Origin of the sequence: Stenotrophomonas sp. CASM101, assembly GCF_049384845.1 — a bacterium.
Taxonomy (GTDB): domain Bacteria; phylum Pseudomonadota; class Gammaproteobacteria; order Xanthomonadales; family Xanthomonadaceae; genus Stenotrophomonas; species Stenotrophomonas hibiscicola.
On the sequence record NZ_JBMRFR010000001.1, the window covers coordinates 165,891 to 223,561 of the forward strand.

Below are 57,671 nucleotides of genomic sequence, written 5' to 3' on the forward strand. Positions count from 1 at the left end.
GCGACCTGCGCGAGATCCTCGCTGGCCTGCGCATCCCGGCCGACATCGAACGCATCGGCGACTATGCAGCGAACGTGGCCAAGCGTTCGATCGCGCTGGGCAAGGTGCCGCCGCTGCCGCAGATCCAGGGCCTGCGTGCGCTGGGCCGCCTGGCGGCGCAGCAGGTCCGTCGTGCCATTGCCGCCTACCGCGACAACGACGCCGACGCCGCACTGGAACTGCGCGAGGACGACGCCCGCCTGGACGCACAGTACACCGCGCTGTTCCGCGAGCTGCTGACCTACATGATGGAAGACCCGCGCAACATCACCCCGTGCACGCACCTGCTGTTCATGGCCAAGAACCTGGAGCGCGTGGGCGACCATGCCACCAACATCGCCGAGAACGTATGGTTCCTGGTGCACGGGGAGCAGCCGCTGCCGCCGCGCGAGAAGCGCGACGAGACCTCCAGCACCGGCCAGCCCTGACGCTGCACTGCAACACCGGAGTCGACTCCAAGGTGGCCGCTGTCCTGGTGACAGCGGCCCTCTTGTTTCTGGGCGTTCCGGCGATTCATCCACGCATGGCGTGGATCCACCGGGAACCGTGTTCCCCTTCTGTAACAAACCTCACGAAAATTTGAGGTCTTGGCGAGGATTCGTTGAGTAGGATCGCTGCACCATCGTTTCCACCGGCATCCCTGCCGGCCACCCGGGCACCCGCCCACACCACCCAGGAGCACGACCGATGAGCAGTTCCAACAAGACCCTGTCCCTGCTGACTGCTACCGCCCTGGCCGCCGGCCTTGGCATCACCGCCAATGCCTCGGCGCTGAGCATGAGCGACCTGGCCCAGGGCTATCTGGTGGCTGGCCAGGCTGCCAAGGCCAGCACCGATGCCAAGGGCGCCGAAGCCAAGACCTCCGCAGAGGCCGCCAAGCATGCAGAAGGCAAGTGTGGCGCAGATGGCAAGTCCGCCGAAGGCAAGTGCGGCGCCGACAAGGGCAAGGCTGCCGGTGCGGCAGCAGGCGCCAAGGCTCAGGCCGGCGACAAGAAGGCCGCCGAAGGCAAGTGTGGCGAAGGCAAGTGCGGTGGCAAGCACTGAGGTCCGCGCCAGCATCGCCAACCTGCGGTCGCCGCTTCGTGCGGCGGCCGTCGGGTTGGGGCTGCGCCGGGCGCTGTTGCAGGAGCTGCGCGATGCACCGGCTAGCGATTTCGATTTCCTCGAATGCGCGCCGGAGAACTGGATCCATGTCGGCGGCCCCGCCGGTGACGCACTGGCCGAGCTGGCACAGCGCCATCCGCTGAGCTGCCACGGCCTGTCCCTGTCGCTGGGCGGCACTGCGCCACTGGATACGCAGCTGTTGGAGCAGGTTGGCCAGTTCCTGGAAAAACACCGCGTGCCGCTGTACAGCGAACACCTGAGCTACTGCAGCGACGACGGCCACCTGTACGACCTGCTGCCGATCCCCTTCACCGATGAAGCGGTGCGCCATACCGCCGCACGCATCGCCCGCGTGCAGGACGTGCTGGGTCGCCGCATCGCGGTGGAAAACGTGTCCTACTACCTGGCACCGGAACCGGCGATGGACGAACTGGCCTTCACCAACGCCGTGCTTGCCGAAGCCGACTGCGACCTGCTGCTGGACGTCAACAACGTCTTCGTCAACGCCTGCAACCACGGTTACGACGCCGACGCGTTCATCGCTGGCCTGCCCGCAGACCGCATCGTCTGCCTGCACGTGGCCGGGCATCTGGACGAGGCACCGGACCTGAAGATCGATACCCACGGCAGCGCGGTGATCGGCCCGGTCTGGGAGCTGCTGGCACGCACCTATGCGCGCATCGGCGCTCGCCCCACCCTGCTCGAACGCGATTTCAATTTCCCGCCCTATGCCGAACTGCGCGGCGAACTGCAGACCATCCGCCGCCTGCAGGCCGTGCACGCGGAGGCGGCATATGGCTGATACCCCCGCCACGCTGCGTGCGCAGCAGCACGCATTCACCGCCTATCTGCGAGATCCCCAGGGCGTGCCGCCACCGGGCGGGCTGGAGCCACGGCGCGTCGCGGTCTACCAACGGCTGCTGTTCAACAACCTGCTCGGCCTGTTGAGCAACGGCTTTCCGGTCTGCGTGCGCCTGCTCGGCGTATCAGCCTGGAGCGGACTGGTGCGCCACTACTTCGCAACCCATCGCTGCCAGACGCCGCTGTTCACCGAACTGGCCGCCGAATTCGTGCAGTGGCTGCAGGCACAGCCGCAGCTGCCACACCCTGCGCTGGCCGAACTGGCCCACTACGAGTGGGTGGAAACCGCGCTGTACCAACTGGACGCCGAACCGCTGCCGGTCGTAGCGGACATCGACCCGCTGCGGGTGCCGCTGCAGCGCTCACCGCTGGCGTGGCCGCTGCTGTACCAATGGCCGGTGCACCGCCTCGGCGCCGAGGACGCACCTACCCAGTTGCCGGCCGAGCCGACCGGCCTGCTGGTGCGTCGCGAGGCCGATGGCGAGGTGCGCTTCGCCGTACTCAGCCCGCTGGCGGTGTACCTGCTGTCCAGCATCGGGGAGCAGCCCGGCCTCGATGGACATGCCTATCTGAAGCAACTGGCCGCCGCGCATGGCCTGGCCGAACAGGCGCTGGCCGAACCCGGTGCCGCGCTGCTGCAGCAGTTCCTGCGGGCCGGCGTGATCGGCCCTTTGACCGCACCTGCCTGACACCTCCCTTCCCCGCCCCGGAGATGCACCGATGAAGCTCCCGCTCCTGGCCACCGCGCGTGGCCAGCTGGACCGTCTCGCCCCCTGGTTGGCCCCGCTCGGCCTGCGGCTGCTGCTGGCCTGGGAATACTTCGAATCCGGCCGCGAGAAACTCCAAGGCCAGAACTGGTTCGCCGATCTGCAGGACGCCTTCCCGTTTCCGTTCAACCAGCTGCCCGCTGCCCTGAACTGGCAACTGGCCACCTGGTTTGAACTGCTCGGCGCAGCCTGCCTGCTGTTCGGTTTTGGTACCCGTTTTGCCGCTGCCAGCCTGCTGGTGCTGACCGTGGTGGCCACCTACGCCGTGCACTGGCCGATGCAATGGAACTCGCTGGGCGACCTCGCGATGGGGTATGCGATCAGCGACCAGGGCTACGGCAACTTCAAGCTGCCGGTGCTGTTCATGGCGATGCTGCTGCCGCTGGTCTTCACCGGCGCAGGCAGGCTGAGCGTGGATGCGTTGCTGTGGCGGTGGCATCCGTCGGGTACGACGGCACGTCCCGCGTTCCGGTAGATCCGACCTTGGTCGGCGCATCGCGTGCCAACCAAGGCTGGCACCTACCGGGTTCTGCCACGGTGGCGGGCATGGGCTGCGTGGCCGGGCGCTCAGGGTCGCTCTGCTAGAATTCACGCATGACCGACCCCATTCCCGCACCTGCCGCCGCTCCCGATTCCGCAGTATCCCAGGCGCAGCGCGCGATGTCACAACGCTTCCGCGGTTTCCTGCCGGTGGTGGTGGATGTGGAAACCGGCGGCTTCGACAGCCAGCGCAACGCGCTGCTGGAAATAGCCGCAGTGCCGATCGAGATGGACGAGAACGGCCTGCTGTACCCGGGCCAGACCGCGAGCGCCCATGTAGTGCCGGCCGAAGGCCTGGAGATCGACCCGAAGTCGCTGGAAGTGACCGGCATCATCCTCGACCATCCGTTCCGGCTGGCCAAGGAAGAAAAGGCCGCACTGGACCACATCTTCACCCCGGTGCGCGCGGCAATGAAGAAATACGGCTGCCAGCGCGCGATCCTGGTCGGCCACAACGCCCATTTCGACCTTGGCTTCGTCAACGCCGCCGTGGCCCGCACCGGTCACAAGCGCAACCCGTTCCATCCGTTCAGCGTGTTCGACACGGTCACCCTGGCCGGCATCGCCTACGGACAGACCGTGCTGGCGCGCGCCGCCACGGCCGCCGGGCTGGGCTGGGATGCCAACGAGGCACACAGCGCGGTGTATGACACCGAACAGACCGCGCGGCTGTTCTGCACCATCGCCAACGCCTGGCCGCGGTAAGGCAGCCAACGGCGCAACCGCATCCACGCAGTGCGGACCAACGGTCCGCACCCACCACACACCGCACGGTAGATCCACGCCACGCCTGGATGCGATCAACCAATACTCGTACGATCGCGGCCATCGCTCTTGGCGCGGTACAGTGCGCGGTCTGCGCGCTGGTACAGCAGCGCCGGGGTGCGGTCGTCGGCATCCAGCTCCACCAGGCCCGCGCTGAAGGTCACGCGCAGGCCTTCCACACCGGCCCAGTCCGGGTGGTCATGGAACAGGCCGCGCAGGCGTGCGCACAGCTGTGCGGCCTCTTCCAGGCGGGTGTCGTTGAGCAGCAGCGCGAACTCTTCACCGCCGGTGCGCGCCGGCAGGTCCGAATCGCGGCAGGCCGCAGCGATCAAGCGCGCCACCTGCACCAGCACGGCATCGCCGATGCTGTGGCTGTGGCGGTCGTTGACGTCCTTGAAGTGGTCGATATCCAGCACCACCAGGCACAGTGGATGACCACTGCGCTGCGAACGGGCGAAGTCGCGGGCAAGGGTTTCGTCGAAGGCGCGGCGATTGGGCAGGCCGGTCAGTGCATCCTCGCGGGCCTGCCGTTCAAATGCCTCAGCCTGGCGTGCCAGGCGCTCGGCCAGTTCGGTCTTTTCCTGGTTCAACGCCTGCAGGTGCACGGTCTTGGCCTGCAGGTCGAAAGTTGCTTCGTCAACCCGACGTGCCAGGCGCAGGTTGCTGGCCTTCAACTGCTGCAGCAGCAAGCGGTACAGCGCCACCAGCCCGGTCAGCAGCACCAGTGCCCCCAGCACCTGCACGCTGCGTCGCTGCCACCAGAACGGCTCCACGGTGAAGCTCCACACCGCCTCCTGCTGGCCCCAGCTGCCACCGGGATGTGCCGCCGCCACGTGCAGGGTGTATTCGCCCGGCGGCAGGCCGACGAACTCCACGCTGCGCTGCGGGCCGCGCTCGACCCAGCCGGCATCAAGCCCATCCAACCGCGTGCGGTAACGGATCCGGTCAGACATCAGGTAGCTCAGGCCGACATAGCTGACCGCCAGGCGGCGGCCACCGGGAATGGCGTTGCGATCCGGTCCTTCCCAATGCACCGGCGCGCCATCCACCTGCACGCTCTCGATCGCGGCGGGCGGCGATGGCCGCTCGCGGAAGCGCTGCAGGCGCTGCGGATCAACCGTGCTCAGGCCACCGGCAGTCACCACCCAGAACGTGCCGTCCTGGCGCAGGATCGCCGAAGGCCCCGAGCTGCCGTTGGCCTGCGCATTGGCCATGCCGTCGATCTCGTTGTAGCGCTCCACCATCACCCGGGGTGCTCGGCCATCGGCCACCGCGTTCAGGGTAGCCATGTCGGTGCGCAGCACGCCTCGGTTGCTGCTGACCCACACGTTGCCAAGACGATCAGGCACCAGCTGGAACACCGCGTCCACCGGCATACCCTGCTCGAGCCCCACCCGCGCCAGCATCCCGTTCCGCCAGCGGTACAGGCCACGGTCGCTGCTGATCCACATCGCGTCGCCCAGCTGGTGGAAGCCGAACACGCTGCGGCCACCGCCCATCGGCGCGAGGTCGATCGACTGCACGTGGTCGCCGCGCAGCACGCGGATTCCCTCGATGGTGCCGATCCACAGGTTGCCCTGGTGATCGTGCTCAAGCGCGGTGATCAGGCCGCCGGGCATGCCCGCCATGCTTGATACCTGCACACGGTCGCCGTCGATGCGGACCACGCCCTTCTGCGTGCCGGCCCAGACCACGCCCTGTGGGTCTACGCTGATCGCGCGGATGTTGCCGCCCGGCATGCCATCGGCAGCGGCGTAGTTGTGCCGCAGCCGGCCGTCGGGACCAAGACGGTAGACGCCATCGCCGAACGTGCCGACCCACAGGTCACCGTCCGGTCCCTGCGCCAGGCTGAGCACCGAAGGTGCCTTGCCACCGCGGTTGTGCAGGGGCATCGCACGGAAGCGGCCGTCGGCCGTCTGCAGATCGAGGCCGCTGGCGCTGCCCACCCAGAGCTGGCGGTCGCGGTCCTCGAACACGGTGCGCACATAGTCGCCACTGAGCCCATCGCGCTCGGTGTAACTGCTGAACAGCGTTTCGCGCAGGCGGTACAGCCCGCCGTTGGCGCCCACCCAGATGCTGCCCTCGGCGTCCTCGCGCAGGCTGACCACGCGTCCGCCCGGCAGGTTCAGGCCTGCCGGCAGCCGCTCCAGGCCATGTGCGGAGATGCGCAGCAGGCCCTGGTTCTCGGTGCCCAGCCACAGGTCACCATGGCGATCCTGCAGCATCGAGGTCATGTGCAGCTGTCCCGGCAGACGGTGCATCAGCACCAGCTGGTCATCTTCCACCCGGTACAGGCGCTCGCCGGCGACGATCCACAGCGCACCATCCGGCGCACGGTAGGGCCATGAAAGACCACTGCCGGCCCCCAGTCCCCAGGCTGCGGGCGCGCGTTTGAGCACGCCGTCGTTGTCGCGCAGCACCAGCCCGTCCAGCGTACCGACCCAGACCCGGTCCTGCGCATCGACCACCAGCTTGGTGAAACTCATCGCCATCGGAAGGTCCGCCGCCGGCGCCTGGTAGACGATGCCATTGTCCGGTGTCAGATAGCCGATGCCCTTGCCCTCGTACAGCAGCCACAGCCGGCCCTGGCTGTCCATCTGCATGGACTGTATCAGCACCTGCGGCGTATCGGCCTGGTGCTCCCAGACGCGCCACTGGCCATCGCTGCCACGGTGGCTGACGTTGCCGCGCGAATCACTGATCCACAAGCCACCCTGGCGGTCGACGAACAGCGCACCGATGCCGTTGTCGCGCAGGCCCGGGCGGGTGCTGCGGTCGAACACGGTGAAATCCAGGCCGTTGTAGCGCACCAGGCCTTCCCAGGTCGCGAACCACAGGTGGCCTTCGGGGGTCTGCGCGATGTCACGCAGCGAGTTGTGCGGCAGGCCATTGCGCGAGGTCCATACATCAATGGCATAGTCGCGCAGCGGCGGCGCCCCTTCCTGCGCAGCCACCGGCAGCGCGAGGGCCAGCAGCAGGCACAGCAGGCCCTGTCGCAGCCATCGACCGATATCTGATCCGCAGCGCTCCGCCCAGCGCCGGATGTCCCCCTGTGCGGCCATCAGTGCAGCAGCGGCGGCCAGGCAGGGCTGCCGTGCCTGGCAGCGTGCGGGAACGGCCGGGCAGCGCGGAGCGGCATGCCGGCGGGAACGGGCTGGCTCATCGGGGGGGAACTGGGAAGTTGGGCAGATGATAGGCCAAAGCCGGCCCACCGCGTCACCATCGCCAGCTGCGAAGGCTCAGCCGGCGCGCCCCGGCGGCGTCACCTGGGCGCTGGCCGGCCACTGCACCACCGCCTCCAGCCCGCCTTCGGCACGGTTGCGCAGCCACAGCCGCGCCCCATCCTTCTCGGCCAGGGCGCGGGCGATGGTCAAGCCCAGCCCGGCCCCTCCGGTCTGGCGCGAACGCGAGGTTTCCACCCGCACGAAGGGATCAAACACCGCCTCCAGCTGCTCCTCGGCCAGGCCCGGGCCATCATCGGCCACCACCACGGTGATCGCACCCCCACTGCGCTCGACCCGTACCCGCGCCCGTTGCGCATACATCACCGCATTGTCCACCAGGTTGGAGAACAGGCGGTGCATGGCCAGCGGGCGCAGCATCAGCACCGCCCCGCTGCCGCCTTCGAAGACCACATCGGCGCCGCCTTCGGCGGTGTCCTCGACAATGCTCTCCAGCAGCGAATCCAGGTCCAGTGCTGCACGCTGCTCGGCACTCTCGGCACTGCGGGCCAGCTCCAGGCCCTCGCGCACCAGTGCCTGCATCGCGGCCAGATCGCCAATCAGGCGCTCACGCAGGGCCTCGTCGCTGACATTCTCCAGCCGCAGCCGCAGCCGCGTCAGCGGCGTCTGCAGATCGTGGGTGATCGCTGCCAGCATCTGCGTGCGCTCGGCCAGATGCCGCTGCAGCCGGTGCTGCATGGCGTTGAAGGCTTCGGCGGCGCGCTGCACTTCGCGCGGCCCGCGCAGCGGCAAGGGATCGCGCTGCAGGTCGTCGCCCAGGTCTTCGGCGGCAGCGGCCAACTCCTGCAGCGGCGCGCTTGCAATGCGCGCGACGATATAGGCCAGCACCGCGATCGCCAACACCAGCAGGGTCAGGAACCACGGGTCAACGGCGAGGATGCCGTTGTGCGCTACCGCCGGCGAATCCAGCGCCAGCTTCAGCAGCGTGCCATCGGTGAGCGTTACGTCCACCGCGCGGCACTTGGGCGGAATGAACGCCGGATCACGCTCGCGCGGGTGCTTGCGATGCCCGGGCGGCGGCGGCGGCAGCAGTTCCTGCAGCTTGGGGATGCAGGAGCGGAATGAAGCGAAGTGCACGTGCGCGCGTGCGACCGGGCCTGGCCGATCATCCAGCACTTCCATCAGAGCTGTATCGGCCCGCCCCAGGCGCGCGCCGGGTTGCAGGGCGCGGACGCTGGGCCCACCGATCTCGAGCAGGCGCTCGCGCAGTTCCGGATTGCCGTCCAGCAGGTTGACGTAACCCTGCAGGCGGTCGGCGATGCGGTTCAGGTTCTGCCGCTCGAACTCCTGCTGCCGCTTGGAGGTGGCGAGCATGGTCGCGCCGATCGCGGCCACGCTCATGCCCAGCAGCAGGATCACGAACAACCGCCCGACCATCGAGGACAGGAAATGGCGCAGGCGTTTCATCGCGGCCTATTCCAGGTTCACCGAGGAGGCCAGTACATAGCCTTCGTTGCGAACGGTCTTGATCAGCCCATCCGGGCCACCGTCGTCGCCCAGCTTGTTGCGCAGCCGGCTGACCTGCAGATCGATGGCACGGTCCTGTGCCTCGTAATTGCGCCCGCTGCTGAGCGCGACCAGCTGCTCGCGCGACAGCACTTTGTTGGCATGGGCAATGAACACCCGCAGCAGCCGGAACTCGGCGCCGGACAGCACCACCACGCGGTTGTCCGGGTCAACCAGATGGCGGTGTTCCAGGTCGAACACCCAGCGCGAGAAGCGCGCACGGCGAATCGCCAATGGCTCCAGGTTGGCCGGCAGCGCCTCGGTCCGGCGCAGCACATTGCGGATGCGCGCCAGCAGCTCGCGCGGCTCGAACGGCTTGGCCAGGTAGTCATCGGCGCCCATCTCCAGGCCCAGCACGCGGTCAATCGGCTCGGCACGAGCCGTCAGCATGATCACCGGCGTGTTCGAGCGCGCGCGCAGGTCGCGGCACAGGGTCAAGCCATCCTCACGCGGCAGGTTGAGGTCGAGCACGATCAGGTCCACGTGCTCACGGTCCAGCAGCTGGCGCATGGCGGTGCCATCAGCCGCCGTGCTCACCTGATAGCCGGCGCGGCCGAGCTGCTCGGCCAGCAGGGTGCGGATGTCATTGTCGTCGTCGACGATCAGCAGTCGATGCATCGTGTTTTCAGTCTCCATGTCGCGATCATCCCGTGTCGGCAGCTGAACCGCATCCGGGGCAATGCGTACCAGTGTATCCACCGATGGTCGGGATACCTGTGGTTACGCCTGTTTGCCGACAGTGTTACATAGAGACATACCCCGAGGATTGAGCCGCCTGTCGCCCGGTCTTCACAATGCCCGCCAACGCCGCCCGCGCGGCCCCGAGAGTGAAGCCACGACGTGACGTTCCGCCTGCTGCCCGCGACCCGCCGGGGTCGCCTGATACTGGTCGCCCTGCTTGCCCTTGCCGTCGTTGCAGCCGCCTGGTGGCTGCTGCGCAAGCCGGCCGTCCCGGCGGTGGCGACCGCGCCCGTCAGCCGTGGTGACATCGAGCAGACAGTGGAGGCCACCGGTGTGATCGACGCCTACAAGCTGGTCAGCGTCGGCGCCCAGGCCTCGGGCCAGATCAAGTCGCTGAAGGTACAGCTGGGCGACACCGTGAAGGAAGGCGACCTGATCGCCGAGATCGATGCCACCACCCAGCAGAACCAGGTGCTCAACGCGCAGGCCTCGCTGGACCAGGTCACCGCGCAGCGCGCCGTGCAGCAGGCCACCCTGCGCCAGGCCGAACTGGAATTCGCGCGGCAGCAGCAGATGCTGGCTGCCGAAGCCACCTCGCGCCAGGAATATGATGCCGCCGAGGCGCAGTTGAAGACCGCCCGTGCCCAGCTGCAGTCCTACGAGGCGCAGATCAAGGGCCGCGAAACAGAACTGGGCACCGCCCGCGCCAACCTGGCCTACACCCGCATCACCGCGCCGATGGACGGCACCGTGGTGGCGGTGGTGGCGGAGGAAGGCCGCACCGTGAACGCCAACCAGACCGCACCGACCATCGTGATGCTGGCGCGGCTGGACGTGGTCACCGTCAATGCCGAGATCTCCGAGGCCGACGTGGTCAAGATCAAGCCCGGCATGCCGGTGTACTTCACCACGCTGGGTGACCCGGACCGCAAGTACCACGCCACGCTGCGCCAGATCAATCCGGCGCCGGCCTCGATCGCCAACGAAAGCTCCTCCAGCTCCAGCAGTTCGTCCAGTTCCAGTTCCAGCAGCGCGGTCTACTACAACGCGCTGTTCGACGTGGAGAATCCGGACGGCACGTTGCGCATCGACATGACCGCGCAGGTCTCGGTACTGCTCAAGCAGGCCAAGGGCGTGCTGATGGTGCCGGCGGTGGCGCTGGGGCCGAAGCGCCGTGGCGACGAGCGCATGGTGCGGGTGCTGGACGACAAGGGCCAGCCACAGCCGCGCAAGGTCACGGTGGGCATCAACAATGGCGCCTCCGCCGAGATCCTGTCCGGGTTGAAGGAAGGCGAGCGCGTGGTGGTCGGCGAGGCCAGTGCAGCTGCGGCCGGTGCCGGTGGCGGGAACCGAGGCGGCATGCAGATGCGGGTCGGCGGCCCGGGCATGGGTCCGCGCCGATGAGCACGACGGCGCCGCTGCTGCGCCTGCGCGACCTGCGACGCGAGTTCCCGGCCGGTGATGATGTGATCGCCGTGCTGCGCGACGTCAATCTCGACATCCATGCTGGCGAGATGGTCGCCATCGTCGGCCAGTCCGGCTCGGGCAAGTCGACACTGATGAACATCCTCGGCTGCCTCGACCGCCCCACCCGCGGCAGCTACCAGGTGGCCGGCCGCGAGACCGGAAAGATGGCGCCGGACGAACTGGCCGAACTGCGCCGCGAATATTTCGGTTTCATCTTCCAGCGCTACCACCTGCTCGGCGACCTCGACGCGCGCGGCAATGTGGAAGTGCCGGCGGTGTACGCCGGCAGCCCGGGCGCAGTGCGCAATGCGCGTGCCGAGCAGCTGCTGCAACGCCTGGGCCTGGGCGACCGCATGCATCACAAGCCCGGCCAGCTGTCAGGTGGCCAGCAGCAGCGCGTGTCGATCGCACGCGCGCTGATGAACGGCGGCGAGGTGATCCTGGCCGACGAACCCACAGGCGCGCTCGATACGAAATCCGGTGAGGAAGTGATGGCGATCCTCGGCGAACTGCATGCCGAAGGCCACACCATCATCATCGTCACCCACGACATGAGCGTGGCCCAGCACGCACAGCGCATCATCGAGATCCGCGATGGCGAGATCATCGCCGACCGCGCCAACCCGAATGCGCCGGCCTACCGTGCGCAGCGCGAAGCCAGTACCGGGGCCGCCCACGGCAACAGCTGGCGGGCGGCCCGAGACCGCTTCTCCGAAGCGTTCCGCATGGCGCTGCTGGCGATGAACGCCCATCGGCTGCGGACCTTCCTGACCATGCTCGGCATCATCATCGGCATCGCCTCGGTAGTGTCGGTGGTGGCGCTGGGCAACGGCTCGCAGCAGCAGATCCTGCAGAACATCAGCGCGCTCGGCACCAACACCATCGACGTCTATCCCGGCCGTGGTTTCGGCGACATGCGCTCGGCCCGGGTGCAGACGCTCAAGGCCAGCGATGCCGATGCACTGGCAAAGCAGAGCTACGTGGACAGCGCCACCCCCAGCGTATCGACCTCGGTCACCGCGCGTTATCGCAACCAGTCGTCGACCGCCCAGGTCAGCGGCGTCGGCGAGCAGTTCTTCCGGGTCAAGGGCGTGACTCTGCTCAGCGGCAGCTTCTTCGATACCGATGCAGTCAAGGGCCTGGGCCAGGTGGCGGTGATCGACGAGAACACCCAGACCCAGTTCTTTCCCGATGTCGACCCGGTCGGACAGGTGATCCTGCTCGGCAACGTGCCGGCACGCGTGGTCGGCGTGGCCAAGCGCCAGAGTTTCGGCTTCGGTGGCAGTACCAGCCTCAGCGTGTGGGTGCCGTACACCACGGTGATGTCGCGCATGCTCGGCCAGAGCCACGTCTCCAGCATCACCGTACGCGTGGACGACGACACACCGATGGATGCGGCGCAGGAAGCAATCACCCGCCTGCTGACCCTGCGCCATGGCACCGAGGACTTCTTCCTCAGCAACAGCGCGGAGATCCGCCAGACCATCGAGCAGACCACGCGCACGATGACCCTGCTGATCGGTGCCATCGCCGCCATCGCACTGCTGGTCGGTGGCATCGGCGTGATGAACATCATGCTGGTGTCGGTGACCGAGCGCACCCGTGAGATCGGGGTGCGCATGGCGGTGGGTGCACGGCAGAGTGATATCCGCCAGCAGTTCCTGATCGAGGCGGTGCTGGTGTGCCTGCTCGGCGGCGTGCTCGGCATCGGCCTGGCGCTGCTGCTGGGCTCGATGATCGGCCGCTTCGCCAGCGATTTCCAGGTGCTGTTCTCCACCGCCTCGATCGTTGCCGCGTTCGCCTGCTCGACCTTGATCGGCGTGGCGTTCGGCTTCCTGCCCGCACGCAACGCCGCACAACTCGATCCGGTGGAGGCCCTGGCCCGCGAATGAAGAAGATGATCCGACTGCCCTTCCCCGCTCCCCGGCACCTGCTGCCGGCCGGTGCGGTTGTACTCGCCCTGTCCGGCTGCGCCTCCGTCGGCCGCTATCCGGTGCATGACCCGGCCGTGGCGGCGCAGTATGGGCGTGGCGATGCCACCCTCAATGCACCGGCCGACGGCCCGCGCAGCAGCCTGGATACACCCGGCCGCGACATCCGGCAGGACACCTGGTGGACCGGCTTCGGCGATGAACGCCTCGACCGTCTGGTGGCGCAGGCGCTGGCCGCCAACAGCGATCTGGCCGCCGCCGGCCTGGCCGTGCAGCGTTCACGCCTGCAGGCCGGCCTGGCCAGCAATGCGCTGTGGCCGCAGCCTTCGTCATCGGGCGTCAGCGGCAGTGCCAGCCGCGCCACCGACCAGGCCGATGACTGGCGCCGCAGCTATTCCACCGGCGTCTCGCTGGGCTGGGAAGTGGACCTGTGGGGGCGCCTGCGCACCCAGCGCGACATCGCCCGCTGGGAAGCCGAAGCCAGCGAGGAAGACCGGCAGAACACCGCGCTGCTGGTGATCGGCGACACCATCACCCAGTACTGGAACCTGGCCTATCTCAACCAGTCCATCGCCACCGGCCAGGCCAACCTGGAGCGGTTGGAACGTACCCGCGAACTGGTGCAGGCCCGCTTCGACGCCGGCGCGGTATCGCGCCTGGAAGTGCGCCAGGCGCTGCAGAACCTGCAGTCGCAGCGCTCGGCGCAGAGCGCGCTGGAACAGCAGCGGGTGGAAGTGCGCAATGCACTGACCGTACTGCTGGATGGCACGCCCTGGCCGCAGCAGGACGAACCGCAGGACCTGCTGGGCGCACGCAGCCCGGACATCGTCGAGGGGTTGCCGGCCGACCTGCTGGGCCGCCGTCCCGACCTGCGCGCGGCCGAGCTGCGCCTGCGCAACAGCCTGAAAACGATCAAGGTCACGGCAACCCAGTATTACCCGGCGTTGAGCCTGACCGGCAGCCTCGGTTCCAGCGCCACCTCGCTAGGCAATGTGCTGCGCAATCCGGTGGCCACGCTGGGCGCGGGCCTGTCACTGCCGTTCCTCAACCTGCAGCGCGCGCAGCTGGATACCGACATCGCCGGCACCGCCTACCAGATCGCCGCGGCCAACTTCCGCAAGACGCTGTACACCGCGCTCTCGGAAGTGGACAACGCGCTGTCGGCACGCGAGCAGCTGGCGCGGCAGGTGGCGGCCTCGCAGGCGTCGTATGACGAAGCGGTGGAAGTGGAACGCGCGCAGGAAGTGCGTTACCGCGTGGGCGCGACCGACCTGCGCACCTGGCTGGAAGCGCAGCAGACCCGGCGCGATGCCGAGCTGTCACTGGCGCGCGCGCGGCAGGGGCAGCTGAACAACGATGTGACCCTGTTCAAGGCGCTGGGCGGCAGCGCGGGTTAGCGCCTTCTGTAGAGCCGAGCCCATGCTCGGCTGCTTTCTTGATCGGGTATGCGATCGCCGAGCGTGGGCTCGGCTCTACAGATCAGCCGCGCTGGCGCACGGCCTCGAACAGGCTGACGCCGGCGGCGACGGAGACATTCAGGCTCTCGATCTCACCCGGCATCGGGATCTTGACCAGGCCATCGCAGTTCTCACGGGTCAGGCGGCGCAGGCCATCGGCCTCGCCCCCCAGCACCAGGGCGATGTTGCCCTTCAGGTCCAGCTGGTACAGCGAAGCGGTGGCTTCGCCGGCCAGGCCATAGATCCACACGCCCTGCCTCTGCAGGTCCTTCAGGCAGCGCGACAGGTTGGTCACCGCCACCACCGGGATCAGATCGGCGGCACCGGCCGAAGTCTTGCGTACGGTCGCGTTCACCGTGGCCGACTTGTCCTTGGGGATGATCACGGCAGTGGCGCCTGCGGCAGCCGCCGAGCGCAGGCAAGCGCCGAGGTTGTGCGGGTCCTGCACCTCGTCCAGCACCAGCAGCAGGGCCTTGCCCTCGGCTGCGGTGACCAGGCCTTCCAGCTCGTTCTCGCTGTAAGTGCGGGCGGCGGCATAGCGCGCGGCCACGCCCTGGTGGCGTACCGAACCGCCGACACCGTCCAGCGCCTGGCTGTTCACCTTGCGCACGTCGATGCCCTTGCGGCGGGCGTTTTCCTCGATCTCGGTCAGGCGCGGGTTCTTCGCACCGGCCTCGACCAGCACTTCGCGGACGTTCTCGGCGTCGTTCTCGATGGAGGAGGCGACGGCGTTGACGCCGACAATCCACTGGCTGTTCTTGCTCATGCGGGCGGGGACCGGAAAGGGGGTGGCTATGGTAGAGCATCGGCGGCGGCCGCGCTTCGCGCTCGCCGGGCATGGCCCGGCGCTACCGGCCGTTCATCCCCCGGCTGAACGGCTGCGCGGCGGCCAGTGCGGGGTGTCGTGGTCGGGGTGCTGGTGGGACACGATCGTGGCCAGGAAATCCAGCGCGGCGATGTCTTCCTCGGTAAGTCGCGCCGGCAGGCTGGCCAGGCTGTCGACGAAGGGCAGCTTGCGCTCGACTCCGTACTGGATCGTCGGCGGCAGGCGTTCGGGTTCGTCAAACGCACCGGCAGCCACCGCCACGCCATCGGGCGCTTCGTAGGTCAACGGCGTGCCGCAGTCGGCGCAGAACCCGCGCCGCACCACGTTGGAGGACTGGAAATAACGCGGCTGGCCGCGGGTCCAGCTGAACTGCACGCCCCGCACCGACACCAAGGGCGCGTAGTACGCACCAAAGGCCTTCTGGCACATGCGGCAGTGGCAGATCGAGCTGTGGGTCAGCTCGCCACGGGCCTGGAAGCGGATCGCGCCGCACTGGCAGCCGCCGCTGTATTCGGGTTGGCCTTGCATGCGATGTCTCCTGGTGGTGCCGGCCGCTGGCCGGCAACCCGTCGGTGCCGAGAGTGCCATGGATGCCGGCCAGCGGCCGGCACTACCACGGTCATCAATATTTCTCTTTCTTCCGCTTGGCCGGCTTGCCACGCTCCGGCAGCGGCGGCAGGCCATCGCCCTCGTCCTCACCCTTGTGCTCGACCAGGCGGAAGTCGATCTTGCGCTCTTCCATGCTGGCCTTCAGCACCAGGATGCGCACGCGGTCGCCCAACCGGTAGCTGCCGCCGCGGCGCTCGCCGGTCAACGTCTTGCGGGTCGCGTCGAACTTGTAATAGTCCTGCGGCAGCTGGGTCACGTGGACCAGACCCTGCACCTTCGACTCATCCAGCTCCACGAACAGGCCGAAGCTGGTCACGCCGCTGATCACGCCGTCGAACTGGCCGCCCACGTGCTTTTCCATCCACGCCGCGCGGTAACGCTCGTCGACCTCGCGCTCGGCCTCGTCGGCACGGCGCTCACGCTCGGAACACTGCAGCGCCAGCGCAGCCATTTCGCGCGCGTTGTAGGTGAACTTGTCCAGCGGCTTGCCGGACAACGCGTGCTTGATCGCGCGGTGTACCAGCAGGTCGGGGTAACGGCGGATGGGCGAGGTGAAGTGCGCGTACGCCTCCAGTGCCAGGCCGAAATGACCGTGGTTTTCCGGGCTGTAGATGGCCAGGCTCTGGCTGCGCAGCAGCACCGATTCCAGCAGCGTGGCATCGGGGCGGTCGCGGATCTTCTTCAGCAGCTTGGTGTAATCGCCCGGGCGCACCTTCGACCACGGCGGCAGGCTCAGCTTGAACTCCTTGAGGAATTCCAGCAGGTCGGCGTACTTGGTTTCCGGCGGCTTCTCGTGGATGCGGTACGGGGCCGGCACATGGCGCGACAGCAGGTACTTCGCCGCCTCCACATTGGCCGCGATCATGCATTCCTCGATCAGCTTGTGCGCGTCGTTGCGCACCAGCATGCCGGCCTGGGTCACTTCACCGCGGTTGTCCAGCACGAAGCGCACTTCGCTGCTTTCGAACTCGATGGCGCCACGCTTGGCACGCGCCTTGGACAGGACCTTGTACAGCTGGTGCAGGCGCTGCACCTGCGGCAGCAGGTCACCCATCCAGGCCTTGGTATCGGCATCGTCCTCGCCCACCGCCTTCCACACCTGGGTGTAGGTCAGGCGCGCATGCGAGTTCATCACCGCTTCGTAGAAGCGCGAATGCGTGACCAGGCCGTCGCGGTCGATCTGCATGTCGCAGACGAAGCACATGCGGTCGACCTTCGGCATCAGCGAACAGATGCCGTTGGACAGCGTCTCCGGCAGCATCGGCACCACGAAGCCCGGGAAGTACACCGAGGTGGCACGCTTCTGCGCCTCTTCGTCCAGTGGCGTGCCGGGCCGGACGTAGTTGGAGACATCGGCAATCGCCACCACCAGCCGGAAGCCATCGGCGTTCGGCTCGCAGTACACCGCGTCGTCGAAGTCCTTGGCATCTTCACCGTCGATGGTGACCAGCGGCGTGCTGCGCAGGTCCACGCGGTCACCGATCATCGCCGGCTCGACCACCAGCGGCACCGAGGCGGCTTCGTCCAGCACTTCCTGCGGGAACTCGAACGGCAGTTCATGGCCGTGGATGGCGGTCTCCACCACCAGCGAGGCGGTCAGCTTGTCGCCGAGCACGGCGATGATGCGGCCGATCGGCGGGCGACGGCTGTCCGGCGCCTGGGTCAGTTCGCAGACCACCAGCTGGCCGTCGCGCGCACCACCGGTCTGGTCCGGCGGCACCTGCACGTTGCGCTGCACGCGCTTGTCGTCGGGCACCACGTAGTTGATGCCCATCTCGACGCTGAAGCGACCGATCAGACGGGTCATGCCGCGCTCCAGCACGCGGGCGATGCTGCCTTCGCGGCGGCCACGGTGGTCGATGCCGGTCACGCGGGCCAGCACCTTGTCGCCGTGCATGACCTTGCGCATTTCATACGGCGGCAGGAACAGGTCGTCGCCGCCCTCGACCGGGCGCAGGAAGCCGAACCCCTCCGGGTTGGCGATCACCACGCCGGTGACCAGGTTCAGGGTCTGGATCGGGGCGAAGCCGCCGCGGCGGTTCTGCACCAGCTGGCCGTCGCGGACCATGGCGCCGAGCCGGCGCGACAGTGCTTCGGCACGGTCCGGGGCGGTCAGGCCCAGGCGTGCGCCCAGTTCCTCTGCCGTCTGCGGCCCTTCGCAACGCTCCAGCAGGGCCAGGATGGCTTCGCGGCTGGCGATGGGCTGTTCGTACTTCTCTGCTTCGCGGGCGGCATAGGGATCGTCGATCACCTTGCCGGTCGGCGGCAACTTGCGGCCCGGGGCCGGGCCCGGTGCGTCGCTGCTGGGGACCTTGCGGCCACGCGGCGGTGCGCCGCCTTCATTCAATTCAGGGAACCAGCCCGGCAACGGCTTGCCCGGCTTGGTGGCGCGGGCCGTGCCCGCCTTGGCGCCCTTCTTGGGGGCCTGGCCGCGGGAGGTGCTCCCGCCCTTGCTTGGTTTTTTGGTAGTCATCGCCCCACATGGTAGCCGTTGACGGCGTGCAGAACGGGTCAGTGGCCGTCTTGAAGGCCTGGCGTGGAAAATATTCAGGAAGTCGTTGACAGCCTGCGGATTCATCTTCACAATTGCGCCTCTGGAACGCCCAGGTGGCGGAATTGGTAGACGCACTAGTTTCAGGTACTAGCGGGTAAAACCGTGGAGGTTCGAGTCCTCTCCTGGGCACCAACGAAAAAACTCCTCGCTTCGGCGGGGATTTTTTTTGCCTGCAATCCAGCAGCGGGGTCGAATTCCTTTCCGAAGGAAAGGGCTCCGACCCAAGCGATTGAGATGGGGTCAGAGCCCGCTCCGCACGCGAAACGGGGTCCGACACCGGATCCAGAAAAAGTGTTGACACCCCCATAACAACACCCCATAATCTCGCTCCTCGACGCCCAGGTGGCGGAATTGGTAGACGCACTAGTTTCAGGTACTAGCGGGTAAAACCGTGGAGGTTCGAGTCCTCTCCTGGGCACCACGTCGAGAATGAGAAAAACCCGCGAGAGCGGGTTTTTTCATGCCCGGAATCCGGCATCAGAGCAGCGGCCGCAGCACCAGCTCCAGCCCGAGCAACAGCAGGAAACCCAGGAAGCAGCCCCGGAACACCCGCGCACTGATGCGCTGCCGGATCACCTGCCCCAGCCACATGCCCAGCAATGCCGGCAGCACCGCCAGCGCACTCAGCCCCAGCTGCTGGATGCCGAATGCGCCGTGCAGCACCAGGCCGGCGGTCAGCGAAATCGTTGACACCGTGAACGCCAGCCCCAGCGCCTGCACCAGCTCCTCGCGCTGCAACCCCAGCGACTGCAGGTATGGAACCGCCGGCATCACGAACACGCCGGTGGCGCCGGTCACCACGCCCGACAACGCCCCCACCAGCGGCCCCAGCCAACGCTCGCGCCGCTGCTGCACGCGGAACACCGGCGCAAGCAACGCATAGGCGGCATAGACCACCAATGCCACGCCCAGCGCAACGCGCGACCAAGTGCGATCGACCCGCACCAGCAGCGCCGCCGAGCCCAGCGTCACCACCACCACGGCCAGCATCATCGGCCACAGGCGCCGCACGATGCGGTCCAGTGACGGCCCGGACAACAGCTGCCACGCATTGGTGACGAAGGTGGGAATGAACAGCATCGACGCCGCCGACACCGGCGACAGCGTGCTGCCCAGCAGCCCCATCGCCACCGTCGGCAACCCCATCCCAGTCACACCCTTGACCACACCGGCCAGCACGAACACCACCACCAGCAGCACGTAGAAGTACATCGATTCATTCATGCCTTCATTGGATCGGCCGGCCGCTCGGCGCACAATGCGGTGTTTCCGGCCTTGCCTTCGGCTGATCCGAAGGCGCAGCCGTTGCGATGAGGGCATCACATGCGGATGGATATCGCCGACCTGCGCCTGTTCCTGGCGATTGCCGAGGCGGGCAGCATCACGGCCGGCGCAGCGCAGGCAAACCTGGCACTGGCGTCGGCCAGCGAACGCCTGCGCACGATCGAAGCCGATGCCGGCACCGCGTTGTTGAACCGGCACCCCCGCGGCGTCAGCCTGACCGAAGCCGGCGCCGCCCTCGCCCACCATGCACGATTGATCCTGCAGCAGCAGGCGCAGCTGCGCGGTGAACTGCAGGCGTTCGCGCACGGCGCGCGCGGCACACTGCATCTGTATGCCAACACCGCAGCACTGACCAACTACCTGCCTTCGCGGCTGGCACCGTGGCTGGCCGAACGCCCGCGCCTGCACGTGGAACTGCTGGAGCGCACCAGCCCCGAAGTCGTGCGTGCGATCAACGCTGGCCAGGCCGAGGCCGGCATCATCAGTGATGCGGTCGACGCTGCCGGCCTGCAGCAGCACGTGGTCGCCGAAGATCCACTGGTGATGCTGCTGCCCGCAGACCATCGCCTCGCATCGCGGCGCAGCCTGGCCTTCGCCGATGTTGCCGGCGAGACCTTCGTCGCGCTGGCCGACGGCAATGCACTGCAGGCCTACATCGAAGACCAGGCGCGCGACATCGGGCGGCGCCTGGACGTGCGCATCCGCATGAAGACCTTCGAAGGGGTGTGCATCATGGTCGGCCACGACATTGGTATCGGCATCGTGCCGCGGACCATCGCCCGCCAGCACCGGCGCAGCACGCATACCGTCGCCGTACCGCTCGCCGATGCGTGGGCACAGCGTCGCCTGTGCGCCTGTTTTGCCGAGTGGGCGCAGTTGTCATCGGCAATGCGCAGCCTGCTGCTTCACCTGGGCGTGCAGCCGCAGAAAAAGCTGTGAAATGTTGTTGACACATCCTCTGCCGTCCCGCACAATTCATCTCCTGAGTCGCCCAGGTGGCGGAATTGGTAGACGCACTAGTTTCAGGTACTAGCGGGTAAAACCGTGGAGGTTCGAGTCCTCTCCTGGGCACCACGACTCAAGATGATCAAACCCGCGAAAGCGGGTTTTTTCGTTTCCGGGGCCTGGCGAGCGTGGCATCGCAACCGCCACTCGGACTGTCGTATCTCGCACCACCCGGGCGTCGCCTGCGGGTGTATACCTCCCCCCGGCGCGCCGTCACCAGACCTTGAACGCCCCCCTTTTGGGGCGCATTTCACGTTCCCCGTTCAATTCGTACTTTTCCTAGTCGAGATCCACCCGATTCCTTTTCGGTGGGAGGCAGATTTACCGGAGCCGGTTGCAGGTCTATCGACACGACCGGACCAGCGCCCCCCCCTTTCCCCAAAGGATGCCCCAATGCAGCGCAGCATCATCTGCCCTCACTGCCACACCGGCTCGAACCACGGCGTACGCGTATGCGTGGGATGCCAGGCCGAGGCCCACTACGGCGCATCGAAGGAGGCCGTAATGTTCGTCTTTGTCGCCGCCATCATCTGCGGCGCGCTGGTCGGCAGCCGATTGCAGGCCACTGCCGGCTGGATCACGTGCGGCGCCGTACTTGTGGCGGGAATGTGGGCCATTTCCCGATTGTTCCGTGATCGGGTGGTGTTCAAGCGCGTCTATCGCACGCGCTGAACCTGCGCCGCTGCACTCCCCCAACGGCAGGGCCCGTGCGACCCACGTTGCACAAACAAAAACCCCGCCTTGCGGCGGGGTCAAAATACAGCACGTGTTTCCAGGGAGTTTTCAGTGCCCACCACCGGCGGCCGCACCCGCACCTGCGCCGAATGGCGGCTTGGCCAGCCACAGGAACGTAATGATCGCCAGGAAGATCCAGCCCAGCAGGAAGAAGATGTCGTTGAAGCCCATCTGCGATGCCTGGTGGTTGATCATGTTGTTCAGTACCGCTGCGCCGTGCTGCAGGTCGCCCTGCCCCATCGCCGTGACCTGGTCCTGCATGCCCGGCTGATAGGCCGAGATATGCTCGGTCAGGTCGGCATGGTGCACCTGGGTGCGCCGCGCCCACAGCCACGTCGTCAGCGACGCCGCGAAGCTGCCGCCCAGCGTACGCAGGAACGTGGCCAGGCCGGAGCCCGCCGCGATCTCGCGCCCATCCAGGTCCGACAGCAGGATCTGCAGCACCGGCATGAAGAACAGCGCGACGCCGATGCCCATGATCAGCTGTACGCCGGCCACGTGCATGTAGTCCACCTGCAGGTTGAAGTTCGAGCGCAGGAAGCTGGTCATCGACAGCACGATGAAGGCGATCGTGGCCAGCATGCGCATGTCGAAGCGCGATGCATACTTGCCCACGAACGGGGTCATGATCACCGGCAGGATGCCGATTGGCGCCGTTGCCAGGCCCGCCCAGATCGCGGTGTAGCCCATGTCACGCTGCAGCCACTGCGGGATCAGCAGCGCCACGCTGAAGAACGCCGCGTAGGCCACCACCATCGCCAGCGTGCCGGCGCGGAAGTTGCGGTGCCGGAACAGCTTCAGGTCGACAATCGGATCCTTGTCGGTCAGCTCCCAGATCAGGAACACCGTCAGCGTCACCACGGCCACGCAGGCCAGCACCACGATCTTCATCGACGCGAACCAGTCCTCGTCGTTGCCCAGGTCGAGCACCAGCTGCAGCGCACCGACGCCGATCACGAGGGTAATCAGGCCGACGTAGTCCATCTTCGGCTTCTCGATCTGCTCCGGCCGCCCTTTCAGCTGGTTGCCCACCACCAAGGCAGCGAAGATGCCCAGCGGCACGTTGATCAGGAAGATCCACTCCCAGCTGTAGTTGTCGGTGATCCAGCCACCGAGGATCGGCCCGCAGATCGGCGCGACCACCGTGATCATCGCCAGCAGCGCCAATGCCTGCCCACGTTTCTCGCGCGGGTAGATCGAAACCAGCAGCGACTGCGTGATCGGGTACATCGGGCCGGCCACGAAGCCCTGCAGCGCACGCGACACCACCAGCATGCCCATGCTCTGCGCCAGGCCGCACAGCAGCGAGGTGATGACGAAGGCCAGCGTGGCCCAGACGAACAGCTTGCGTTCGCCGAAGCGGCGGCTGAGCCAGCCGGTCAGCGGCAGCGCGATGGCCGTGCTGACCGCGAACGAGGTGATGACCCAGGTCGCCTGCTGCGAACTGGCACCGAGGTTACCGGCGATGGTCGGCAGCGAGACGTTGGCGATGGTGGTGTCGAGCACCTGCATGAACGACGCCATCGCCAGGCCCACCGTGCACAGGGCGACGCTGGGCGGCAGGAACCCGGAGGCCGCACCCGGCGCCGCCGGTGCGCCCGGAGCGCCGGGCGCGGCTGGAGCTTGTGCGGACATGGCGACCTCAGCCCACCTTCGCCTGTTGCTGCGGCAGGTTGCCCTGGATGATCGTGTGGATCACCTCATCGGCATCATGCAGCTGCTTGGCATACACGTCAGTGTCGAACACCGTGCCCTTGGCCGGGGTACTCGGCAGCACTTCGCCCTTCTGGTCGCGCAGGCTCACTTCGGCCTTCATCGACAGGCCGATGCGCAGCGGGTGTTCGGCCAGCTGCTTGGCATCGATGGCGATGCGCACCGGCACGCGCTGCACGATCTTGATCCAGTTGCCACTGGCGTTCTGCGCCGGCAGCAGCGAGAACGCCGAGCCGGTGCCCAAGCCCAGGCTCTGGATGCGGCCCTTGTACTTCACGTCGCCGGCGTACAGGTCCGACTTCAGCTCCACTTCCTGGCCCAGGCGCATGTGGCGCAGCTGGGTTTCCTTGAAGTTGGCCTCGACCCACATCTGTTCGGTCGGCACCACGGCCATCAGGGCATTGCCCGGCTGCACGCGCTGGCCGACCTGCACCGAACGACGGGCGACGTAGCCGGAGACCGGCGCGACAATGCCGGCGCGGGCGTTGTTGAGGAAGGCCTGGCGCAGCTGTGCGGCGGCGGCCTGCACGTCCGGCTGGGTGGCGATCACGGTGTCGTCGACCAGCGCGCGGTTGCGCTCGACGGTCTCGCGCGAACCGGCCACGGCCGCTTCGGCCGCGGCCAGCTCGTCGCGGGCGTGGGCCAGTTCTTCGTTGGAGATGGCGCCGGTGGCGGCCAGGTCCTTGCGGCGGGCGTAGTCTTCGCGCACGCGCTTCAGGGTCACCTGGCGGGCGTTCAGGTCCGCCTGCGCGCCTTCCACGCTGCGGTACAGGCCGCGGGTCTGGCGCACGGTCTTGGCCAGGTTGGCTTCGGCCTGCTGCAGCGCCACTGCGGTGTCGGACGGGTCCAGCTGCACCAGCAGCTGGCCGCGCTCCACGCGCATGCCGTCATCGGCATTGATGGCGACCACGGTGCCGGCCACCAGCGGGGTGATCTGCACCTGGTTGCCCTGCACGTAGGCATCGTCGGTCTCTTCGAACCAACGGCCGAACATGAAGTACCACAGCGCCAAAGCGGCAAGCAGCAGCACGACGATCACGAACAGGCCGCGCAGCAGGTTGCCGCGGCGGTTGGGGGCGGCCGGGGCCGCGGTGTCTTGGGTCTGGCTCATGTCGGAGATCTTCAGGAATGCGAGGAATCGGAATGGGAGGCGATCGGTGCGCGGTCGGCGTCAGTGGGCTGGAAACCACCGCCCAGCGCCTTGCTCAGGCGCACCGAGGACTGCACTTGCTGCGACTGCAGGCCGGCCAGCTGCTGCTGCGACTGCAGCAGGGTGGACTGCGCGGTCAGCACGTCCAGGTAGCTGCCGATGCCGGCGCGGTAGCGCTGCTGGGCCAGGTCGAAGGCAGCGCGTGCGGTGTCCACCGCCTGCTGCTGCGACTGCGCCTGCTGTGCCAGCGAGCGCACCGCGTTGACCTGGTCGGCCACATCACGCAGCGCATCGAGCACGGTCTGGTTGTAGTTGGCCACCGCCAGGTCGTACTGCGCATCGGTATTGGCCAGGTTGGCGCGCAGCTTGCCGCCTTCGAAGATCGGCAGGCTCAGCGCAGGGCCGATGTAGGCGAAGGTGGAACTGCTCTTCAGCAGGTCGCTCACATTCGGGGCGACCACGCCGGCCAGCGCGGTCAGGTTGAAGCTCGGGTAGAACTTCGTCTTCGCGACCTTGATCTGCTTGTCGGCCGCTTCAACGCGCCAGCGTGCGGCCACGATGTCGGGGCGACGGCCCAGCAGCTCGCTGGGCAGCACCCCAGGCAGCTGCAGCGCCACCGGGTTCAACGGCTGCGGGCGCTGGATCGACAGGCCACGGTCCGGGCCCTTGCCGACCAGCGCGGCCAGTGCGGTGCGGGCGGCGTCGATACGCTGCTGGGCGGCCTGCACCTGCTGCTGCGCGGCCGGCACGCGGGCCTCGGCCTGGCGCACCTGCAGATCACTGTCGATGCCGGCGCGGCGGCGCTGGCGGGTCAGCTCAAGTGACTTCTGCGAACGGCTCAGCTCTTCCTCGGCCACGTCGTTGAGCTGCCACGCGTAGGCCAGGTCGGCATAGGCCTGGGTGATGCCAGTGGACAGGTTCAGGCGGGCGGCCTGCGCTTCAACGGTGGCGGCGTGCGCACCGTCCACGGCGGCTTCCCAGGCGGCGCGCTTGCCGCCCCACAGGTCCACGCCGTAGCTGAAGTCGAAGGCGACCTGGCTGCTGCCGGCGTAATGGCCACCGATCTCGCTGCCTGCCATCGACTCAGGCAGGCGCAGGCCGGTGTAGCCACCAGACACCGACAGGCTCGGCAGTTCGTCGGCACGCGCAGTGCCGACCTGGGCCTGGGCCTGGCGCAGGCGCGCGTCGGCGGCGTCCAGGCTCGGGTGGCCGGCCAGGCCCTCGGCGACCAGCGCGTCCAGCTGCGCATCGCCCAGCGCCTTCCACCAGTCCTGCGCCGGGAAGCCGGTGGCGCTCAGGTCGGTGTCGGCCAGGGTGCGTTCGCTGTGCAGGCTGTCCACATCCAGCACGTGGCCCTGCGGATTGAGGCCACGACTGCTGGCACAGGCGGCCAGGGCCAGGGCCAGCGCTGACACCAGCAGCGTGCGCCCGGACCGGCGGAAAGTGAAATGCGGGATCGGGTTCATGGGGTCGTCAAGGAATCGCGGATTCGGGTAAGGAGGGACAGCAGCAGCGTGCGCTCGTCGGTTGAGAGATCACGCAGGGCGTAATCCATCACCGCGTCGCCGCGCAGCTTCAGCCGCGCCCACAACGCGCGGCCTTCATCGGTCAGCACGATCTGCAGCGCACGACGGTCCTGGGCATGCGGTTGGCGACGGACGCAGCCCAGTGCCTCCAGCTTGTCCAGCAGCCGGGTCACGGCGCTGGGCACCTGGTCGATGGCCTGGGCCAGTTCGTTGGCGGTGCACGGCGCCATGTTGGAAAGCACCTTCAACCCGATGTAGTGGGTGAAGCCGATGCCCAGGTCTTCTTCCGCCATGGACGCGTCGAGTTGGCGGACCAGGCCGTCGCGCACCTGGCGCAGCAGCAGGCCGAAGCTGGGGGGAGTGGTTGCAGGACAGATCATGGGGGAGCATTCTCTTCCAAAAAAAATATTTCTCAATGGAAATATTCGATCTGGCATCGAATGCTGTGTTGCAGCAATGGGCTGGATCGGTGAAGGCGCCTACCTTAATGACCTGGTCAGCTGGCCCGGTAGTACAATTCAGCCAATGGATGACACATTTCAGCCAGCGGATATGATGAACAAGGCAGAAATTCCCCCTCCCAAGCGCCTGCTGCGCGACGACGCGCTGGACTGGTTCGAGCGCAACGACGGCCCATCGGTGGTCGCCTACCGCTTCGACAGCCCGCAGGGACTGGTCCGTGAGGTGGACTGGCACCATCACCAGCGCGCGCAACTGATCTACGTGGAGCGTGGCCTGCTGACCACCCGCACCTCGCACGGCACCTGGTCGTTGGCGCCGGGTTCGGCCGGCTGGATGCCGCCTCTGGAGCCGCACACGGTCACCCTCGACGGGCCGCTGCGTGGCTGGGGCATGGCGCTGGCCGCACCCGCCTGTGCCACCCTGCCCGCCGACCCCTGCGTGCTGGGCCTGTCCAAGCTGGCGCAGGCGCTGGCCGAGCGCATCTGCGAATGGCCGCTGGGCTATGACACCACGCCCGAGCGCCAGCACATCATCGAGGTGCTGCTGGACGAGATCCGCACCGCGCCGCGTCAGCGCATGCATCTGCCGATGCCCCACGACCGGCGCCTGCTGAAGATCGCCTCGCAGCTGCTGGCCGACCCGTCCGACGAGCGCAGCCTGGCCGAATGGGCCCACTGGGCCGGCCTGTCGCCGCGCAGCCTGACCCGTCACTTCCGCGACGAGACCACGCTCAGCTTCGCCCAGTGGCGGCAACAGGCCCGCCTGTCCGAGGCGTTGCGCCAGCTGACCGAGGGCCGCAGCGTGGCCGACATCGCCCACGCACTGGGCTTCAGCAGCGCCAGCGCGTTCGTCACCGTGTTCCGCCGTCACTTCGGGTTGCCGCCTGGGCGCTACCTGGCGCGGGCCGGGCATGGCCTGGAAACCGGGCTGGACCCTGCACGCGGCTTGGCATCCCCCGCCGCATCCGGATAATCACAGGATTGCGAGCGGCGACCGCCGTCGCCGCCTCCCGACATAGGTAACAACGCCGCATGACCGAACTTGCCCGTCCCGTGTTCCACGGATTCGAACAACTGCCGCTGCGCGAGTACGCCGAACGCGCCTACCTCGACTACTCGATGTACGTGGTCCTGGACCGCGCCCTGCCGTTCATCGGCGACGGCCTGAAGCCGGTGCAGCGCCGCATCATCTATTCGATGAGCGAGCTGGGCCTGAATGCCGCGTCCAAGCCGAAGAAGTCCGCGCGCACCGTCGGCGACGTCATCGGTAAGTACCACCCGCACGGCGACAGCGCGTGCTACGAGGCGCTGGTGCTGATGGCACAGCCGTTCTCGTACCGCTACCCGCTGATCGAGGGCCAGGGCAACTTCGGCTCCAGCGACGACCCGAAGTCGTTCGCGGCGATGCGTTACACCGAATCCAAGCTGACCCCGATCGCCGAAGTGCTGCTGGGCGAACTGGGCCAGGGCACCACCGACTGGGCACCGAACTTCGACGGCACCCTGCAGGAACCGACCTGGATGCCGGCGCGGCTCCCGCACCTGCTGCTCAACGGCACCACCGGCATCGCCGTGGGCATGGCCACCGACGTGCCGCCGCACAATCTCAACGAGATCGTCAGCGCGCTGCTGCACCTGCTGGACAACCCCGACGCCACCGTGCGCGACCTGTGCGAACACGTGCAGGGCCCGGACTACCCGTCCAGCGCCGAGATCATCACCGCGGCCAACGACCTGCGCAACATCTACGAGACTGGCAACGGCAGCGTGCGTGCACGCGCGACCTTCACCAAGGAAGCCAGCAACATCGTGATCACGGCGCTGCCGTTCCAGGTGTCGCCGTCGAAGGTGATCGAGCAGATCGCCGCGCAGATGCGCGCCAAGAAGCTGCCGTGGCTGGAGGACATCCGTGATGAATCCGACCACGCCAATCCGGTGCGCGTGGTGCTGGTGCCGCGTTCCAACCGCGTCGACGCCGACCAGTTGATGGGCCACCTGTTCGCAACCACGGACCTGGAGCGCAGCTACCGCGTCAACCTCAACGTGATCGGGCTGGACGGCCGTCCGCAGGTGAAGAACCTGAAGATGCTGCTCAGCGAATGGCTGACCTTCCGCAGCAACACCGTGACCCGCCGCCTGCAGCACCGCCTGCAGAAGGTCGAGCGTCGCCTGCACCTGCTGGAAGGCCTGCTGGTCGCCTTCCTCAACCTGGACGAGGTGATCCACATCATCCGTACCGAAGACGAGCCGAAGGCCGCACTGATCGCGCGCTTCGGCCTGTCCGAGGAACAGGCCGAGTACATCCTGGAAACCAAGCTGAAGCAGCTGGCCCGCCTGGAGGAAATGAAGATCCGCGGCGAGCAGGATGAACTGGCCAAGGAGCGCGAGAAGATCCTCGGCATCCTGGACAGCAAGGCCAAGCTGAAGAAACTGATCCGCGACGAACTGACCGCCGACGCCAGGAAGTTCGGCGACGCACGCCGTTCGCCGCTGGTGCAGCGCCAGGCGGCGCAGGCCATCGACGAGACCGAGCTGGTGCCGAGCGAACCGATGACCGTGGTGCTGTCGGAGAAGGGCTGGATCCGCGCCGCCAAGGGCCACGACGTCGATGCATCCGCACTGTCGTACCGTGAAGGCGACGGGCTGCAGGGCGCGGTGCGCGCACGCAGCACCCAGCAGGTCGCGTTCCTCGACAGCGAAGGCCGCGCCTACTCGACGCCGGTGCACACCCTGCCCTCCGCGCGTGGCAATGGCGAACCGCTGACCGGCCGCTTCTCGCCGGCACCGGGCACCAGCTTCGTGACCCTGGCCAGCGCCGAGCCGGACACCCGCTTCGTGCTGGCCTCCAGCCACGGCTATGGCTTCGTCACCCGCTTCGAGAACCTGATCGGCCGCAACAAGGCCGGCAAGGCGATGCTGAACCTGTCGGCCGGCTCGTCGGTGCTGACCCCGTCGGTGGTCGCCAACGTCGCCACCGACCGCATCGTGGCGGTGACCAGTTCGGGCAACCTGCTGGCGATCGCCGCCAACGACCTGCCGGAACTGGACAAGGGCAAGGGCAACAAGATCATCGAGATCCCGAAGGCCAAGCTCGCCACCGAACGCGTGGTCGCCATCGTGGCGATCAGCCCGGGGCAGACCCTGCAGGTGCGCAGCGGCCAGCGCACCATGGGCCTGAAGTTCAACGAGCTCGACGCCTATCTCGGCGCCCGCGCCACCCGCGGCCACCTGCTGCCGCGCGGCTGGCAGAAGGTGGAAGGGCTGTCGGTGGAGTGAGAGCTGGGGCCCTGCCCCTGGCGGGTGTCAACCTTTGTTGACACGCCTCGCCGGGGATCAGACACGAAAAGGCCGGGCATTCCCCGGCTTTTTCGTTGTCGGCTGGCGGGCGGTGGAGCAGCTCGCTGGCGAAGGCTGGCTGGCGATGCTCCGGTGCTGGCGGGCGACAGAACGCCGTGCTTCTGGTAGAGCCGATTGCTGGTCGGCTGCTCTTTGCTCTTGGTAGAGCCGACTGTCAGTCGGCTGCTTTACCGAAAAGCGGCCGACCAGCGGTCGGCTCTATCGGAAGGCAGCCGAGCATTGGCTCGGCTCTACAAAAAGCGGTGCCGGTCAGTGCGCCGGGGCGCCGTTGCCGTCGATCTTGCTCAGCTGGTACAGCTCCAGGCCGATGCGCTTGATCAGGCCCAGCTGCTGCTCCAGCCACCAGGCGTGGTCTTCCTCGGTGTCCTTCAGCTGCGCCAGCAGGATGTCGCGGCTCACGTAGTCGCCGTTCTCTTCGCATAGCTTCATGCCGGCGGCGAGATTGTTCCGAACCGCGTATTCAGTGTCGAGATCCTTCTGCAGCATCTCTTCCACGGTCTTGCCCGGCTCGGTGGCATGCGGGCGCATGTCCGGGTCGCCGCCGAGGAACAGGATCCGGCGCAGCAGCGCATCGGCGTGCTGGGTTTCCTCCTCCATCTCGTGGTTCAGGCGTTCGTACAGCGCGAACAGGCCCTGGTCCTCGTAGCGGCGGGAATGGATGAAGTACTGGTCGCGGGCTGCAAGCTCGCCGCGCAGCAGTTCCTTCAGGCAGGCGATGACGTCCGGGTTGCCTTTCATGGGGGGCTCCTGTGAATCGATGCGGCATAGGGTGCCGCATTTCAAAATACGGTGATCTAATCGGAATCAGTCGCAGTTGCGCCTGCGGCTACAATCGGCCCACGAGTTCGGAAAGGACGTGCGATGCGACGTACATGGCGTTGGGTGCTGGGCGTGTTGATCGCCATCGTGCTGGTCACCGCACTGGTCCTGTGGCTGCTGCTGCGCGGCAGCCTGGCCGATCTGGACGGCGAGCATGCGCTGCCGGGGCTGGCCAAGCCGGTCACCATCGAGCGCGATGCGCTGGGCGTGGTCACCATCACTGCGGGCAGCCAGGCCGACGCGATGCGCGCATTGGGCCGCGTGCATGCGCAGGAACGTTACTTCGAGATGGACCTGATGCGCCGCAGCGCCGCCGGTGAGCTGTCGGCGCTGTTCGGGCCGAAGGCCATCGACGCCGACAAGCGCATGCGCGTGCATCGGCTGCGCGCGCGCACCGAGGCGAACATGCAGGCTGCGCTGGGCGACAACATCGAAGCGGTGAGCGCCTATGTCGGTGGGGTCAATCAGGGCCTGGCCGATCTCTCCGTGCGCCCGTGGGCCTACCTGCTGCTGCGGCAATCGCCACAACCCTGGCAGGCCAGCGACAGCGTGCTGGCCGGGCTGGCCATGTATGCCGACCTGCAGGATCCGGGCAATCAGACCGAGCTTGCGCTGAGCCGCATCCGCGCCGTGGTGCCGCCAGCGCTCTACGCGCTGATTGCCCACGACGGTACCGAATGGGATGCACCGCTGTTCGGCGAACCGAGCGGCAATGCTGCCCTGCCCGACGCCAGCCAGCTCGACCTGCGCACATTGAAGGGAAAGTCGGGCACCGAGCAGGAAGAAGCCGACGTCGTCGGCAGCAACAACTTCGCGGTGGCCGGGGCGCTTACCGCCGACGGCCGCGCGATCGTCGCCGACGACATGCACCTGGGCCTGCGTGCCCCCGGCCTGTGGTTCCGCGTGCGCCTGCGCTACCCCGATCCACAGGCTGCCGGCGGCCAGGTCGATGTCACCGGCTTCTCGCTGCCCGGCCTGCCGGCGGTGATCGTCGGCAGCAACGGGCACGTGGCCTGGGGCTTCACCAACAGCTACATCGACACCGCCGATTACCGCTCGGAACCGGCCAATGCCGAGGTGACCGTGCATGAAGAGCGGATTGCGGTGGCCGGCCAGGCCGACGTGCTGTTCCCGGTACGCGAAACCGCCTGGGGCCCGATCCTGCACGCCCATGCCGATGGCAGCGGTGACGCGCTGCGTTGGGTCGCCCACCTGCCCGGCGCGGTGCGGCTGGACTTCGGTGACCTGGCCCGCGCTGGCGATCTGGACGCTGCACTGAAGTTCGCCGACCGCGCTGGCATCCCCGCGCAGAACCTGGTGGTCGGCGACCGCAGCGGACGCATCGCCTGGCGGCTGATCGGCGCCCGCCCGGATCGCGGTCCGGGCTGCGCGCCGGCCGGCTTCAGTGCCGGCAACAACCAGGACTGTGCGCCGTGGCCGATCCGCAGCGATGCTTCACCGGCATTGATCGATCCTCCCAACCACCGCCTGTGGACCGCCAACGGCCGCGTCCTCGACGGCGAGGCACTGGCCAGCGTCGGCAACGGTGGCTATGACCTGGGAGCACGGGCGCGGCAGATCCGTGACCTGCTGGCGATCCAGGAGCGCTTCGACGAGCACGACCTGCTGGCGATCCAGCTCGACGATCGCGCGGTGTTCCTGCAGCGCTGGTGGGCCCTGCTGCACGACGTCATCGAGCGCAGTGACGACCCTGTACTGAAGCGTTTGAAGGAAGTCAGCCATCAATGGGACGGCCGTGCCTCGGCCAGCTCGGTCAGCTACCGGGTGGTGCGCGAGTTCCGTACGCAGGTGATGACAACACTGTCCGATGCACTACTGGCACCGGCCAATGCGCAGCTGGGCGATGACTATCTGGAGCCGCGCCTGGCGCAGCTGGAAGGCGTGGCCTGGCCGATGCTGCAGCAGCGTCCGGCCAATCTGCTGCCACCGGCCTTCGACAGCTGGGATGCGCTGCTGATCGACGCCGCACGCCGCACCGAGAGCGAGCTGGCCAGGCAGGGCCCACTGGCCAAGCGCAGCTGGGGCGAACGCAATACGGCGGCGATCTGCCACCCCATCGCACGGGCGCTGCCGGACATCGCCAAACACTGGCTGTGCATGCCGGCCGACCGCCTGCCCGGCGACCGCGACATGCCGCGCGTGCAGACGCCGGGCTTCGGTGCTTCCGAGCGCATGGTGGTTTCGCCCGGGCACGAGGCCGACGGCATCGTGCATATGCCCGGCGGCCAGAGCGGGCACCCGCTGTCGCCGTACTGGGGCGCCGGCCACGAAGACTGGGTGCATGGGCGGCCGACGCCGTTCCTGCCCGGCAAGGCGCAGCACACGATGACGCTGGTGCCGGCACTACCGTTCGACGGTCAGCCCCTGCGCCGCTCGATCAGGTTCAGCAGCGGCCCGGTCATCGCCGTGGTCACCAGCGCCATGATCACCAGCACCGCGAACAGGCGGTCACCGAGCAGGCCAAGTTCGTAACCCAGGTTGAGCACGATCAGCTCCATCAGGCCGCGGGTGTTCATCAGTGCGCCCAGCCGCCACGCCTCACGCGACGGCATGCCCGCGCTGCGCGCGGCGCTGAAGGTACCCAGCAGCTTGCCGGTCGTGGCCACTGCGATCACCACACCACACAGCACGATGTCGCTGGCCTGCAGCGCATCGGCGCGCATGCGAAGGCCGGTCATGGCGAAGAACAGCGGCAGCAGCAGGGTCACCGCGAACGGTTCGACGCGGGCCATCAACAGGCCGCGCAGCTGCGCGTTGGACGACACCGCCACGCCCGCAGCGAACGCACCGAACAGCGCGTGGATGCCCAGCATTTCGGTGATCAGGGCACTACCCAGCGACAGCAGCAGGATGCCGAGCAGCCAGCGCCCCTCACGGCCCGGCGCAATCTGCTGGCGAGCGAACCACGGCTTCACCAGCCCCAGCATCAGTGCCACGAAGGCGACCACGCACAGCAGGTTGAGACTGGCCGGCAACCAGCCGCCGGCCTGGGCAGCGGCCACGATCAATGCCAGCAGGCACCACGCGGTGGCATCGCCCAATGCTGCGCAGGCGATGGCGGTCTGACCCAGCGGCGTCTGCGTGATGCCGCGATCGGCAAGGATGCGCAGCAACACGGGGAAGGCGGTGATGCTCATCGAAATGCCGACGAACAGTGCGAATGCCGTGAAGCCCACCCCCTGTGGGCCATGCTGCGGATACAGCCAGATGGCCAGGGCGACGCCGAGCACGAACGGCACCGCGATGCCGGCATGGCTGACCGTGAAGGCAAAACGCCGGCGTCCACGCAGTGCTGCCAGGTCCAGCTCGGCACCGGCCACCAGCAGGAACATCAGCACGCCCAGCTGGCTGAGCATGCCCAGCGGACCCAGCGAACTGGCCGGGAACAGCGCACCCTGCAGCTGCGGCAGCAGGCTGCCGAGCACCAGCGGCCCCATCATCAGGCCGGCCGCCATCTCGCCGATCACCGCCGGCTGCCCCAGACGCTTGAGCAGCGCCCCCGCGCCCTTGGCCACCAGCAGCAGCACCAGCAGCTGCAGCAGGAACAGGCCCAGCGGTGACGCCAGGTGCTGCGCCCAGCTGCCTTCGGTGGCGGCCGTGGCACGCGCAACCGCTTCGGGCGCAGCCGGCCCGGCATAGCGGGCCAGCAGCACGCCGGCCAGCAGTGGTACCACGGCCCAGCCCAGGTAGCGCCATCCCCACTTCATCTGCGGCGCCTGGCCCCCGTTCTGTACGTCCATGAACATTCCCCGATGTACGGGGGGCGATCATACAAAAAAGGGGACGGAGGGGATTAAGACGTTTGTGGCACATACGACGTGCGCTCCTCCCTCCCCTTTCTCGCGCCTAGGCCAGTGCCTGCTCGTGCACTCCGGCGATCGCGCGGCCCGAGGGATCTGCAGCCGCGGCGAAGCTGGCGTCCCAGGCAATGGCCGCGGGCGACGAACAGGCGATGGACTTGCCCCCCGGCACGGTCTCGGCCGCTGCCCGGCTCGGGAAGAACTGCTCGAACAGGTGGCGGTAGTAGTACGCCTCCTTGGTCTGCGGCGGGTTGTGCGGGAAGCGCTTGTCGGCGGCCGCCAGTACACGGTCGCTCACCTGCGCCTCGGCATGTGCCTTCAGCCCATCGATCCAGCCATAACCCACGCCATCGCTGAACTGTTCCTTCTGCCGCCACAGGATGCTGTCCGGCAGGTAGCCGTCGAACGCCTCGCGCAGCACCGCCTTTTCGATGCGGCGACCGCCAAAGCCGGCGCCCACCATCTTGTGCGCGGCATCGAAGCGCATCGCCACGTCGAGGAATTCGCGGTCGAGGAACGGCACCCGTGGCTCCACGCCCCAGGCCATCATCGACTTGTTGGCACGCAGGCAGTCGTAGTTGTGCAGCGCGTCGAGCTTGCGCACCAGCTCCTCGTGGAATTCACGCGCATCCGGCGCCTTGTGGAAATACAGGTAGCCACCAAAGATCTCGTCGCTGCCCTCGCCGGAGAGCACCATCTTCACCCCCATCGCCTTGATCCGCCGCGCCAGCAGGAACATCGGCGTCGAGGCGCGAATGGTGGTGACGTCGTAGGTTTCGATGTGGCGAATCACTTCCGGCAGCGCATCGAGGCCTTCCTCGAAGGTGTACTCGAAGCCGTGATGCACGGTACCCAGCGCTTCGGCAGCAATGGCAGCGGCAGCCAGATCGGGCGAGCCCTTCAAGCCGATCGCGAACGAATGCAGGCGCGGCCACCAGGCTTCGGTCTGCCCGCCATCCTCGATGCGGCGACGCGCATAGCGTGCGGCCACCGCCGCCACCAGCGACGAGTCCAGGCCACCGGACAGCAGCACGCCGTATGGCACGTCGCTCATCAACTGGCGTTCCACCGCATGCTCGAAGGCCTGGCGCAGTTCGGCCAGATCGGCCTGGCGCCCCTGCACGTCAGCGTAGGCGCGCCACGACTGCTGGTAGTAGCGCACCAGCTCGCCACTGGCGCTGTCGAAATAGTGGCCCGGCGGGAACTGCGCGACATCGGCACAGGTATCGACCAGCGCCTTCATTTCCGAGGCCACGCGCAGGCGGCCCTGGGCATCGTGGCCCCAGTACAACGGCACCACGCCGATCGGATCGCGCGCCACCAGCACGCGGCCGGCATCACGATCCCACAGCGCGAAGGCGAAGATGCCGTTGAGCTGCTCCAGCCACTGCGCCGGCGATCCGCCCTGGCGGTAAAGCGCGTTGATCACCTCGCAGTCCGAACCCGTCTGGAAGTCGTAGGCGGTGGTCAGCGTGGCCTTCAACTGCTGGTGGTTGTAGATCTCGCCGTTCACCGCCAGCGCCTGCTGGCCATCGGCCGACAGCAGCGGCTGCGAGCCACCGGCCGGGTCGACGATGGCCAGCCGCTCGTGGACCAGCAGCGCACCTTCGTCAAGATACACGCCGCTCCAGTCCGGGCCGCGGTGGCGCTGGCGCTGCGACAGTTCCAGCGCATGGCGGCGCAGAGCCGGAAGATCGTCACCGGCCTGCAGGCCGAAGATTCCGAATATCGAACACATGGGGGGAGCTCCTGTTGGGGGAATTTCACGGGTGGGAGGGTGTTCGACCGGCCATCCAGGCCCGGGTGGGGCTGCGCCCGGGCACAAAAAAACCCGCATCGACCGATGCGGGTTTTCTGGTGTCCGGGCGTGTGTTGCTGTCTAGCTACCCAGGGCGCAGTCCCGCATCGGCCGCGCACGATTATTCGCGCGCAGATTATTGCGGTTGTTGTTATTGACGGCGGTGGCCAGGCGGATCGACATGGCATCGACCCTACCCCGGATTCCGGCGCTGCGCAACCGTTGCATTGGCAACCAGGTGAAGGTGTGCCGACCAACGGTCGGCACCCAGCAGTCGGCACTCACAGGGGGAGCGCCGGGCCGTGCCCGGCGCCATGCCTCACGCCAGCAGCCGTTCCACCAGTCGCTGGTAAAGCCCCGGCAACGCTTCCAGATCATCCACGCGCACGTTCTCATCCACCTGGTGGATGCTGGCGTTGACTGGCCCCACTTCGATGCACTGCGCACCCAGCGGCGCGATGAAGCGTGCATCGGAGGTGCCGCCACCGGTGCTTTCCTCAGGGGCACGACCGATGTGCTCGGCCAGCACCGCGCGTGCGGTGGCGCGCAGCGTGCCTTCCGGGGTGTAGAACGGCTCGCCGCTGCGATGCCACTTCAGCGCGTACTGCAGGCCGTGCCGGTCCAGCAGCGCGGTGATCTCCGTTTCCAGCTTCGGTGCATCCCAGTGCGGGTTGTAGCGGATGTTGAAATCGACCTCCAGCTCCCCGGGAATCACGTTGTTGGCGCCGGTGCCGGCACGGATGTTGGAGATCTGCAGGCTGGTCGGCGGGAAACTCTCGTACCCTTTGTCCCAGCGTCGCGCCGTCAGCTCGGCCAGGGCCGGCGCCGCCTGGTGGATCGGGTTGCGTGCCTTCTCCGGATACGCCACGTGACCCTGCACGCCCTGCACGCGCAGCTTGGCCGACAGGCTGCCGCGACGTCCGACGCGCAGCAGGTCGCCCAGCGCCGCTGTCGATGATGGCTCGCCGGTAATGCACCAGTCGATGCGCTGGCCGCGCTCGGCGAACAGGCGCGCGACGTGGCGCACGCCATCGATCGCGTCGCCTTCCTCGTCGCTGGTCAGCAGCACCGCCAGCGTGCCGGGGTGATCGGGATGCGCGGCGACGAACTGCTCGGCGGCCACCACGAACGCGGCCACGCTGCCCTTCATGTCGGCGGCGCCACGGCCATACAGCACGCCATCGCGGATCTGCGGCGTGAACGGATCGCTGGTCCAGGCCTCGCGCGGGCCGGTGGGCACCACGTCGGTATGGCCCAGCAGCACCAGCACCGGCGCACCCTGGCCGTGGGTCGCCCACAGGTTGTCGACCTCACCCAGACGCAGCTGGTCACAGTGGAACCCTGCCTGCTGCAACCGCGCTGCCAGCAGTGCCTGGCAGCCGGCGTCGTCCGGGGTAACCGAGGGGCGCGCGATCAGCTCGCAGGCCAGGTCGAGGACGGCACTCATGACTGGCCCACGCCGAAGCGGGCCTTGAAGCCGTTGTCACTGAAACCCTGGCTGGCCTTGCCGTCGGCCGTGACCACCAGCGGGCGCTTGATCAGCTGCGGGTACTCGCGCAGCAGCAGCTTCCATTCGGCCTCGGAGTCCGCGGCCTTGCGGTTGTCCGGCAGCTGCCGCCAGGTGGTGGAGGACTTGTTCACCATCGCCGCCAGCCCCCCCAGCTGCGCGGCCCATTCCAGAAGCGTTTCCGGGCTGGGCTTGTTGTCGCGGTAGTCGACGAAGGTGTACGGCACGCCGAAGCGGTCCAGCCACTTGGTCGCCTTCTTGCAGGTATCGCAGTTCTTCAAACCGTAGACAGTGGTGCTCATGGCCATCTGTGATGCTGGAAAACAGAGGGCCAGAATCTCACAACAGGCGCTCGGACACGACCCGGAACGGCGCGGCACGGTGGGTCGCCTGCCACAGCGCGGCGCACGCGGCAGGCGCGGCAGCATCCGCCCGAACAGGACGTCGGGGGGATGCCGGTAGCTCGCGTACTGCGCCGGATCCTCCGGCGCAGTCACCTTCAGTCGGCCAGGCCCCGCAGCAGGTCGTTGACGCTGGTCTTGCTGCGGGTCCTGGCATCGACCTGCTTGACGATCACCGCGCAGTACAGCGAATGGGTACCGTCCTTGCTCGGCAGCGAGCCGGACACCACCACGCTGTACGGCGGGATGTAGCCGTAGCTGATCTCACCGGTGGCGCGGTTGTAGATGCGGGTGCTCTGGCTGAGGAACACGCCCATGCCGATCACGCTGTGGTGGCCGACCACCACACCCTCAACCACTTCCGAGCGGGCACCGATGAAGCAATGGTCCTCGATGATGGTCGGGCTGGCCTGCAGCGGCTCCAGCACGCCGCCGATGCCGGCACCGCCGGACAGATGACAGTGCTGGCCGATCTGCGCGCAGGAACCGACGGTGGCCCAGGTGTCCACCATGGTGCCTTCGCCGACATAGGCGCCGATGTTGGTGAAGCTCGGCATCAGCACCACATCCTTGCCGAAATACGTGCCACGGCGAGCAATCGCGCCCGGCACCACGCGCACGCCGCCTCGGCGGAACTTCGCTTCGTCATAGCCCGCGAAGCGCGATTCGACCTTGTCCCAGAACGGTGCCGGGCGTGCATCGACCACCGCCATGTCGTTGACACGGAAATACAGCAGCACCGCCTTCTTCAGCCACTCGTTGACCTTCCAGCCGCCCTGGCCGTCCGGCTCGGCGACGCGGAATTCACCGCTCTCCAGGCCGTCGATCACACGGTTGACCAGCGGCCTGGTCGAGCCTTCCAGTTCGTGCAGGGTCAGCGTGGCGCGGCGTTCGAAGGCACTTTCGATGCCGAACTTCAGTTCTTCCACGCCCGGCGCGGCCGGCTTGCGCAGCGACTTGCGGGCGATGGTTTCGGCGCGTGCGGCTTCTGCGCTCTTGGCCGGGGCCTTCTTCGGTGCCGCCACCTTCTTCGCCGGCGCCTTCATCACCGCGGCTTTCTTCGGCGCGGCAGCCTTCTTCGCGGCCGGCACGGCGGCAGTTTTCTTGGCCGCTGCGCTCTTGGCGGTGGCAGCAGTCTTCTTAACAGGCTTGGTGGCCATCAGGCGGGGTCTCCGGCGTTTCGATCAGGGTCCAGGCAGGCCAGCATCGCGTCATGCAGCTGCTGCCGGGCAGGTTCAGTCAGGGGGAGGTCGTGTTCGTCACTGATCACGAAGGTGTCTTCGGCGCGTTCGCCGAATGTCGCAATGCGCGCATCATGCACGCGCAGGCCCTGGTTGCGCAGCACGAACGCCACATCGGCCAGCAGGCCGGGACGGTCGGGGGCGACCAGGGCAAAACGGGTTGCGCCCGGTTCATCGCGGAATTCGATGCGCGGCGCAAAACGGAAATGACGCAGCTGCCGCGGCACCACCCGGCGTGACGGCCGAAGCCGCGCAAGGTCGCCACTCAGGGCCTCGCGCAGCGCCGCTTCCAGATTGGCACTGTTGCCATCGGCAAACGTGTCGGCCGGGTTCACTTCGAAGGTATCGAAGATGGTGTCGGCCGGGCCGTCCAGCACGCGTGCACGGTGGATCCCGTAGCCCTTGCGGTCCAGGGTCATTACGATCGCGGCGAACAGGCCGTCGCGGTCGGGCGAGTGCACGAACACTTCCAGCGCGGGGTCGTCGACACTGATCCGGCGGACCTTGACCAGGGTCTGGCCCTGCTTCACCGGCACCAGCGCAGCGGCCTGCCAGGCCAGCTGCTCGGGGCGCAGGCGGATGAAGCCCTCATCGGGCATCACCGCGAACTGGCGGTCGATGGTGGCATCGTCGTAACCCTGCTCGCGCACCAGTGCGCGCACGCTGTCACGCGCCTCGGCCACACGCTCGGCGGCGGGCACCGGATGCTCCAGCCCTTCGCGCAACGCGCGCCGGGTGGCGAAGTAAAGGTCGGCCAGCAGGCGATCCTTCCAGGCGTTCCACAGTTTCGGGCTGGTGCCGGCAATATCGGCACAGGTCAGCAGATACAGGTAGTCCAGGCGGTCGCGGCTGCCGACCAGGGTGGCGAAGCGATGGATCACCACCGGGTCGGCAATGTCCTGCTTCTGCGCGGTCACCGACATGCGCAGGTGCTGTTCGACCAGCCAGGCGACCAGTTCGGTATCGGTGCCACTGAGCGCATGTGCCTGGCAGAACGCGCGCGCGTCCACCGCACCCAGCTCGGAGTGGTCGCCGCCGCGGCCCTTGGCAATGTCATGGAACAGGCCGGCCAGCAGCAGCAGCTCCGGCTTGCGCAGGCGCGGCCACACTTCGTGCGCGATCGAGAAGCGCTCGTCGGCACGGCTGCTGGCGAACAGGCCGATGTTGCGCAGGACCATCAGCGTGTGCTGGTCGACGGTGTAGACATGGAACAGGTCGAACTGCATGCGCCCGCTGACTTGGGCGAACGCGGGAATCCACTGGCCAAGCACGCCCAGCCGCGCCATGCGCGAAAGCGTGTCGACCGGGCGCTGGCCACGCAGCAGGGCAAGGAAGTGCTCGCGTGCGTCGGCGTCGGCCTGGTCATAGGCCGGCAGCAGCGGCAGCGACTCGGCCAGTGCACGCGCGGTCAGCGAGTGCAGGCCGCGCACCTGCGGGTTGTTGGCCCAGCTGGAAAACAGCGCGAACACTTGGCCAATGTCGCCCTGCGGCCAGTCGGCCTCGTTGGCGGCCAGGTAGCCACGACGCAGGGAAAAGCCCACGGTCAGCGGCTCCGGCTGCGCCTCGCCGTCGAACTGCTCCTCGAAGCGCTGCAGCAGGCGGTCGCTGATCCGCCGCACCACCAGCGCGGCGCGGTAGAAGCCCTGCATCATTTTCTCGACACCGAGGCTCTCGGCGTCGTCTTCGAAGCCCAGGCGCGCGGCGAGGGTCTTCTGGTAATCGAAACGCAGGCGCTCTTCCGGGCGACGTGCTACCAGGTGCAGGCCAAACCTCAGTCGCGCCAGCACGGCACGTTCGCGCTTGAGCGCCGCGGCTTCGTCGGCACCCAGATGGCCGAGCCCGACCAGGGCTTCCAGGTCGCGCACGCCGAACGCGCGCAGTGCCATCCAGCCCAGCGTGTTGAGATCGCGCAGGCCACCGGGGCCATCCTTCAGGTCCGGCTCCAGGTTGTCGGCGGTATCACCGAAGCGCTGGTGACGGTTGCGCAGCTCTTCCAGCTTGGCCAGGAAGAAAGTGCGTGCCGGCCACAGTTCGCGATCGTCGATGGCCTCGCGCAGCGCGCGGCGGGCGGCGTCATCGGCCAGGATCGGACGCGCCTCGATCAGCGCGGTCAGCACGGTCTGGTCAGCCGCCGCCTCGCGGCACTGCAATGCAGAACGCACCGCATGGCTGACCGCCAACCCGCAGTCCCACAGCAGCGCGAACAGCCGCGCCAGGGCCGCTTCGTGCGCCAGTTGCGCCGGCGGATCGCCGAACACCAGCAGGTCGATGTCCGATCGCGGGAACAGTTCACCGCGGCCATAGCCGCCTACCGCGAACAGCGACAGGCCGCTGCCGGCCGGCAGGCAACGCTGCCACGCCAGGCGGATCAAGTGGTCGGCAGCGCGCGCACGCAACGCCAGCAGGCGCTCGATGTTGTCGCCCTGGTCGAAGCGGCGGTACAGGCGTGCGTCGGCCTGCTGTAGCGCCTGCCGCGCCGCAGCGGCCCAGTCCGGGTCGTTGAGCGACGCGGCCGGCGTGTCCAGCAGCGAACTCGCCGGCAGCATCGTCAGGAAACCTGCGACTCGCCCGGCGACAGGGTCAGCACGTCGACGCCGGTCTCGGTGACCGCGACCATGTGCTCCCACTGCGCCGACAGCTTGCGGTCCTTGGTCACCACGGTCCAGCCATCCGGCAGCACCTTGTTGTAGCGGGTGCCCTCGTTGATCATCGGTTCGATGGTGAAGGTCATGCCCGGCTGCAGCACCAGGCCCTGGCCCGGGCGGCCGTAATGCACCACCTGCGGCTCATCGTGGTAGACCTTGCCGATGCCGTGGCCGCAGTACTCGCGCACCACGCTGAAACGCTCGCCTTCGGCATAGCTCTGGATGGCATGGCCGATGTCGCCCAGGGTGGCGCCCGGACGCACGGCGCGGATGCCGCGCCACATGGCTTCGTAGGTGGTTTCCACCAGGCGGCGGGCCATCACCGACGGCGTGCCGACGAAGTACATGCGGCTGGTGTCGCCGTGCCAACCGTCCTTGATGACGGTGACATCGATATTGATGATGTCGCCATCCTTGAGCACCTTCCCTTCACTGGGGATGCCGTGGCAGATGACATTGTTGACCGAGGTGCACACGGTCTTCGGGAAGCCGCGGTAGCCGACGTTGGCCGGAATGGCGCCCTGCACGTTGACGATGTGGTCGTGGCAGATGCGGTCCAGCTCCTCGGTGGTGACACCGGGCTTGACGTGGGGGGTGACGATGTCCAGCACTTCGCTGGCCAAGCGGCCGGCGATGCGCATCATCTCGATTTCCTGCGGGGTTTTCAGATTCACGCTCATGGCACCCATTATCGCCGATCCGGCCGCAATCTGAACGAACGCCACCCAACTGGCATTCCGGGCCATGCACCGGGCCATGCACCGGGCCATGCACGCTTTCGGCAAGGAAAATGAAAGCGTGATGCCCTCCACCCTTTCGCCCGCCTGTTTATCACAGATTACAGACACTTACGCCACCTAAGCTGGGGTCACCGTCGCCGAAGCGGTGCCGATCGTGCCGCCTTCGCCTTGTTCAACGGACCTTCGGGTCAGGGAGGTTGTCCATGCGATCCGCGCTTCGTTCTCCGCTTGCCTGGGCCTTCGCCGGCCTCCTGCTGTCCAGCCCGGCCCTGGCCGCAGATACCACCACCTTCAACGTCACGCTGGTGGTCACCAAGGCCTGCACCATCACGGCCGCGGCCGCTACCAACGTCGACTTCGGCACGGCGGCGTCGACCACCGCCACGCCCACCCTCGGCCAGGGCACGGTCACCGCGCAGTGTTCGGCGCTGACGCCGTACACGATCGCGCTGAATGCGGGCGCCAACGCGGGCACCGCCAACGACGTCACCACGCGGCGCATGAAGAACACCAATGCCGCCGTGACCGCCAACAACTATGTCGGCTACCAGCTCTACCAGGATGCCGCGCATACCCTGGTCTGGGGATCCACAACCGGCACCAATACCCAGGCCGGCATCGGCACCGGCCTGGCCGTGCCGTACGTTGTCTACGGCCAGATCCTGAACCTGAGCACCAACAACCCGGCCACCGGCAGCTACCTGGATACGGTTACCGCCACGATCACCTATTGATGGAGCACGCCCGCATGGCCGGACCCCGCCCGTGGCGCGCCACCGGCGTGGCGCTGCTCGCCCTGTGCCTGCTGGCCACCGCCACCGCCGGCGCCACCAGCCTGCAGGTCGCGCCGACCAGCCTGCAGCTGGAGGCGCGCCAGCGTGCGGCTGAGCTATGGCTGACCAACAGCGGCACCGCGCCGGTGAAGCTGCAGGTGCGCGTGTTCCGCTGGGTGCAGCAGGACGGCCAGGAACGGCTGCTGCCCACCGATGAGCTGATGGCCACACCGCCCATGCAGGAACTGGCTGCGGGCCAGCAGCAACTGGTGCGGGTGATGCGTCCGGACAACGAGCCACCGCCTGCACAACGGCACTACCGGTTGATCGTGGACCAGATCCCGGACCTGGCCACGCGTGCCGAGGGCATGCAGTTCGTCCTGCGCTATTCGATCCCCGTGTTCGTGCAGCCTTCGGCCGGCGCCCTCGCCCCACAGTTGCAGGCTCGCCTGGTGACACTGGCGGATGGCCGCAATGGCGTGGAGGTGGCCAATACGGGTGACAGCTACGCGCAGATCGCCGATCTTGCGCTGGGCAGCGCCACGCGTCCGCGCATCGTCCATCCCGGATTGCTGGGCTACGTGCTGCCGGGCCAGGTGATGCGCTGGCCGATCGAGCGCGTGGCGATCGACCGCGACAACGACCAGATCACGGCCAAGCTCAATGGCGAGTCGGAACAGACGCCACTGTCGCCCCCACCGGCTCGCTGAGGCCTTGATGGGCGCGTTGCTGGCTGCCCTGGCTCCCGCGGCGACCGAGGCCGCCGATGCGTCCGGCGCGGCCGTTGATGTCTCCGGCGTGTCGGCCGATGCCACCCTGCCGCCCCCGACCCCACTGACCGCCAGCCAGACGCTGTACCTGGATGTGTCGCTCAACAGCACGCCACGCGGCCTGCTGCCGTTCATCGAGAACCGCGGCCGGCTTCAGGCCAGCCCCGAGGTGTTGCGCCAGCTCGGCTTCAATGCCAGCGGCGAGGTACCGGTCTACCTGGACCAGATCAGTGGCGCGGTGGTGCGCTACGACGCGCACATGCAGACCCTGGCGCTGGATGTGCCGCTGGACCAGCTGACCCTGCCGACCACGGTGCTCAGCCGGCCGCAGGCGCGTGCGCCGACTGGCACTGCCTCGCCGGGCGTGCTGCTCAACTACGACGTATACGGCAGCCGGGTGGACACGCTCGGCAACCTCAGCCTGAGCTCGGAGCTGCGCGTGTTCGGCATCGGCAACGGGACTTTTGAGAACACCGCCATCAGCCGCCGCTACCAGCAACCCGGTGATCGCCGTTGGCGCGGCGAAAGCGTGCGCCTGGACACCCGCTGGAGCCTGGACTTCCCCGACAGCGCAACGACGCTGGAGGTCGGCGACTTCTACAGCGGCTTCGTCGACTGGACCCGGCCAGTGCGCCTGGGTGGCGTGCAGATCGGTCGCAACTACGGGCTGCAGCCCTATCGCGTACTGACGCCCACGCCGAGCTTCCTCGGCCAGGCCGTGGTGCCCTCCACGGTCGAGCTGTACGTGGATGGCCTGCGCCAGTACAGCGGACAGGTCCCGGTCGGTCCCTTCCAGCTGGCGGCACAGCCTGGTATCAGCGGCACCGGCAATGCGCAGGTGGTGGTAACCGATGCGTTCGGCCGCATGCAGACACTGGATTTCAGTTTCTATGGCACCCAGCAACTGCTGGCCAAGGGCCTTTCGGACTGGTCGGTCGGCGTCGGCCAGCTGCGCGAGGACTTCGGCCAGCGCTCCTTCGGCTACGACGATCGCACGGTGGCCAGTGCCAGCTGGCGCGGCGGCATCAGCGATGCCTTCACTGGCGAGGCGCATGCCGAAGGCGGCGGCGGCCTGGCCCAGGCCGGCATCGGCGGCTGGTGGCTGCTCGGCGCTGCCGGCGTGTTCAATGCCGCCTATGCGCACAGCGGCTACCACGGCCTGCAGGGTGGGCAATGGGCACTGGGCTACAGCTGGAACAACCGTCGCTTCAACGTCAATCTGCGCAGCGTGCGCAGCCACGGCGACTACCGCGACCTGGGCGCACTGCAGGGCAACCTGCCACCGAGCATCAGCGAGCAGGCCACCCTCGGCCTGGACCTGCTGCGGCTGGGCACGCTCAGCGCAAGCTACCTGCGCCTGCGCTACCCCGACGGCGACGACAACCGCTACGCCAGCCTGTTCTGGTCGCGCAGCTGGAGCCAGCGCTGGTCGGCCTACCTGTCGCTGAACCAGAACCTGGACCAGAGCGACGACCGCAGCATCTACCTGTCGCTGACCGCCAGTCTGGGCAACAACCGCCAGGCCAGCCTCTCGAGCCAACGCAACGGTGACAGCCAGAGCTGGGTCGCGGACGTGACCCAGCCGGTGCCCGGCGATGGCAGTGCCGGCGGCGTCGGCTGGCGCGCACAGCTGCGCCATGGCGAGGACGGCAATGGCGGCCTGGCCGAGGTCGGCATCCTCAACGATACCGGCCGCTATTCGTTCGGCGCCTCGCGCCAGGGCGGGCTGAACTATGCCTACGCCAGCGCCAGCGGCAGCGTGGTGTGGATGGGTGGCCACACCTTCGCCACGCGCGAAGTGTCGGACGCGTTCGCGGTGATCAGCACCAGTGGCGTCGGCGGCGTGCCGGTGCGGCTGGAAAACCGCCTGATCGGCGTCACCGATGATCGCGGCCTGCTGCTGGTCAGCCCGTTGCTGTCCTGGCAGCGCAACTGGGTCTCGATCGACACCCTGGACCTGCCCGAGGACATGCGTGCCGACCGCATCGAGAATTGGGTGACCCCGCGCCAGCGCGCCGGCACCCGGATTGCCTTCGAGCTGCGCTCGCGACCGTCGCTGAGCCTGACCCTGCTGGCAATGGACGGGCAGCCGCTGGGGGTGGGCAGCGAGGTGCAGCTGCCCGATGGCCGCCAGGCCACGGTCGGCTATGACGGCCTGCTGTACCTGGAAGACGTTGCCGCCGGCAGCGTGCTGTACGTCACCACCAGCCGCGGCCCCTGCCGGGTGAAGGTCCCCGACCCGCCCAGGGTGGTGGCGACCGGCGCGCGGCCGAAACCGGCGCCGCTGCAGTGCATTCCGGAGGTGGCGCCATGAGGACGTTGCTGCTCGGCCTGCTGCTGTTCGCTGGCCTGCTGGCAGCAGCACCGGCCCGCGCCGTCGCGGTCTGCACCGCGGTCGCCAATCCAACGCTGCCGTTCGGCAACATCAACAGCAATGCGCCTGGCCCGAGCACGGCCAACCTCAACATCACGGTGACATGCACAACCGCCGCGCTGAGCGCGCTGGCCACAACCGGTGTGCGCGTCTGCGTCGGCATCGGCGCAGGCAGTGGTGGCGGCAGCAGTTCAAGCTGGCGGACGATGAAGACCAGCAGCAGCGACAGCATGAACTTCCAGCTCTACAACTCCTCGAACTTCAGCCAGGTGACGGGGTTGGTCCCGCGCGGCACGCCCCCGGCACAGGAACTGACCATGACCTACAGCGTGCCGCTGGTCGCCGGCGGCAGCGGTGCGCAGTCCGTGCAGCTGTTCGGGCAGATTCCGGCCAACCAGATCCTGGCCTCCGGCGCCTACAGCAGCACCTTCAGCGGCGCCGACGTGGTGTTGACCTGGGCCTGGAACGAGGTCCTGCTCGGCAATGCCACAGTGCCCGCCACCTGCAACGGCGGCGCCACCGGCACCAACAGCGCAAGCGCAGCCTTCAGTTTCACCGCCAGCGCCAATGTGCTGCCGCAGTGCGGCAGCTACGTCACCACCGACATGAACTTCGGCAACGTCACCGGCGGCATTCCCGCCAACATCGACCGGACCGCCACTCTGACACTGACCTGCCTGAAGAACACCGCCTTCCAGGTCGGACTCAACAACGGCCGGAACAACCCTGCCGCGACCAGCATCCGCCGCATGGCCACCACCATCGGCGGCAGTACCTACTACCTTCCCTACGAGCTGTACCGGGACTCGGCCCGGAGCCTGCGCTGGGGCAATACGTTGACTGTCGACACGGCCAGCGGCACCGGCACCGGCAGCGCACAGCAGCTGACCATCTACGGCCGGGTGCCGCCGGTCACCGGCCAGCCCCCGGCTGGTACCTACAACGACCTGGTGACGGTGACGATCACCTATTGACCGGCGTGCCGACCAACGGTCGGCACCCACCGGACGAAGGCCGTGCCGAGCGCCGGCTCGGCGCTACAGTTCCGGCACATCCCGCCGATACCGCGCAGCAAGTCTTTCAGCATGGTGGATGGCAGGTGGTTCGCACATTTTCGATCGCGGCGATGCTGGTCGCCAGTACGCCGGCCTTGGCCGAACCCAGCAGCTCCCTGCAGATCCGGCTGACCGTGGTCGACTCCTGCAGCGACGACACCGGTGGCGCGCGCTGTACGGCGCCGCACCAGCGCAGCGATACACCCCAGCTGCCATCCCAGGTGCGCGAGCTCGCACCACCGGCGACGGACGAGAACGCAACACCCGCCGTGACCCTCATCTACTGATGCGCGCGCTGCTGATCCTGCTTGCACTGCTGGCGCAGCCGGCTGCGGCGCTTGAGGTGTTGCCTACCACCCTGCAGCTGCCGGCCGAAGGCGGCCGCGCCGAGCTGTGGCTACGCAATCCCGGGCCCGGCCGCTGGCAGGGCCACGTGCAGGTGCTGGCCTGGGATCAGCAGCTGGACGCCGAACGACTGCAGCCCAGCGACCAGATCCGGGTCAGCCCGGCGCGGCTGGATCTCGCCCCGGGCGGTACGCAGCGCGTCTGGCTGCTGCCACGCGATCCGGCCGCGGCAATGGGTGAACAGGCCTACAGGATCGTGCTGACGCCGGCGCTGGCAGGGCTGCCGCGCTACTCGCTACCGCTGTTCCGGGGCGCCGCGGCGCCAGTGCTGCACGCCCGCCTGCAGGGTCGGATCGAGGCCCTGGGGTCGCAGCCTGCGTTGCGACTCAGCAACTGCGGTACGCTGCACGGCCGCCTGCACGACCTGCGTTTCATCGCGGCGGACGGCCAATCGACAGTGCTGGTGGGCGGGCTGGCCGGCTACATCCTCGCCGGCCATGAACGACGCTGGCCCCTGCCCGCCCGCGCGGACAGTTACGCAGGTGGCCGCTTCCGGGCACGCCTGCAGGACGGCCGCGAGGTCGATCTGGCCGCATCTGACCCCGCAATTGCAGCGAGCGCCCGCAGCGGGCTATAATCGTCCGGATTCCTGCCGCCTGCGTGCGCGGGAACCCGTCCACACCGGACGTCACCGGTGAATCCACACCTGCTGCCCCCATCCGTGCCGGGGTGCTCCGCAAGGAGTTCGGCCACGGAGGCAACAGGGAAGCCCAACCCCGGAACCGATCGCGCTTCCACGCGTCCCGCATACCTATTCCCGCGGGCGGAATCGCTGGTTCCATATCAGGAGTATTGCAATGCCCCAGGTCACCATGCGTCAGATGCTGGAAGCCGGCGTCCACTTCGGCCACCAGACCCGCTACTGGAACCCCAAGATGGCTCCGTACATCTTCGGCGCCCGCGGCAAGATCCACATCATCAACCTGGAAAAGACCGTCCCGCTGTTCAATGACGCGATGAACTTCATCTCGTCGGTTGCCCAGAAGCGCGGCACCGTCCTGTTCCTGGGCACCAAGCGCAGCGCCCGCGAAACCATCAAGGAAGAAGCCGAGCGTTGCGGCATGCCGTTCATGAACCAGCGCTGGCTGGGCGGCACCCTGACCAACTTCCGTACCGTCAAGCAGTCGGTTGCCCGCCTGAAGGAACTGGAAGCCGGTGAAACCGACGGCACCTTCGAGAAGCTGGTCAAGCACGAAGTGCTGGGCCTGCGTCGCGAGCGCGACAAGCTGGAAGCCTCGCTGGGCGGCATCAAGGACATGAACCGCCTGCCGGACGCGATCTTCGTGATCGACATCGGCCACGAAGACATCGCGATCAAGGAAGCCAAGAAGCTGGGCATCCCGGTCATCGCCGTGGTCGACACCAACTACAACCCGGAACTGGTTGATTACGCCATCCCGGGCAACGACGACGCCATCCGCGCTGTGCAGCTTTACGCCCGCGCCGCTGCCGACGCCGTGCTGGAAGGCAAGGCTGCTGCTCCGCACGCCGCTTCGGTGCGTGAGGAAGAGTTCGCTGAAGCCGCTGCCGAAGGCGAAGAGAAGCCGGCCCGCCGCGCTCCGGCCAAGAAGGCTGCCAAGAAGGGCGACGACGCCCAGGCCTGATCCAGGCCACAGGGTGGACGCCCGGCGTCCACCCTCCTGCACGCAGCCCTTGGCGCGTGACAGGACCGTGTCACACGGGCCGGCCACCATGCCGGCCCAACCCCTTTCTTTCGTGAGGTAATCCCGTGGAAATCACTGCTTCCCTGGTCAAGGAACTGCGCGAGCGCACCGGCGCCGGCATGATGGAATGCAAGAAGGCGCTTACCGAAGCCAACGGCGACATCAACGCCGCTGCTGAAGCCATGCGCAAGTCCGGCGCTGCCAAGGCCGACAAGAAGGCTGACCGCGTGGCCGCCGAAGGCCGCCTGGGCCTGGCCCAGGATGGCGGCAAGGCCGTGCTGGTCGAAGTCAACTCGGAAACCGACTTCGTCGCCAACGACGACAACTTCAAGACCTTCGTCAACGCCGTCGCCGCTGCCGCCCTGGCATCGGGCGCCAACGACGTGGAAGCCGTGAAGGCTGCCACGCTGGCCGATGGCCGCACCGTTGAAGAAGCCCGCGCCACCGCCGTGCAGACCCTGGGTGAGAACATCCAGATCCGCCGCATGGTCAAGGTCGACACCACCGGCAACATCGGCGCCTACGTCCACACCAACGGCAAGGTCGGCGTGCTGGTTGACCTGATCGGCGGCGACGTCGAGCTGGCCCGCGGCCTGGCCATGCACGTGGCCGCGCTGAAGCCGCCGCACAACAAGGCTGCGGACGTTCCGGCCGACTTCGTCGAAAAGGAAAAGGAAATCGAGCTGGCCAAGATGTCCGAGAAGGACAAGGCCAAGCCGGCCGAGATCCTGGAAAAGATCATCAGCGGCAAGATCAACAAGATCGTCAGCGACGTGACCCTGTACGGCCAGACCTACGTGCTGGGCGACACCACCGTCGAGCAGGTGGTCAAGGCCGCTGGCGCCGATGTGGCTGGCTTCAAGCTGCTGATCGTCGGCGAAGGCATCGAGAAGGTGGTGGAAGACTACGCCGCCGAAGTTGCCAAGGCGATGCAGGTCTGATTCCAGCCCTCCGGCTGTGAAGCGACCAGAAGGAGCCGCGGGAAACCGCGGCTCTTTTTTTGTACCCACTGCATCGGTGGGTGGGCACCGTTGGTGCGCGCACTGACGCCAGGCACAGCCCGATATCAGGGCTCTTTGCGTTGCGCGCGAATCAAGCCGATACTCGGCGCAGGGAATCCACAGTCGCGTAGCAGGAAGGAAAATCGCGGACTGTGATGCATTCCTAGGTATTCTTGTCCTAATGGAATTGAACGACCCGACATGCCTCCCGAGCTGACAGCTGCCCTGGCGCTCTGCCGCAACCTGCCCTCGCCGCCCGGTATTGCCCTGCGCATCATCGAGCTGGCACAGGACCCGGAAGCGGATATCGCCACCGCCGCCGACATCATCGCCATCGACATGGCGCTGAGCGCTCGCATGCTGCGCATCGCCAATTCGCCGCTGTACGCCAGCCGCCGCCGCATCGAGAACCTTGGCCAGGCACTGACCATGCTCGGCCTTAACGCCACAATCAGCCTTGCCCTGGGTTTCACCGTCACCCAGGGCCTGACCGGCGGCGCAGGCGCCGACCACGACCTGCGCCAGCGCGCGTGGAAGCGCAGCATTCTCAGTGCACTGGCCGCCAGCCAGCTGGGCCAGGCCCGCGGCCTGCGCCGGCTGGAGGAACTGATGCTGGCCGGGCTGCTGCAGGACCTGGGCGTGCTGTGCCTGGCCCAGGCCGAATCGGAGCGTTACCTGCCGCTGCTGCGCGAAGCCCGTGACAACACGGACCTGGTCGCCCGCGAACGCGACGCGCTCGGCTGCAGCCACGCCGATGTCGGCGCCTGGGTGGCCGAGCAATGGGGCCTGCCACGCTATCTGGTTGAGAGCATCAGCCACAGCGAGGACGACGACGCCGCCGATTCGCCGTTCCAGGCCTGCGTGCAGCTGTCCGGCGCCGTTGCCGACATCTGGCTGGACGATGACGCCGATGCCGCCCGCGAGCGCGCCCTGCACCAGGTGCATGAGCGGCTGGAACTCGACAGCGCCCGTTTCGACCAGGTGCTGACCCGCATCAGCGAGGCCCTGCCGGATATCGCCAGCCTGTTCGAGGCCGGCCTGAACTCGCCCTCGCGGGTCCGCGAGCTGATCGACCACGCGCAGGAGCTGGCCACCCTGCGCAACCTGCGCGAGCTGCAGGATGCCGAGCAGGCACGCCGCCGCGCCGACGAATTCGAGGCGCGGGCCAAGCGCCTGGCTGACCAGGCCCACCGCGACGCCCTGACCGGCGTGCTCAACCGGCGCCAGCTGGAGGCGGTGCTCGAGCAGGAGTTCCTGCGCGCCGGGCGTCAGGGCTGGCCGCTGTCGGTGGCCTTCATCGACCTGGATGACTTCAAGAAGATCAACGACGCCCACGGCCACCTGACCGGCGACGAGGTGCTGCGCGCCTTTGCCGGCAAGCTGCAGGGCCAGCTGCGCCATAGCGATACCGTGGCCCGCTTCGGCGGCGAGGAATTCGTCGCGCTGCTGCCCAATACCAGTGAGTCCGTGGCCCTTGACGTAATCCGGCGCGTACTGGCCAACATCGTCGCCACGCCGATGGCCGAACTGGAGGGAGGGCCGCTGTTCGTCACCTTCTCCGCCGGCGTGGCTACCCAGGGCGGCTACGAGCGCTTTGCCGACGTGCAGGACCTGCTGCGCGCCGCCGACGACGTGCTGTACCGCTCGAAGAACCTGGGCCGTAACCGGGTGATCGCCCGCTCCCCCGGTGCGCTCGGCCACGACGAGCTTTCAGCCACCGCCGGCGCCGAGCTGGGCTGAACGGGACGCCCTGCATGACCGGGGCGGATGGCAGGATTTCGCGCCGCAGTGCACAAAACACTTTGGCCCTACGCCGCATGCGCGTAGAATCCCCCGCGATTTCCACGCACCCGAGGTCCCCATGTCCAAGCTCGCCTATCGCCGCATCCTCCTGAAACTGTCCGGGGAGGCGCTGATGGGAGATGAGGACTACGGCATCGACCCGAAGGTCATCAACCGCCTGGCCCGTGAGGTCATCGAAGCCCAGCAGGCCGGTGCCGAAGTGGCACTGGTGATCGGCGGCGGCAACATCTTCCGCGGCGCCGGCCTGGCCGCTGGCGGCATGGACCGGGTCACCGGCGACCAGATGGGCATGCTGGCCACGGTCATCAACGCCCTGGCCATGCAGGACGCCCTCGAGAAACTGGGCGCCAAGGCCCGCGTGATGAGCGCGATCAAGATCAACGACGTGTGCGAGGACTACATCCGCCGCCGCGCCATCCGCCATCTGGAAAAGGGCCGCCTGGTGATTTTCGCCGCTGGCGTCGGCAGCCCGTTCTTCACCACCGACTCCGGCGCCGCGCTGCGCGCGATCGAGATCGGCGCCGACCTGCTGCTGAAGGCCACCAAGGTCGATGGCGTGTACGACAAGGACCCGAACAAGCACAGCGACGCGGTCCGCTTCGACAGCCTGAGCTACGACGAAGTCATCCGCCGCGGCCTGGAAGTGATGGATACGGCGGCCTTCGCGCTGGCCCGCGACAGCGACCTGCCGATGCGCGTGTTCGACATGGGCCAGCCGGGTGAGCTGCTGAAGATCCTCAGCGGCGCGAACATCGGCACCCTGGTCCAGGGCCGCGACCCGGCCTGAGCCTGAGCGCCAGGCGAGCTCCGGGCCGATTCAGGCCCGGCAGCGTCCCGTATTCGCCTATAATCGCCCGATTCCAGTTACACCCAGGACCCGGCGATGCTCAACGACATCAAGAACAACGCGCAGACGCGCATGGCCAAGAGCATCGACGCTCTGAAGCACACCCTCACCTCGATCCGCACCGGCCGCGCCACCCCGGCCCTGCTGGACCGTGTCACGGTCAGCGCCTATGGCAACGCCAGCACCCCACTGAACCAGGTCGCGTCGATCTCCAACGCCGACGCGCACTCGCTGCTGGTCACGCCGTTCGACAAGGGCATGATCAAGGAGATCGAAAAGGGTCTCTACAACGCCGAATTCACCCCGAACACGCTGGGCACTGCGATCCGCATCAACATGCCGCCGCCGACCGAAGAGCGCCGCAAGGAGCTGGTCAAGCAGGTGCAGAAGGAAGGCGAAGGCGCGAAGATCGCGATCCGCAACATCCGCCAGGACGCGAACAAGGAAATCGCCAAGCTGGTCAAGGACAAGGCGATCAGCGAAGACGAGAAGAAGCGCGGTGAAGACGACATCCAGAAGTTGACCGACACCAACATCAAGGACGTCGACAAGGTCGTTGCCGACAAGGAAAAAGAACTGCTGTCGGTCTGAAGTCGATGCCTTCAGTCCCACCTCCGTTGCCGGCCGCCCTGCCCCGCCACATCGCCATCATCATGGATGGCAATGGGCGCTGGGCACAGCAGCGCCGTCGTCCGCGCGTGATCGGCCACCGGGCCGGCGCGCGCGCGGTCAACCGCACCATCGAGCGCTGCCTTGAACTGGGCATACCGGCGCTGACCCTGTTCGCGTTTTCCAGCGAGAATTGGGGCCGGCCGCAGGAAGAAGTCGATGCCCTGATGAAGCTGTTCCTCGGCGCGCTCGACCGTGAAGTGGACGAGCTGCATCGGCGTGGCGTGCGCGTTCGCTTCATCGGCGAACGCGAGCGCTTCGGTGCAGGGCTGGTCAGCCGCATGCAGCTGGCCGAGCAGCGCACCGCCGACAACACCACCCTGACCCTGTCGATCGCCGCCAGCTACGGCGGCCGCCAGGACATCGCCCGCGCCGCGCGCGCCCTGGCCGTCGAAGTGGCGGCCGGTCGCCTTCTGCCCGAGCAGATCGATGAATCGCTGCTGGGTAGCCAGGTGGCCCTGGCCGACCTGCCACCGCCGGACCTGTTCATCCGCACCGGTGGCGACACCCGCATCAGCAACTTCCTGCTGTGGCAGCTGGCCTATACCGAGCTGTGGTTCACCGATGCCCTGTGGCCGGACTTCGATGCCGGGCAGCTGCAGCAGGCGCTGGACGCCTATGGCAGACGTGAGCGTCGTTTCGGCCTGACCAGCGCCCAGATCGCCGCACTGGCCACCGAGACTTCCACCCCATGACCAAGATCCGAGTCCTTGCCGCGCTGATCATGGCGCCGGTCGCCATTGCCGCGATCCTGCTGCTGCCGACCCAGTGGCTGGCAGCGGCGGCCGCTGCGGTGCTGCTGATCGGCCTGTGGGAATGGCTGAAGCTGGCCGGCATCGAAGACACCCTGGCGCGTACCGTGCTGCTGGTACTGAACCTGCTGCTGATGGTGCTGCTGGTCTGGGCCGATGGCAGCACGCTGGTGCTGTTCCAGATCACCACCCTGGCCGGCGTGGCCTGGTGGCTGGCCGCGCTGGTCTGGTTGCGCTTCTTCAACTTCGGTGCGCAGCCGTCGGCACCCTCGCGCATCGTGAAGATGCTGGCCGGTACGCTGGCCATCGTTCCGGCCTGGGCTGCGCTGGTGCTGATCCATGCCGGCGGCGATCCGCCGGGCAGGCAGGGCCACCTGTGGCTGCTGGCTGCGCTGGCACTGGTCTGGGCGGCCGATTCGGGCGCCTATTTCGCCGGTCGTCACTTCGGCAAGCACAAGCTGGCCCCACGGATCAGCCCCAACAAGACCTGGGAAGGCCTGTCCGGCGGCCTGCTGGCCGGTGTCGCCGTGGCCCTCGGCCTGGGCTGGCTGGCCGGCATCGACGCCGGGCACCTGCCAGGCCTGCTGATCACCTCGGTGGTGGCCGTGTTCGCCTCGGTGCTGGGTGACCTGTTCGAAAGCCTGATCAAGCGTCACGCCGGCGCCAAGGACTCCGGAAACCTGATTCCGGGCCATGGTGGTGTGCTCGATCGTGTCGACGGTGTCCTGGCTGCCGTGCCGGTGTTCGCACTCGGCAAGGAAATCTTCGGATTCTGACCATGAATGCTGTCGCAGACCTGCGCCGGGTCGCCGTGTTCGGCGCCACCGGCTCGATCGGTGCTTCCACGCTGGACGTGATCGCCCGCCATCCGCACCGCTACCAGGCCACGGTGCTCGCTGCCGGCCGCCAGGTGCAGGCGCTGCTGGCACTGTGCCGCCAGCACAGGCCAGCGCACGCGGTTATCGCCGACGAAGCGCTGTTCACCGAACTGCGCGACGGCCTCCGCGATGCGGGGCTGTCCACCGAGGCGCATGCCGGCCATGCCGCGCTGGACCAGTTGGCCGCCAGTGACGCCTGCGACACCGTGGTCGCCGCGATCGTTGGCGCAGCCGGGCTGTCTTCCACCCTGGCCGCAGCCGCCGCGGGCAAGCGCATCCTGCTGGCCAACAAGGAATCACTGGTACTGGCCGGTGAGCTGCTGACCCGCACCGCTGAACGCGCGGGCGCCGAGATCATCCCGATCGACAGCGAACACAGCGCAATCTTCCAGTGCCTGCGCTCACGCGATGCCAGCGTTGATGGCGCCGGCGTGCGCCGGATCCTGCTGACCGCCTCCGGCGGCCCATTCCGTGGCCGCAGCCGCGACGAACTGGCCCAGGTCACCCCGGCCCAGGCCGTTGCCCACCCGAAATGGTCGATGGGGCCGAAGATCTCGGTCGATTCGGCGACGTTGATGAACAAGGGCCTGGAAGTCATCGAGGCCCACCACCTGTTCGGCGTACCCGGCGAACGCATCGAGGTACTGGTGCACCCGCAGAGCCTGGTCCATTCGCTGGTCGAGTTCGTTGACGGTTCGACCCTGGCACAGATGGGCCTGCCGGACATGCGCACCACCCTCGCCGTTGGCCTGGGCTGGCCGCAACGCATCGAATCGGGCGTGGCCGGGCTGGATCTGCTGGCCCAGGGCCGGCTGGATTTCGAGGCCCCGGACACGGACGCGTTCCCCTGTCTGGCGCTGGCCTGGCAGGCCATGCAGGCCGGCGGCACCGCACCGGCGGTGCTGAACGCCGCCAATGAAGAGGCGGTTTCAGCGTTTCTTCAGGGCCGGATCGGTTTCCTGACCATCCCGAAGCTGGTTGCTAACGCTCTTTCAACACTGCCGACCCAGCCAGCCGATACACTGGAGGTCCTGTTGTGCGCCGACCAGCGGGCACGCCAGCTCACCCTGAACGCCATCGACGCCGCCTGAACGACTGCCTCGCCCAGCATGACGCCGCCGCCCCTGCCCGCCATTGTGAGCCTGCATGACTGACTTCATCGGATCGGTCTGGTGGATGATTGTCAGCCTCGGGCTGCTGGTCACGTTCCACGAGTTCGGGCATTACTGGGTCGGGCGCCTGTGCGGGGTCAAGATCCTGCGCTTCTCGGTCGGCTTCGGCCGGCCGCTGTGGTCGCGCCGGGACAGGCACGGCACCGAGTTCGCCATTGCCGCCATCCCGCTCGGCGGCTACGTGAAGTTCCTCGACGAACGCGAGGTTGAAGTCCACCCCCACGAGCGCGGCCAGGCCTTCAACCACAAGAGCGTCTGGCAGCGCATTGCCATCGTTGCCGCCGGCCCGATCGCCAACCTGCTGCTGTGCATCCTGCTGCTGTGGGCGATGTTCGTGATCGGCAAGCAGGATTATTCGCCGACGATCGGCCGTGTCAGCGGCATCGCTGCCAGTGCCGGGCTGGCCAGCGGTGACCGCGTGCTGCGCGTGGACGAGCGCCCGGTCGTTACCCTCGGTGAAGCCAGCATGGCGCTGACCGCAGCCGCGATGGACCGCCGCGACGTGAGGCTGGAGGTGCTGGATACGGCTGACCAGGTACGCATGCGCACTCTGCCGCTGTCGCAGCTGCCGGCAGGTTTCGATGAGCGGCGGGTGCCGATCCTGGCCGGCCTGTACTGGCAGTCGTGGCTGCAGCCGGCGCTGGTCGACTCGCTGACGCCGGATTCGGTGGTGGCCGGGCAGCTGCAGCCGGGGGACCTGATCGTGGCCATTGATGGCCAGCGCATCGATGGTGCCGATCAGGTCATCGGCGAGATCCAGACGCTGGGCCGCGCCGGCGGCCCTGGCATGATCGAGGTACTGCGCGGCGGTGAACGCCTGGCGCTGGAAGTCACCCCGCGCCAGGGCAAGGATTCCAGGGGTGAACCGACCTGGCAGATCGGCGTGCAGTTCCCGACTTCGTTCAGCCCTCCCTACGACACCCTGCTTCGCTATGGCCCGCTCGACGCGGTCACCG

Annotated in this window: 47 protein-coding genes, 3 tRNA genes and 1 pseudogene (2 of these 51 cut by a window edge); 32 read left to right on the forward strand and 19 right to left on the reverse strand. The window is 67.6% G+C overall.

Annotated features, from left to right (window positions below):
* The 6 genes from phoU to rnt all read left to right on the forward strand — a co-directional run.
* Window positions 1-467: the 3' portion of a phosphate signaling complex protein PhoU gene (gene phoU, locus VG543_RS00905; protein ID WP_005408787.1), read on the forward strand. The gene continues 241 nt to the left of window position 1, outside the view; only the last 467 of its 708 coding nucleotides appear in the window; its start codon lies beyond the left edge, outside the window; its stop codon occupies window positions 465-467.
* Window positions 468-726: 259 nt separating this feature from the next.
* Complete coding sequence (locus tag VG543_RS00910; RefSeq protein WP_058979473.1) at window positions 727-1,083, forward strand: hypothetical protein; 357 nt, start codon at window positions 727-729, stop codon at window positions 1,081-1,083.
* Complete coding sequence (locus tag VG543_RS00915) at window positions 1,070-1,945, forward strand: DUF692 domain-containing protein (RefSeq protein ID WP_423177488.1); 876 nt, start codon at window positions 1,070-1,072, stop codon at window positions 1,943-1,945. The genes VG543_RS00910 and VG543_RS00915 overlap by 14 nt, the downstream gene beginning before the upstream one ends.
* Window positions 1,938-2,693, forward strand: a complete 756-nt coding sequence (locus VG543_RS00920) for a DNA-binding domain-containing protein (protein WP_134734947.1) — start codon at window positions 1,938-1,940, stop codon at window positions 2,691-2,693. The genes VG543_RS00915 and VG543_RS00920 overlap by 8 nt, the downstream gene beginning before the upstream one ends.
* A 31-nt stretch (window positions 2,694-2,724) precedes the next feature.
* Complete coding sequence (locus VG543_RS00925; protein WP_312545212.1) at window positions 2,725-3,246, forward strand: DoxX family protein; 522 nt, start codon at window positions 2,725-2,727, stop codon at window positions 3,244-3,246.
* Between the two features lie 185 nt (window positions 3,247-3,431).
* Window positions 3,432-4,016, forward strand: coding sequence for a ribonuclease T (rnt, locus tag VG543_RS00930; RefSeq protein ID WP_005408782.1), 585 nt, complete (start codon window positions 3,432-3,434; stop codon window positions 4,014-4,016).
* 95 nt (window positions 4,017-4,111) lie between these two features.
* Here the strand turns inward: rnt and VG543_RS00935 are convergent, their stop codons facing one another.
* The 3 genes from VG543_RS00935 to VG543_RS00945 all read right to left on the reverse strand — a co-directional run bounded on the left by VG543_RS00935 (window position 4,112) and on the right by VG543_RS00945 (window position 9,460).
* A complete protein-coding gene (locus VG543_RS00935; protein ID WP_423177489.1) occupies window positions 4,112-7,138 on the reverse strand; it encodes a two-component regulator propeller domain-containing protein in 3,027 nt (1,008 codons plus the stop codon).
* Between the two features lie 177 nt (window positions 7,139-7,315).
* Window positions 7,316-8,725: an ATP-binding protein gene (locus VG543_RS00940; RefSeq protein ID WP_021204122.1), complete on the reverse strand. Its 1,410-nt coding sequence runs from the start codon at window positions 8,723-8,725 to the stop codon at window positions 7,316-7,318.
* 6 nt (window positions 8,726-8,731) lie between these two features.
* A complete protein-coding gene (locus VG543_RS00945; RefSeq protein ID WP_019659087.1) occupies window positions 8,732-9,460 on the reverse strand; it encodes a response regulator in 729 nt (242 codons plus the stop codon).
* Between the two features lie 204 nt (window positions 9,461-9,664).
* Between VG543_RS00945 and VG543_RS00950 the strand changes: the two genes are divergently transcribed.
* From VG543_RS00950 to VG543_RS00960, 3 genes are read left to right on the forward strand one after another with little or no spacing between them, the layout of a single operon-like run.
* Window positions 9,665-10,909, forward strand: coding sequence for an efflux RND transporter periplasmic adaptor subunit (locus VG543_RS00950; protein WP_423177490.1), 1,245 nt, complete (start codon window positions 9,665-9,667; stop codon window positions 10,907-10,909).
* Window positions 10,906-12,864, forward strand: a complete 1,959-nt coding sequence (locus VG543_RS00955; RefSeq protein ID WP_423177492.1) for a MacB family efflux pump subunit — start codon at window positions 10,906-10,908, stop codon at window positions 12,862-12,864. Before VG543_RS00950 ends, VG543_RS00955 begins: the two co-directional genes overlap by 4 nt.
* Window positions 12,861-14,300, forward strand: a complete 1,440-nt coding sequence (locus VG543_RS00960; RefSeq protein ID WP_058979458.1) for an efflux transporter outer membrane subunit — start codon at window positions 12,861-12,863, stop codon at window positions 14,298-14,300. The genes VG543_RS00955 and VG543_RS00960 overlap by 4 nt, the downstream gene beginning before the upstream one ends.
* A gap of 82 nt (window positions 14,301-14,382) precedes the next feature.
* Here the strand turns inward: VG543_RS00960 and rlmB are convergent, their stop codons facing one another.
* From rlmB to rnr, 3 genes are all read right to left on the reverse strand, one after another.
* Window positions 14,383-15,126, reverse strand: a complete 744-nt coding sequence (gene rlmB, locus VG543_RS00965) for a 23S rRNA (guanosine(2251)-2'-O)-methyltransferase RlmB (RefSeq protein WP_019659091.1) — start codon at window positions 15,124-15,126, stop codon at window positions 14,383-14,385.
* Between the two features lie 93 nt (window positions 15,127-15,219).
* The gene (locus VG543_RS00970) at window positions 15,220-15,714 is read right to left on the reverse strand and encodes a GFA family protein (RefSeq protein WP_423177493.1); all 495 of its coding nucleotides are present in this window, start codon (window positions 15,712-15,714) and stop codon (window positions 15,220-15,222) included.
* 94 nt (window positions 15,715-15,808) lie between these two features.
* On the reverse strand, window positions 15,809-18,142 hold the full coding sequence (gene rnr, locus VG543_RS00975) for a ribonuclease R (RefSeq protein ID WP_423177784.1): 2,334 nt from the start codon (window positions 18,140-18,142) through the stop codon (window positions 15,809-15,811).
* A gap of 254 nt (window positions 18,143-18,396) precedes the next feature.
* On the opposite strand from rnr, the gene VG543_RS00980 reads away from it, so the two are divergent.
* Window positions 18,397-18,481 (forward strand) — tRNA-Leu (locus VG543_RS00980).
* Window positions 18,482-18,685: 204 nt separating this feature from the next.
* Window positions 18,686-18,770: transfer RNA gene (locus VG543_RS00985), tRNA-Leu, on the forward strand.
* Window positions 18,771-18,826: 56 nt separating this feature from the next.
* On the opposite strand, the gene VG543_RS00990 is transcribed toward VG543_RS00985, so the two are convergent.
* Window positions 18,827-19,573, reverse strand: coding sequence for a sulfite exporter TauE/SafE family protein (locus VG543_RS00990; protein ID WP_087803314.1), 747 nt, complete (start codon window positions 19,571-19,573; stop codon window positions 18,827-18,829).
* 99 nt (window positions 19,574-19,672) lie between these two features.
* Between VG543_RS00990 and VG543_RS00995 the strand changes: the two genes are divergently transcribed.
* The 3 genes from VG543_RS00995 to VG543_RS01005 all read left to right on the forward strand — a co-directional run bounded on the left by VG543_RS00995 (window position 19,673) and on the right by VG543_RS01005 (window position 21,310).
* Window positions 19,673-20,572: a LysR family transcriptional regulator gene (locus VG543_RS00995; RefSeq protein WP_021204128.1), complete on the forward strand. Its 900-nt coding sequence runs from the start codon at window positions 19,673-19,675 to the stop codon at window positions 20,570-20,572.
* A 50-nt stretch (window positions 20,573-20,622) separates the two neighbouring features.
* A tRNA-Leu gene (locus VG543_RS01000) sits at window positions 20,623-20,707 on the forward strand.
* Window positions 20,708-21,031: 324 nt separating this feature from the next.
* A complete protein-coding gene (locus VG543_RS01005; protein WP_423177496.1) occupies window positions 21,032-21,310 on the forward strand; it encodes a hypothetical protein in 279 nt (92 codons plus the stop codon).
* A gap of 111 nt (window positions 21,311-21,421) precedes the next feature.
* Here VG543_RS01005 and emrB read toward each other — a convergent pair whose 3' ends face one another.
* Genes emrB through emrR form a run of 4 tightly spaced genes read right to left on the reverse strand, consistent with a single transcriptional unit; the run spans window position 21,422 to window position 26,142 of the window.
* The gene (gene emrB / locus VG543_RS01010) at window positions 21,422-23,008 is read right to left on the reverse strand and encodes a multidrug efflux MFS transporter permease subunit EmrB (RefSeq protein ID WP_019659097.1); all 1,587 of its coding nucleotides are present in this window, start codon (window positions 23,006-23,008) and stop codon (window positions 21,422-21,424) included.
* Window positions 23,009-23,015: 7 nt separating this feature from the next.
* Window positions 23,016-24,197: a multidrug efflux MFS transporter periplasmic adaptor subunit EmrA gene (gene emrA, locus VG543_RS01015; protein ID WP_021204129.1), complete on the reverse strand. Its 1,182-nt coding sequence runs from the start codon at window positions 24,195-24,197 to the stop codon at window positions 23,016-23,018.
* An 11-nt stretch (window positions 24,198-24,208) separates the two neighbouring features.
* On the reverse strand, window positions 24,209-25,702 hold the full coding sequence (emrC, locus tag VG543_RS01020) for a multidrug efflux transporter outer membrane subunit EmrC (RefSeq protein WP_019659099.1): 1,494 nt from the start codon (window positions 25,700-25,702) through the stop codon (window positions 24,209-24,211).
* The gene (emrR, locus tag VG543_RS01025; protein WP_019659100.1) at window positions 25,699-26,142 is read right to left on the reverse strand and encodes a multidrug efflux system transcriptional regulator EmrR; all 444 of its coding nucleotides are present in this window, start codon (window positions 26,140-26,142) and stop codon (window positions 25,699-25,701) included. The genes emrC and emrR overlap by 4 nt, the downstream gene beginning before the upstream one ends.
* A gap of 172 nt (window positions 26,143-26,314) precedes the next feature.
* Between emrR and VG543_RS01030 the strand changes: the two genes are divergently transcribed.
* Together VG543_RS01030 and parC are read left to right on the forward strand one after the other, a co-directional pair.
* The gene (locus VG543_RS01030; protein WP_026346921.1) at window positions 26,315-27,196 is read left to right on the forward strand and encodes a helix-turn-helix domain-containing protein; all 882 of its coding nucleotides are present in this window, start codon (window positions 26,315-26,317) and stop codon (window positions 27,194-27,196) included.
* 59 nt (window positions 27,197-27,255) lie between these two features.
* On the forward strand, window positions 27,256-29,499 hold the full coding sequence (gene parC, locus VG543_RS01035) for a DNA topoisomerase IV subunit A (RefSeq protein ID WP_021204132.1): 2,244 nt from the start codon (window positions 27,256-27,258) through the stop codon (window positions 29,497-29,499).
* A gap of 330 nt (window positions 29,500-29,829) precedes the next feature.
* Here the strand turns inward: parC and bfr are convergent, their stop codons facing one another.
* The gene (gene bfr / locus VG543_RS01040) at window positions 29,830-30,318 is read right to left on the reverse strand and encodes a bacterioferritin (RefSeq protein WP_010486279.1); all 489 of its coding nucleotides are present in this window, start codon (window positions 30,316-30,318) and stop codon (window positions 29,830-29,832) included.
* Between the two features lie 123 nt (window positions 30,319-30,441).
* Here bfr and VG543_RS01045 point away from each other — a divergent pair.
* Window positions 30,442-32,760 (forward strand): annotated as a pseudogene (locus VG543_RS01045) (penicillin acylase family protein); the annotation flags it as partial.
* A gap of 17 nt (window positions 32,761-32,777) precedes the next feature.
* On the opposite strand, the gene VG543_RS01050 reads toward VG543_RS01045, so the two are convergent.
* From VG543_RS01050 to map, 7 genes are all read right to left on the reverse strand, one after another.
* Window positions 32,778-34,166, reverse strand: coding sequence for a cation:proton antiporter (locus tag VG543_RS01050; protein ID WP_423177497.1), 1,389 nt, complete (start codon window positions 34,164-34,166; stop codon window positions 32,778-32,780).
* A 100-nt stretch (window positions 34,167-34,266) separates the two neighbouring features.
* Window positions 34,267-35,958 (reverse strand): asparagine synthase B, encoded by a 1,692-nt coding sequence (asnB, locus tag VG543_RS01055; RefSeq protein WP_423177498.1) that lies wholly within the window; start codon window positions 35,956-35,958, stop codon window positions 34,267-34,269.
* Window positions 35,959-36,337: 379 nt separating this feature from the next.
* Window positions 36,338-37,465: a succinyl-diaminopimelate desuccinylase gene (gene dapE / locus VG543_RS01060; protein WP_423177499.1), complete on the reverse strand. Its 1,128-nt coding sequence runs from the start codon at window positions 37,463-37,465 to the stop codon at window positions 36,338-36,340.
* Window positions 37,462-37,833, reverse strand: coding sequence for an arsenate reductase (locus tag VG543_RS01065; RefSeq protein ID WP_021204138.1), 372 nt, complete (start codon window positions 37,831-37,833; stop codon window positions 37,462-37,464). Before VG543_RS01065 ends, dapE begins: the two co-directional genes overlap by 4 nt.
* Window positions 37,834-38,024: 191 nt before the next feature.
* Window positions 38,025-39,086, reverse strand: a complete 1,062-nt coding sequence (gene dapD / locus VG543_RS01070) for a 2,3,4,5-tetrahydropyridine-2,6-dicarboxylate N-succinyltransferase (protein WP_423177501.1) — start codon at window positions 39,084-39,086, stop codon at window positions 38,025-38,027.
* Entirely contained in the window at window positions 39,086-41,713 is a 2,628-nt protein-coding gene (locus VG543_RS01075; protein ID WP_019659111.1) for a [protein-PII] uridylyltransferase, read from the reverse strand. The genes dapD and VG543_RS01075 overlap by 1 nt, the downstream gene beginning before the upstream one ends.
* Before the next feature lie 2 nt (window positions 41,714-41,715).
* Window positions 41,716-42,501 carry a type I methionyl aminopeptidase gene (gene map / locus VG543_RS01080; protein WP_032955117.1) on the reverse strand — a complete coding sequence of 262 codons (786 nt, stop codon included), beginning with the start codon at window positions 42,499-42,501 and terminating at the stop codon, window positions 41,716-41,718.
* A 254-nt stretch (window positions 42,502-42,755) separates the two neighbouring features.
* Here map and VG543_RS01085 point away from each other — a divergent pair, with 254 nt between their 5' ends.
* The 15 genes from VG543_RS01085 to rseP form a co-directional block, all read left to right on the forward strand.
* Entirely contained in the window at window positions 42,756-43,286 is a 531-nt protein-coding gene (locus VG543_RS01085; RefSeq protein WP_019659113.1) for a Csu type fimbrial protein, read from the forward strand.
* A complete protein-coding gene (locus VG543_RS01090) occupies window positions 43,286-44,035 on the forward strand; it encodes a fimbrial biogenesis chaperone (protein WP_019659114.1) in 750 nt (249 codons plus the stop codon). Before VG543_RS01085 ends, VG543_RS01090 begins: the two co-directional genes overlap by 1 nt.
* A 7-nt stretch (window positions 44,036-44,042) precedes the next feature.
* On the forward strand, window positions 44,043-46,409 hold the full coding sequence (locus VG543_RS01095; RefSeq protein ID WP_423177503.1) for a fimbria/pilus outer membrane usher protein: 2,367 nt from the start codon (window positions 44,043-44,045) through the stop codon (window positions 46,407-46,409).
* The gene (locus tag VG543_RS01100) at window positions 46,406-47,443 is read left to right on the forward strand and encodes a Csu type fimbrial protein (protein ID WP_134734957.1); all 1,038 of its coding nucleotides are present in this window, start codon (window positions 46,406-46,408) and stop codon (window positions 47,441-47,443) included. The genes VG543_RS01095 and VG543_RS01100 overlap by 4 nt, the downstream gene beginning before the upstream one ends.
* A gap of 125 nt (window positions 47,444-47,568) precedes the next feature.
* Window positions 47,569-47,811 carry a hypothetical protein gene (locus tag VG543_RS01105; RefSeq protein WP_238558860.1) on the forward strand — a complete coding sequence of 81 codons (243 nt, stop codon included), beginning with the start codon at window positions 47,569-47,571 and terminating at the stop codon, window positions 47,809-47,811.
* Window positions 47,811-48,506 carry a fimbrial biogenesis chaperone gene (locus VG543_RS01110; RefSeq protein ID WP_134734959.1) on the forward strand — a complete coding sequence of 232 codons (696 nt, stop codon included), beginning with the start codon at window positions 47,811-47,813 and terminating at the stop codon, window positions 48,504-48,506. The genes VG543_RS01105 and VG543_RS01110 overlap by 1 nt, the downstream gene beginning before the upstream one ends.
* Window positions 48,507-48,726: 220 nt before the next feature.
* Window positions 48,727-49,533, forward strand: coding sequence for a 30S ribosomal protein S2 (gene rpsB / locus VG543_RS01115; protein ID WP_005408748.1), 807 nt, complete (start codon window positions 48,727-48,729; stop codon window positions 49,531-49,533).
* Between the two features lie 125 nt (window positions 49,534-49,658).
* Window positions 49,659-50,534: a translation elongation factor Ts gene (gene tsf, locus VG543_RS01120; protein ID WP_019659120.1), complete on the forward strand. Its 876-nt coding sequence runs from the start codon at window positions 49,659-49,661 to the stop codon at window positions 50,532-50,534.
* Window positions 50,535-50,795: 261 nt separating this feature from the next.
* Entirely contained in the window at window positions 50,796-52,334 is a 1,539-nt protein-coding gene (locus VG543_RS01125; RefSeq protein ID WP_021204144.1) for a sensor domain-containing diguanylate cyclase, read from the forward strand.
* A 121-nt stretch (window positions 52,335-52,455) separates the two neighbouring features.
* Complete coding sequence (gene pyrH / locus VG543_RS01130; protein WP_019659122.1) at window positions 52,456-53,184, forward strand: UMP kinase; 729 nt, start codon at window positions 52,456-52,458, stop codon at window positions 53,182-53,184.
* Between the two features lie 96 nt (window positions 53,185-53,280).
* Window positions 53,281-53,835 carry a ribosome recycling factor gene (gene frr / locus VG543_RS01135; RefSeq protein ID WP_019659123.1) on the forward strand — a complete coding sequence of 185 codons (555 nt, stop codon included), beginning with the start codon at window positions 53,281-53,283 and terminating at the stop codon, window positions 53,833-53,835.
* A gap of 5 nt (window positions 53,836-53,840) precedes the next feature.
* The gene (uppS, locus tag VG543_RS01140) at window positions 53,841-54,608 is read left to right on the forward strand and encodes a polyprenyl diphosphate synthase (protein WP_423177504.1); all 768 of its coding nucleotides are present in this window, start codon (window positions 53,841-53,843) and stop codon (window positions 54,606-54,608) included.
* On the forward strand, window positions 54,605-55,441 hold the full coding sequence (locus tag VG543_RS01145; protein WP_423177506.1) for a phosphatidate cytidylyltransferase: 837 nt from the start codon (window positions 54,605-54,607) through the stop codon (window positions 55,439-55,441). The genes uppS and VG543_RS01145 overlap by 4 nt, the downstream gene beginning before the upstream one ends.
* Before the next feature lie 2 nt (window positions 55,442-55,443).
* Window positions 55,444-56,634 carry a 1-deoxy-D-xylulose-5-phosphate reductoisomerase gene (locus tag VG543_RS01150; protein ID WP_021204145.1) on the forward strand — a complete coding sequence of 397 codons (1,191 nt, stop codon included), beginning with the start codon at window positions 55,444-55,446 and terminating at the stop codon, window positions 56,632-56,634.
* Between the two features lie 55 nt (window positions 56,635-56,689).
* Window positions 56,690-57,671 carry the 5' portion of an RIP metalloprotease RseP gene (rseP, locus tag VG543_RS01155; protein WP_021204146.1) on the forward strand. It continues 377 nt past the right edge of the window, so the window shows 982 of its 1,359 coding nt (coding positions 1-982); it begins with the start codon at window positions 56,690-56,692; its stop codon lies beyond the right edge, outside the window.

Bases quoted from the DNA above. Each gene is read 5' to 3' on its own strand.
- parC (WP_021204132.1), top strand. From the start codon at position 27,256: ATGACCGAACTTGCCCGTCCCGTGTTCCACGGATTCGAACAACTGCCG.
- VG543_RS00925 (WP_312545212.1), top strand. From the start codon at position 2,725: ATGAAGCTCCCGCTCCTGGCCACCGCGCGTGGCCAGCTGGACCGTCTC.
- VG543_RS00970 (WP_423177493.1), bottom strand. From the start codon at position 15,714: ATGCAAGGCCAACCCGAATACAGCGGCGGCTGCCAGTGCGGCGCGATC.
- VG543_RS01110 (WP_134734959.1), top strand. From the start codon at position 47,811: ATGCGCGCGCTGCTGATCCTGCTTGCACTGCTGGCGCAGCCGGCTGCG.
- emrA (WP_021204129.1), bottom strand. From the start codon at position 24,197: ATGAGCCAGACCCAAGACACCGCGGCCCCGGCCGCCCCCAACCGCCGC.
- emrR (WP_019659100.1), bottom strand. From the start codon at position 26,142: ATGATCTGTCCTGCAACCACTCCCCCCAGCTTCGGCCTGCTGCTGCGC.
- rlmB (WP_019659091.1), bottom strand. From the start codon at position 15,126: ATGAGCAAGAACAGCCAGTGGATTGTCGGCGTCAACGCCGTCGCCTCC.
- VG543_RS01030 (WP_026346921.1), top strand. From the start codon at position 26,315: ATGATGAACAAGGCAGAAATTCCCCCTCCCAAGCGCCTGCTGCGCGAC.
- VG543_RS01085 (WP_019659113.1), top strand. From the start codon at position 42,756: ATGCGATCCGCGCTTCGTTCTCCGCTTGCCTGGGCCTTCGCCGGCCTC.
- VG543_RS00955 (WP_423177492.1), top strand. From the start codon at position 10,906: ATGAGCACGACGGCGCCGCTGCTGCGCCTGCGCGACCTGCGACGCGAG.
- uppS (WP_423177504.1), top strand. From the start codon at position 53,841: ATGCCTTCAGTCCCACCTCCGTTGCCGGCCGCCCTGCCCCGCCACATC.
- VG543_RS00995 (WP_021204128.1), top strand. From the start codon at position 19,673: ATGCGGATGGATATCGCCGACCTGCGCCTGTTCCTGGCGATTGCCGAG.
- frr (WP_019659123.1), top strand. From the start codon at position 53,281: ATGCTCAACGACATCAAGAACAACGCGCAGACGCGCATGGCCAAGAGC.
- VG543_RS01100 (WP_134734957.1), top strand. From the start codon at position 46,406: ATGAGGACGTTGCTGCTCGGCCTGCTGCTGTTCGCTGGCCTGCTGGCA.
- VG543_RS01065 (WP_021204138.1), bottom strand. From the start codon at position 37,833: ATGGCCATGAGCACCACTGTCTACGGTTTGAAGAACTGCGATACCTGC.
- VG543_RS01075 (WP_019659111.1), bottom strand. From the start codon at position 41,713: ATGCTGCCGGCGAGTTCGCTGCTGGACACGCCGGCCGCGTCGCTCAAC.
- dapE (WP_423177499.1), bottom strand. From the start codon at position 37,465: ATGAGTGCCGTCCTCGACCTGGCCTGCGAGCTGATCGCGCGCCCCTCG.
- VG543_RS00940 (WP_021204122.1), bottom strand. From the start codon at position 8,725: ATGAAACGCCTGCGCCATTTCCTGTCCTCGATGGTCGGGCGGTTGTTC.
- VG543_RS01090 (WP_019659114.1), top strand. From the start codon at position 43,286: ATGGAGCACGCCCGCATGGCCGGACCCCGCCCGTGGCGCGCCACCGGC.
- VG543_RS01050 (WP_423177497.1), bottom strand. From the start codon at position 34,166: ATGTTCATGGACGTACAGAACGGGGGCCAGGCGCCGCAGATGAAGTGG.
- VG543_RS00960 (WP_058979458.1), top strand. From the start codon at position 12,861: ATGAAGAAGATGATCCGACTGCCCTTCCCCGCTCCCCGGCACCTGCTG.
- VG543_RS01005 (WP_423177496.1), top strand. From the start codon at position 21,032: ATGCAGCGCAGCATCATCTGCCCTCACTGCCACACCGGCTCGAACCAC.
- rpsB (WP_005408748.1), top strand. From the start codon at position 48,727: ATGCCCCAGGTCACCATGCGTCAGATGCTGGAAGCCGGCGTCCACTTC.
- VG543_RS00920 (WP_134734947.1), top strand. From the start codon at position 1,938: ATGGCTGATACCCCCGCCACGCTGCGTGCGCAGCAGCACGCATTCACC.
- map (WP_032955117.1), bottom strand. From the start codon at position 42,501: ATGGGTGCCATGAGCGTGAATCTGAAAACCCCGCAGGAAATCGAGATG.
- rnt (WP_005408782.1), top strand. From the start codon at position 3,432: ATGTCACAACGCTTCCGCGGTTTCCTGCCGGTGGTGGTGGATGTGGAA.
- VG543_RS01145 (WP_423177506.1), top strand. From the start codon at position 54,605: ATGACCAAGATCCGAGTCCTTGCCGCGCTGATCATGGCGCCGGTCGCC.
- VG543_RS00910 (WP_058979473.1), top strand. From the start codon at position 727: ATGAGCAGTTCCAACAAGACCCTGTCCCTGCTGACTGCTACCGCCCTG.
- VG543_RS00935 (WP_423177489.1), bottom strand. From the start codon at position 7,138: ATGGCCGCACAGGGGGACATCCGGCGCTGGGCGGAGCGCTGCGGATCA.
- pyrH (WP_019659122.1), top strand. From the start codon at position 52,456: ATGTCCAAGCTCGCCTATCGCCGCATCCTCCTGAAACTGTCCGGGGAG.
- VG543_RS00945 (WP_019659087.1), bottom strand. From the start codon at position 9,460: ATGGAGACTGAAAACACGATGCATCGACTGCTGATCGTCGACGACGAC.
- emrB (WP_019659097.1), bottom strand. From the start codon at position 23,008: ATGTCCGCACAAGCTCCAGCCGCGCCCGGCGCTCCGGGCGCACCGGCG.
- emrC (WP_019659099.1), bottom strand. From the start codon at position 25,702: ATGAACCCGATCCCGCATTTCACTTTCCGCCGGTCCGGGCGCACGCTG.
- VG543_RS01095 (WP_423177503.1), top strand. From the start codon at position 44,043: ATGGGCGCGTTGCTGGCTGCCCTGGCTCCCGCGGCGACCGAGGCCGCC.
- dapD (WP_423177501.1), bottom strand. From the start codon at position 39,086: ATGGCCACCAAGCCTGTTAAGAAGACTGCTGCCACCGCCAAGAGCGCA.
- bfr (WP_010486279.1), bottom strand. From the start codon at position 30,318: ATGAAAGGCAACCCGGACGTCATCGCCTGCCTGAAGGAACTGCTGCGC.
- VG543_RS01125 (WP_021204144.1), top strand. From the start codon at position 50,796: ATGCCTCCCGAGCTGACAGCTGCCCTGGCGCTCTGCCGCAACCTGCCC.
- VG543_RS00990 (WP_087803314.1), bottom strand. From the start codon at position 19,573: ATGAATGAATCGATGTACTTCTACGTGCTGCTGGTGGTGGTGTTCGTG.
- VG543_RS01150 (WP_021204145.1), top strand. From the start codon at position 55,444: ATGAATGCTGTCGCAGACCTGCGCCGGGTCGCCGTGTTCGGCGCCACC.
- asnB (WP_423177498.1), bottom strand. From the start codon at position 35,958: ATGTGTTCGATATTCGGAATCTTCGGCCTGCAGGCCGGTGACGATCTT.